The 41507-nt window shown below is 65.9% G+C and carries 34 protein-coding genes; 13 read left to right on the top strand and 21 right to left on the bottom strand.

The genetic code is table 11. From position 1 onward, the window contains the following. The 4 genes from VF631_RS03300 to VF631_RS03285 all read right to left on the bottom strand — a co-directional run. Positions 1-245: protein adenylyltransferase SelO family protein (locus VF631_RS03300; protein ID WP_431848846.1), on the bottom strand; the 245-nt coding region annotated here is incomplete at its 3' end. Positions 246-483: 238 nt separating this feature from the next. Then, positions 484-1044 (bottom strand): hypothetical protein, encoded by a 561-nt coding sequence (locus VF631_RS03295; RefSeq protein ID WP_431848845.1) that lies wholly within the window; start codon positions 1042-1044, stop codon positions 484-486. Positions 1045-1099: 55 nt separating this feature from the next. Then, positions 1100-2512, bottom strand: a complete 1413-nt coding sequence (locus tag VF631_RS03290) for a hypothetical protein (protein ID WP_431848844.1) — start codon at positions 2510-2512, stop codon at positions 1100-1102. A gap of 99 nt (positions 2513-2611) precedes the next feature. Then, positions 2612-3082, bottom strand: a complete 471-nt coding sequence (locus VF631_RS03285; RefSeq protein WP_431848843.1) for a hypothetical protein — start codon at positions 3080-3082, stop codon at positions 2612-2614. A 153-nt stretch (positions 3083-3235) separates the two neighbouring features. On the opposite strand from VF631_RS03285, the gene VF631_RS03280 reads away from it, so the two are divergent. The 9 genes from VF631_RS03280 to VF631_RS03240 all read left to right on the top strand — a co-directional run bounded on the left by VF631_RS03280 (position 3236) and on the right by VF631_RS03240 (position 15183). Next, positions 3236-3778, top strand: a complete 543-nt coding sequence (locus tag VF631_RS03280; protein WP_431848842.1) for a hypothetical protein — start codon at positions 3236-3238, stop codon at positions 3776-3778. Positions 3779-3781: 3 nt separating this feature from the next. Continuing rightward, on the top strand, positions 3782-5443 hold the full coding sequence (locus tag VF631_RS03275) for a hypothetical protein (RefSeq protein WP_431848841.1): 1662 nt from the start codon (positions 3782-3784) through the stop codon (positions 5441-5443). 46 nt (positions 5444-5489) lie between these two features. Next, positions 5490-6638 carry an FHA domain-containing protein gene (locus tag VF631_RS03270; protein WP_431848840.1) on the top strand — a complete coding sequence of 383 codons (1149 nt, stop codon included), beginning with the start codon at positions 5490-5492 and terminating at the stop codon, positions 6636-6638. After that, complete coding sequence (locus VF631_RS03265; protein WP_431848839.1) at positions 6635-8233, top strand: serine/threonine-protein kinase; 1599 nt, start codon at positions 6635-6637, stop codon at positions 8231-8233. The genes VF631_RS03270 and VF631_RS03265 overlap by 4 nt, the downstream gene beginning before the upstream one ends. 25 nt (positions 8234-8258) lie before the next feature. Beyond that, complete coding sequence (locus tag VF631_RS03260; RefSeq protein WP_431848838.1) at positions 8259-9197, top strand: C1 family peptidase; 939 nt, start codon at positions 8259-8261, stop codon at positions 9195-9197. A 29-nt stretch (positions 9198-9226) separates the two neighbouring features. Then, positions 9227-9814 (top strand): hypothetical protein, encoded by a 588-nt coding sequence (locus VF631_RS03255; RefSeq protein ID WP_431848837.1) that lies wholly within the window; start codon positions 9227-9229, stop codon positions 9812-9814. A gap of 58 nt (positions 9815-9872) precedes the next feature. Continuing rightward, positions 9873-10568, top strand: a complete 696-nt coding sequence (locus VF631_RS03250) for a DUF4230 domain-containing protein (RefSeq protein WP_431848836.1) — start codon at positions 9873-9875, stop codon at positions 10566-10568. A gap of 307 nt (positions 10569-10875) precedes the next feature. Next, positions 10876-11262 carry a hypothetical protein gene (locus tag VF631_RS03245; RefSeq protein ID WP_431848835.1) on the top strand — a complete coding sequence of 129 codons (387 nt, stop codon included), beginning with the start codon at positions 10876-10878 and terminating at the stop codon, positions 11260-11262. A 198-nt stretch (positions 11263-11460) separates the two neighbouring features. Then, the gene (locus tag VF631_RS03240; protein ID WP_431848834.1) at positions 11461-15183 is read left to right on the top strand and encodes a CHAT domain-containing protein; all 3723 of its coding nucleotides are present in this window, start codon (positions 11461-11463) and stop codon (positions 15181-15183) included. A gap of 73 nt (positions 15184-15256) precedes the next feature. Here VF631_RS03240 and VF631_RS03235 read toward each other — a convergent pair whose 3' ends face one another. The 12 genes from VF631_RS03235 to VF631_RS03180 all read right to left on the bottom strand — a co-directional run bounded on the left by VF631_RS03235 (position 15257) and on the right by VF631_RS03180 (position 32706). Then, positions 15257-16423, bottom strand: a complete 1167-nt coding sequence (locus VF631_RS03235) for an iron-containing alcohol dehydrogenase (RefSeq protein ID WP_431848833.1) — start codon at positions 16421-16423, stop codon at positions 15257-15259. Then, on the bottom strand, positions 16423-17796 hold the full coding sequence (locus tag VF631_RS03230; protein ID WP_431848832.1) for an aldehyde dehydrogenase family protein: 1374 nt from the start codon (positions 17794-17796) through the stop codon (positions 16423-16425). Before VF631_RS03230 ends, VF631_RS03235 begins: the two co-directional genes overlap by 1 nt. Positions 17797-17808: 12 nt before the next feature. Beyond that, the gene (locus tag VF631_RS03225) at positions 17809-19191 is read right to left on the bottom strand and encodes a glutamine synthetase family protein (protein ID WP_431848831.1); all 1383 of its coding nucleotides are present in this window, start codon (positions 19189-19191) and stop codon (positions 17809-17811) included. 106 nt (positions 19192-19297) lie between these two features. Beyond that, positions 19298-20053: a hypothetical protein gene (locus VF631_RS03220; RefSeq protein WP_431848830.1), complete on the bottom strand. Its 756-nt coding sequence runs from the start codon at positions 20051-20053 to the stop codon at positions 19298-19300. Between the two features lie 62 nt (positions 20054-20115). After that, the gene (locus VF631_RS03215; protein ID WP_431848829.1) at positions 20116-20385 is read right to left on the bottom strand and encodes a hypothetical protein; all 270 of its coding nucleotides are present in this window, start codon (positions 20383-20385) and stop codon (positions 20116-20118) included. 134 nt (positions 20386-20519) lie between these two features. After that, positions 20520-21809: a transporter gene (locus VF631_RS03210; protein WP_431848828.1), complete on the bottom strand. Its 1290-nt coding sequence runs from the start codon at positions 21807-21809 to the stop codon at positions 20520-20522. A gap of 13 nt (positions 21810-21822) precedes the next feature. Then, positions 21823-23457, bottom strand: a complete 1635-nt coding sequence (locus VF631_RS03205; protein ID WP_431848827.1) for a hypothetical protein — start codon at positions 23455-23457, stop codon at positions 21823-21825. A gap of 1 nt (position 23458) precedes the next feature. Beyond that, entirely contained in the window at positions 23459-24169 is a 711-nt protein-coding gene (locus VF631_RS03200) for a C39 family peptidase (RefSeq protein WP_431848826.1), read from the bottom strand. A 10-nt stretch (positions 24170-24179) separates the two neighbouring features. Then, positions 24180-24575: a hypothetical protein gene (locus tag VF631_RS03195; protein ID WP_431848825.1), complete on the bottom strand. Its 396-nt coding sequence runs from the start codon at positions 24573-24575 to the stop codon at positions 24180-24182. A gap of 78 nt (positions 24576-24653) precedes the next feature. After that, complete coding sequence (locus VF631_RS03190) at positions 24654-27908, bottom strand: beta strand repeat-containing protein (RefSeq protein WP_431848824.1); 3255 nt, start codon at positions 27906-27908, stop codon at positions 24654-24656. 81 nt (positions 27909-27989) lie between these two features. Then, positions 27990-31298, bottom strand: a complete 3309-nt coding sequence (locus tag VF631_RS03185; RefSeq protein WP_431848823.1) for a beta strand repeat-containing protein — start codon at positions 31296-31298, stop codon at positions 27990-27992. 253 nt (positions 31299-31551) lie between these two features. After that, the gene (locus tag VF631_RS03180) at positions 31552-32706 is read right to left on the bottom strand and encodes a helix-turn-helix transcriptional regulator (protein WP_431848822.1); all 1155 of its coding nucleotides are present in this window, start codon (positions 32704-32706) and stop codon (positions 31552-31554) included. A gap of 374 nt (positions 32707-33080) precedes the next feature. On the opposite strand from VF631_RS03180, the gene VF631_RS03175 reads away from it, so the two are divergent. Further along, complete coding sequence (locus VF631_RS03175) at positions 33081-33221, top strand: hypothetical protein (protein ID WP_431848821.1); 141 nt, start codon at positions 33081-33083, stop codon at positions 33219-33221. A gap of 143 nt (positions 33222-33364) precedes the next feature. Next, positions 33365-35308 (top strand): asparagine synthetase B family protein, encoded by a 1944-nt coding sequence (locus VF631_RS03170; RefSeq protein ID WP_431848820.1) that lies wholly within the window; start codon positions 33365-33367, stop codon positions 35306-35308. Positions 35309-35315: 7 nt separating this feature from the next. On the opposite strand, the gene VF631_RS03165 is transcribed toward VF631_RS03170, so the two are convergent. The 4 genes from VF631_RS03165 to VF631_RS03150 form a co-directional block, all read right to left on the bottom strand. Beyond that, positions 35316-35591 (bottom strand): DUF3297 family protein, encoded by a 276-nt coding sequence (locus tag VF631_RS03165; protein ID WP_431848819.1) that lies wholly within the window; start codon positions 35589-35591, stop codon positions 35316-35318. Positions 35592-35667: 76 nt separating this feature from the next. Next, the gene (locus VF631_RS03160) at positions 35668-36822 is read right to left on the bottom strand and encodes an alanine racemase (RefSeq protein ID WP_431848818.1); all 1155 of its coding nucleotides are present in this window, start codon (positions 36820-36822) and stop codon (positions 35668-35670) included. 144 nt (positions 36823-36966) lie between these two features. Continuing rightward, positions 36967-37146 (bottom strand): hypothetical protein, encoded by a 180-nt coding sequence (locus VF631_RS03155; RefSeq protein ID WP_431848817.1) that lies wholly within the window; start codon positions 37144-37146, stop codon positions 36967-36969. Between the two features lie 122 nt (positions 37147-37268). Further along, complete coding sequence (locus tag VF631_RS03150) at positions 37269-39161, bottom strand: DUF885 domain-containing protein (protein ID WP_431848816.1); 1893 nt, start codon at positions 39159-39161, stop codon at positions 37269-37271. Positions 39162-39285: 124 nt separating this feature from the next. Between VF631_RS03150 and ctlX the strand changes: the two genes are divergently transcribed. Together ctlX and VF631_RS03140 are read left to right on the top strand one after the other, a co-directional pair. Beyond that, a complete protein-coding gene (gene ctlX, locus VF631_RS03145; RefSeq protein WP_431848815.1) occupies positions 39286-40248 on the top strand; it encodes a citrulline utilization hydrolase CtlX in 963 nt (320 codons plus the stop codon). An 84-nt stretch (positions 40249-40332) separates the two neighbouring features. Beyond that, entirely contained in the window at positions 40333-40470 is a 138-nt protein-coding gene (locus VF631_RS03140; protein WP_431848814.1) for a hypothetical protein, read from the top strand. Between the two features lie 4 nt (positions 40471-40474). Here VF631_RS03140 and VF631_RS03135 read toward each other — a convergent pair. Then, on the bottom strand, positions 40475-41507 hold a 1033-nt coding region (locus tag VF631_RS03135; RefSeq protein WP_431848813.1), incomplete at its 5' end, for an MFS transporter.

The raw sequence follows: 41507 nt of genomic DNA, 5'->3' as shown, positions 1-41507 counted from the left end.
ACGAAGCTCCCGAATTGGTGGCCCGCATAGGCAAGCGCGATCGGCTCTGAACGCTCGGCAATCTCCTGACCGGAAAGGATTGCCAGGCCGGTCGGACTTTCGAGGTCGCGCGCATCAAGGCCCAGTTCAGCGGCGAGCTCGTCATTCAGTTGGATCAGCTTCGCCGCGGGATACTGAGCAGGAACGGCACCCGCGTAGAACCGCTGCGGAAGGCGCGCATAGCTGTTGTCGAATGGGATTTGCATCCGTCCTCAACATTGCGGAGGGAACAAGTTTCCACGATTGCAGAGCCGCAAAACTGGGAAAACGAGTAGATTGCTGAGACGGCAGCTAGACGCCGAGAACGCGCCGGTGCCGGGAGGTGCGGTTCAGCGGCTTTCCGCGCGAGGTGACATTGTTCGCGCGGCGTTCAGTCCGTCGGCATCGGTACTGCCAACCGCTTGCAGGTATCAGACGCGCATTCCCGATCGATCGGCCAGGTCGTCAGCGTGGGAGCAGGAGGTGCGCCAGGCGCGGCGCACAATGGACGATGTCTTGACGCATCTGGCCGTGACGCAGGTGCCAGGCGAACGCCTCGATCGGGATGAAGCGTCGCTCCGCCAGCAATTCCTGCTGCGCGGCGTCGTACAATGACGGCCCCATCGGCACGGCGACTCCGCGCAGCGAAGCGAGCAGGCCCGCGCCTCGGCCGTCCATCGGATTGCGGGTGACGAACCCTTCTCGGCCCGGCTCGAGCCGAATGTCGACGATGTCGCTCCACTGGGCGGAGAGCGTGTAGCCGGTCTGCCGGAGACAGGCCCCGTCCGGCGACAGCTGGAGAGTCGCTCGATCCACGAAAATGACCTGGCAGGCGAGTCCGATGCAACCGACCAGTGCTGCGGTGATCAGGAATGCCCGTCCCTCGATCGGCCCGCTGTCCGCGCGAAGCCACATCAGGCCGACGATGATGGGACCAAGAACGTACCACAAAGCCCAACGTCGCCAGGGGCTGACACGGTAGGTCCGAACTCCGGTCGTCAGCGTGCGGGCAGGAGAGTTGGTCATCAGCAAAACCTGCGAGGTGGACGCACCGCCGTGAGCGCATGTCGTCGCGGCAAGTTCAGGGGATCGCAGTGATCGATATGGATCGCGGCAATTGGTCGGCGGACTTGTTGAGGTTGAGCAATTGCTGGACAAGGGAGATCACCTGCAGGCTTCGGCTGCTTTCCCCGCCCGCGCTTCCGCAGGGGCCATCCCCCTCGTCGGTTTCGGCCGGCAGCGAGAAGCGCTTGCCGAGGAACCGGGTGCTGACGCCGTGCTTCGCGTCTCCTTCTCTGACCAGCAGGATCCAGCGCATCTGCCGCAGCGGCTGGTTCACCGACGCGCCGCACTGAACCAGAAAGTTCTCGCGCGGAATCTGATATGCGGCGGGGCCGGCGCGCACATATTCCCCCAGGAAGTAGATGACGTCCTGAACCGAACGGAAATGCACTTCCAGGCTTACGTCGCGCCAGCCAGGCGTGCCGGCGCCGCTGGACGGATTGGGTACCTGCTCCAAAAATCGGGCGTCCAGGCCGCGCGGCGAACCGGGGGAGGGGTCGATCAGTGCGAACCGCCCTGGATCGAGTAGCGCGCCGCCGGTCAGGACAGGTATGCCGTTGCGGATCTCCCCTTCGGCCAGGCCGATGGTTGGGTGCGTGCTCTTCCAATCGGCCTTGGTGCGGGAGAAGTCGGCTCCGGCGCAGCGGTCCCGGCCTCTCGAGAAGGTCACGGAATAGGATGAGTTGGTCTTGAAGCTGAGCTTTTCGTTGTCGAAGTCGACCTGTTCGTCCTTCAAGAGATCGACGAATTTCTGCACTGCCGCGGGGCGCTTGCTTTGGTCCAAAGCCTGCAGGTCCGCGGGCTCGAAGACATCGCGCGCCCTGGCCAACTCAAACCGGTCTTCGATCCGGTGCGACTTGATGACGAAGTTGCAGATGACGCTCTGAAAGCCATACGCGTCGTCCGCATCGTTATAAACCGACGCAAGACGCCTGCCAGTCTGCTTCTCGATCAAGTCCAGCCGTTCAACGAAAAGCGACATCAGCAGCTCGTCCGGCCAGCCGGCGTCCAGATAATAAGCGATCAGCTCGCCCTTCAGGGGCTGCTGCAGGCCGCGCTGGAACTTCTCGGTCGCAAGCACGGCCGCCCTGAAGCTTGGCCGCGTCGTCACGCTGCCGTTGAGATTTGGCGAGACGGTGGCGGCGCCATCATTCTGGCCGGATCCGGTCAGCGCGCCCGAACCGTTGAAGCTGCGCGAAACCGACGTTCCGGGCAAGCCAGCGCCAAGCGATGCTCCCAACGAGATCTGCGCGTCGCCATTCACCTCGGTGATGGTCGTGAAGTGCAGAGGGTAACGGTAGCGGGCGCGCAGGATGTTGCGCAGGGTCAGCTCGTCCTCCGTCTTTGCGACCATCTGATCATGATCCACCGCGACACGCTGCAATTGCGGTGAAAAGGCGCAGGCTGTCGTCAGGGAGGCGGCGATTGCCAACCCAAGAAGCGAAGCAGAGTGCGTCAACAATCCCTCCCCGAAGAACCGCGGCTGAAGATCAGCGGTAAGGCCAGGCAAGCGCATTCAGGCGGAAGCGCTCTATGTGCTAGGCATGCCCCCGACGTCGAAATCACGCCTGGCGGAAACGATGGTCACGGCCATGCCGGCAAGCGCATCGAGCAGCACGATCATCGTGATCAGGAAGAAGGCCGAACTCGAGAAGCTCGGCAGCAGCAGGAATTCGATCAGGCAGAAGATGAAGACGCCGAACGAAAGCATGTGATTGATGATGGCCGGCGAAGCGGTGCGCGCGGACTTGATGACCTCGATGAGCAGCAGGACCACCGTCAGCAGCAGCAGGAGATCGCCCCAGTTCAGGGAAAGGTGCGATCCGGAGAGCATGGGAAGACCGACAGCCTCGCTTCGAATCGTGGCAAGCAGACTAGGCTCTACACTGCCTGGAGGCGGGTTCGAGGATAGCAGCGCCATCAGATTGTAGATGATCACTGGAATCAACAGCAGCGGAAAAATTTCGAATTTGGCAGCACCCCAACCGGGCTTTACTTGCATGTTTCCGCTCCCCCTTATTGTGCAGATTCAATGTTCAAGCACAGGATTCTTAGACGTGTCCCGAGAGCTCATCCAGGACAGAAGAATCATCTTTGAAGTGCTTGTAACATATTCGCGGGGGAACTACGCTAATCATGCGGGGGGAGATTGCCGATGCAGAACGTGCAGGATCTGGTTGACAGAATTCCGCCGGAAGCTTGGCCGCTTATCGACGTCCTCTTCAGGATTACGGTCGCTCTAACCCTGCTGTGGCTGTTCCTTGCGCTGGTGGCTTGGTGGCGCAGACGAGCCTACAATCTTACAATTGCGTCGACCGCGGGCCGCTCGAAAAAGGCTCAACCCGATTTCCTGCGCGTCGACGAGAAGGCGCGAAAAGCCGCGATCGCCCGCGGCGAGGCGCACGAGGAGTTCCTCGAAGATCGCGAGCAGGAAGAATTGGCCAAGGATCCGCTCAGCTTCGGCCAGCGGATGGCGGGCCTCGCCTCTCTGGTCATGTCTCTTTTCACGCTCTCGACGGTCGTGTTCGGAGCGGTCTCGAACATTCAGAACATGGGCAAGGCCTTCAAGTCCATGGGCACCTGGGAGAAGATGCAGAAGGTTCTTGCCGATCACTGGTTCGGCACCAGCCTCGCCGTCTTCGTGATCGGCTGGTACCTTTATAAATATTTCGCGGATCGGAAGTGGAAAGAGAGCTAGGCCATGGATTCAAGTCCTCTTGTTCTGACTGACCCGAATTTGCTGGCGGAATTCGTCCGCGAATCCGAGTTCAAGACGTTCTTTGAAAAGCGCTTCGCCTCGCCGCCCGACCTGGCCGCCTTGCTGTTCCGCGATGGCGCGCTGATCAACAGCTTCAAGGGCACTCAGTTCTCCGTCGGCGGGCTGTGGGAGAACATCAAGGGCGTGGTCGGCGGGTCGCACCATTATGCGATCATGCTGGCCGACCTGAAGCCTTTCCAGGTGCAGTTCGCCGTCCGCGGCATCTCCAAGGATATGGTCGAAATCGCCGGAACGGCGACTCTCGAACTGCAGCTCAATCCGGACAAGCCTTCCAACATCTTAGGGCTGATGGGCGGCGTCTCGCGCCAGCAGCCGGTCGGGGGACAGGATGGCCTGCCGACCACCGGGCGCAAGGCGCTTTCCCGCCTGGACGTGCTGGAGCGGATCGAGCCGCAATTCCGCGACCGCGTGTTCGAGGCTGTGATCGGCGCTCACCATGCCGACGAGATCCGCGGTAACCGCGGCCTGCAGGATCAGATCCAGGCCGACATGATGCTGGAGGCCGAGCGCATCTGCGGCGACATCGGCGTGATGGTCCGCAACGGCTCGATCGTCTGGGCCATGAACGCCGTCGAGCGCGAGCAGCTCGAAAAAGCCGAGATCGAGCGACAGCAGGGCATGCTCGATTACCAGCTCGACTTGATGAAGCGCGAGGTCGCGCGTCAGGGCGAATCGGCCGAGGTCAAGATCCAAAGCCAGCTCGATCTCACCAAGCTGCAGCAGGCGAGCGAGGACGAACTCGCGCACATGGTGCTGAACAGCGAGGTCAGCTTCATCGACGCGCGCGAAAAGGCGGCGCGGCGACAGGAAGCCGAAGCGCTGCAGCACGAAATCACGATCCTTCGCACCGAACGGGCCGGCAAGTTCGAGAACCAGCTGGCCGAATCCGGGCAGCTCATCGACCTCACCAAGGAAAAGGCGCGGCTGCGCGTCGTCGAGCGTGACATCGATGCGCTCGACCGCAATCACGGCGCCCAGATGCGCAAGATGGAGGCGTTCACCGAGATCGAAATTCGTGATCGCGACGCGGATTCGAAGATCACCGAGGCGCAGCGCTGGGCCGACCAGGCGCTCAAGAACCTCGAAGGTACCGGGAAGATCGAGCAGGACCTTGAGGACCGCAAGGCCGATCGCGGCATCAAGGTCGGCCAAGCCGAGACCACCAACAAGATCAGCGTTATGGATGCCGAGGCGCGCAATCGCGTGGATCAACTCGGCGCGGCAGCCGGTATGACGCCCGAGCAAATCATGGCGATCACGGCGAGCTATTCGGAGACCGCCGCCACCGCGAAGATCGAGGAAGCCAGGGCCCGGGCCGCGGGCGGCGAGCAGTTGACCCAGGTGGTACGAGACCTGTCCGCGGAGATGAAGGAAGAGCGCGCCTTAAGCCGCGAGCATGAGCACCGCATGCTCGAGACCGGCATGAAGGGCGCGACCGGCGTCGCCTATGGCGCCGGCGGAAAGGACGGACCGCCGCCGGAAGAGCTTGGCCAAACCGGCACGACGGAATGCCCGAAATGCGGCAAGTCGCTCTCCGCCAAGGCGCGATTCTGCAACGGCTGCGGTCATCAGATGCGCACATGACGGCTGCGGCGAAGCTGACCGGCGTGACGGAACTGGACGCGACGCGATGAGCCGCCGCCTTCGCAGCCCGAAGGATTGCTGCAAGGCGACTCTGCGGGCCGATGCGGACGCTTCATTCTGCGAGGAATGCGGGCAGCCGCTTGCCCGCTGCATGGCGTTCCAGGAATGCGGCGGCCTGGTCGGCGAGGACGGGCTTTGCGAAGTCTGCGTCGCGCCCCACCTGCAGATCATCCCGGGAGCGACGATGAACGCACCCGTCGGCGGGTCTGTCGCTCTGCCGTTCGATCTCTACAACGCCTCCAGCGTCGATCGCCCGCTGCTGGTCACTGGCCTTTGGAGCCGCGAGAAGGGTGATTGGCGCAAGGAACGGCTGGGCTGGGAACAGCTCGATCCAGGCGAACGCGCGCCCGCTTCCGTCACGGCGCGCGAGTTCGACCGCGCCGGCCTGCACGAAGTCGAGATCATGTGGACCGTCGCGACCCGCTGGCGCGCGCGCGAGGAGAGTTTCGCCTTTTCGACGCGCGTGCTGCTGACGATCCCCAGCGACCAAAGCGGGGCCGGGCCCGTCGTGCAGATCAGCAGCGAAAACGAGATGAACGGCAACGTCATCCAGATCACCGACAATAGCGGTCGGGCCGGGCGCGACGAGGGCAAGGTCGTCTCGGCGATCGACATGAACATCCAGCGGCTCGACCGCGAGGAGCGGCGGCTGGGCTTGCGCGGCATCGCAGAGGATCTGCGTGTGCCCCGTTCGGCGACTTTCTCCTTCGCCGGCTTCGGGCCGAACGACGCCCCGCCACCGAACCTCCCCGTGCTCACCCGTGACGCGGTGCTCGCCTTCGGTCGTTCGCGGACCCGGCTCGATGCCGGCGAGGGCGACGTGCGGCTGTTGATCGAAAATGACCAAGGCCAGATCGACGAGGAACTCTCCCAAATGGTCTCGCGCCGGCACTTCGAACTCTATGTCGAGAATGACCGGTTGATGCTGCATGTCAGCGGATCGAACGGGCTCAGGATCAACGGCGAAGCCTTTGGCGTCGACAAGGTGGTGCAGCTCAAGGACGGCGACGTGATCGCTCCGGTGCTCAAGGTCCCGGACGCGCTGTCGCTCACCGTCCGCTTCTCGCGCGAGTTCGATCAGGTCTGCACGATCGCTCTGGCGCGCACGCCGGCGTTCAGAGGGGCGACTTCATGATCAAATGCCTGAAGTGCGGCACGGAGAACTCGGCCAACAGCGCATTCTGCGAAAACTGCGGCAAGCCGCTCGCGCCCCCCGGCTCAGGCGGCGGCGGGCTGGAAACGCTGAGCAATCTGCAGACGATCGGCGGAGATCCGACGCTGGACCGCCGCGCCTACCCCAAGGACCAGAACCCGACGCTGGAGCCGGGCGCGGTCTTCGCCGACCGCTATACGATCGAGTCCGTCATCGGCAGCGGCGGAATGGGCGTCGTTTATCGCGCCAGGGACAAGATCGGGGATCGGCTCGTCGCGCTGAAGCTGATCCGATCGGACCTGCTGGGCGGTGACGCCGCGGTCAATCGGCTGATCGCAGAAGGCGTGCTGACGCAGGACATCCGTCACAAGAACGTCGTCTCGGTCTACCATGTCGACCAACTCGATGGCCGGCCATTCATTGCGATGGAATATGTCAACGGCGTTTCGCTGCGCGAGTGGCTGCGCAAGCAGCGCAGCGCCCGAGTCGACGTGCCGACCAAGGTCGCCGCGCACATCGTCAACGAGGTCCTTCACGGGCTGCAGGCGGCGCACGATCTGGGCGTCACCCACCGCGACCTCAAGCCCGAGAACATCATGCTGACGGGCGAGCCGACCAGCGACGCCGCGCCGCTCAAGCTGCTCGATTTCGGGATCGCCCGCGCCGACGGCAAGCGAACGGACAGCGGCACCAGCGCACGTGTCGGCACGCCGAGCTACATGGCGCCCGAGCAGGAAACCGCCCCCGAAAGCGCGGGGCCCTCGGCCGATCTCTATTCGCTTTCCAAGATCTTCTACGAATTGCTGGTCGGCGTGTTGCCGCAAGGACATTGGCAGCCGCCGTCGAGCGGGCGGCCCGACGTGCCCGCCGGCATCGATGCGCTGATCCAGTCGGGCCTCCAAAACCGGGAGGCGAGCCGGCCGCAAAGCGTCGCAGAATACCGCCAAAAGCTGAACGCCGCGTTCGGCGGGACGCCGGTCCCGGCACCAACCCCTGGCCCTGTCACTGGCCCGCCTAACCCGAATGGTGGCGGCGGTTTGAAGCCGCAGAAGCCGCTTATGATCGGCGGGGGAGTCGTTGCGGGAATCGTGGTTCTTGCGGTGATAGGCAGTTCGTTCGGCGGGGGGCGGAACACCGTAAAGGGCGTCAAGCAGGTAGACGTCAATCAGACGGAGCCCTTCGATCCGGACGAGCCAGTGACACCGACACCCACACCAACTCCCCCGCCGACACCCCCACCGCCCCCGCCGTCCGGCTACGAGCAACTGAGCGGTCGCTGGCTGGACGGCAAGGGCGGGGGGTATAGCATGGACGTCGAGAGTGACGGCACGTTCTCGGGCTCGGGGCAAACCGGTCAAGGTGTACAGGTTTCGATTGAAGGCTACTTATCCGGCCCACAGGGAAGTTACGGTATGTCCAATGGCGCCGAGCTCTATTCCGGCCGCATGAGTTGGGACGGTCGGGACTGTCACCTTCCATATGAGATGAGAGCCCCTAACGGTGCGGTCGCCGATGGGGGGATATTCCATATAAATCATCCGCCGGGCGCACCCTGCCCGCCTGGATGGGGCCAATAGCTTCGCGATTTCGAGGAGAATGAGCATGTCAGAGACCTGGAATGGACATCCGCTAGACGGCTGCCTTTTCGAGGACACGCCAGGACCCGCGCCGATGCTGAGGCTTGCGGACCAAGCTGCTCTGCCCCGCCGCGTGGACCTGCGCGCCCATTGTTCCCCGGTCGAGGATCAGGGCAACACCAATAGCTGCGTCGCCAACGCGATCGTCGGCGCGCTGGAACTGCATCAGCGCAAGGCTGGGATGCCCACGGTCGATCTGTCGCGGCTCTTCCTCTACTACAACGCCCGCACCCTTGCGAAGAAAGAGGGTGAGGATTGCGGCAGCTACATCCATCACGGCATGGCCGCGGTGCTCGCTTACGGCGTCTGCGAGGAAAGGATGTGGCCGTTCGAAAAGGCGATGGTGACGACCCCGCCCACCGATGCCTGCTTCAAGAATGCGGGTTCGTACGAGGCGATCCAGTTCGCGCGCACGCCGCGCGGGGAGCCGGCCATGGCGGCGCTGGCGCAGGGGCTGCCGGTGGCGTTCGGCATCGTGCTGCCCAGCGAATGTTATGACGTGGCAAAACAGACCGGCACTCTGCCCAATCCCGACACGATCCGGGTCCAGTCGGCGCCCGGCGGCCATGCCATGCTGATCGTCGGCTATGATCTGGACGAGAAGGTCTATTTCGTGCGCAACAGCTGGGGCCCCGGATATGCCAACAACGGCTATCTCAATATCCCCTTCGAAGTGATGGACCGCCACTCTCGTCCCGATCAGTTCTGGACGATCGGCGCGATCGAGCAATCGAAGGGGCTCTCGATGTTCGGCCCGTCGGTCAAGGAAAGCGTCGACCAGGTGATCTCGGTCGTGAAGACGCCGGAAGCGCTCGAGAAGATGCGCACGGGCCTTCGCAGCGATCTCAACAGCCGGCTGAACAGCTCCCGCGAAGGTTTCGCTCGCCGGCTGCGCGGAGACTAACCGCTGCCTTGCTCCACGGCGTTGCACAGATGACCCGCTCTTCAAAGGCCGGGAAGCGGCGCACGGCGCAGCGGGCGTCCGCCGCAGGTGCGCTGGATTACGGACACACTGAAGGCGGCATCATTCTGTTCGACAATGCCCGGCGAGCGCGCCGTGTTCGTTGGCTCATCTTTGGCTCCTCCGCCCTGTGCCTCGGCTGCCTGTACTCGGCCTTGGACCTGCTCCGGACCTACGGCCTGTCCCCCGGGGACGGCGGGGTGTTGCGCCCCCTGGGCGAGCGCTGGGCCGTCGCGGCGCTGCTCGCTATGCTCGGCGTGGCGCAGTTGGCCGGCATCCTCTTCTACGCCGGACTTTACCTGGTCAGGGTCGAACTTAGCGCGAAGCGTCTGATACTTTCCACGCTCCGACCCTTCGGCACGAAACGTCGTGAGGTGGAGGCGGCGAAGATCGGCAGCGTCCGCTTTCACGATTGGGCGCTGGAACCCGGATCGTCGGTTTCCACACCCTGGCTGGCGCTCCGCGTCGTAGGCCGACGCTCGCCTTTCATCCTCGACCTCGGCGCAGAGTATGTCGATCGCGCGGCGATCGAGAAATTGTGCGATGCGAGCGCCGAGTGAAGGAGGACCGCTTGCCGCCACGGCGCGGTGGCGGCTCGGTCCAGCGGGAGGCTGAAGGATGGACGCTCGTTGGCTGAAACTCGCAGCGGCCTGTTGTGCCGCGCTCCTCGCCGGTGTGCTGCTCGCCTACGCCTTTATACCGAGGCCTGAGCCCAAGCCGCTTGACGTGCGAGCAATCGCCGATGCCGCCCTGCTGTCGGTGCGGGACGAGGGCCGGCTGGTCTCCTTCACGGCCCGCTTTGCCTCGGTCGTGACGGCCAGCGAGGAGCGCCTCGGCCTGAGCGCGCGCAAGACCCTGATCATGCCGGGGACGGTCCGCTACAGCGTCGACCTCGCCAGGCTCAAGCGGGGTAACCTCGCCTGGGACGATAAGAGCCAAACGTTGACGGTCACCCTTCCGCCTCTGGAAGTGTCGTGGCCCAGCATCAACCTGAACGAAGTCCAGGAATATTCGGAAGGCGGCATATTGATGGCGCTGACCGGCACCGAGCGCGAACTCGATCAGGCCAATCAGCGCAGCGCGCAGGACGAGCTGATGCGCCAGGCGCGCGCGCCTGCCCAGATGCAGCTCGCCCGGAGCGCCGCGATGAGAATAATAGCGAGGAGTTTCGCCATTCCGCTTCGCACTGGCGGCATCGACGCCAGCGTCGTCGTGCGGTTCGTCGATCCCTCCGGGCGCGAGGCGGCGACCTTCCTCGAGCGGTCCCGCCGCGTCAACGACTCGCTTCGCGATCGGCGGGCGGGCAGCAAATGAAGTCAGCTCGCAGGCGAGCGCTTCGCGCCTCGTTCCAGCGTTTCATGGCCCGACCGCTTGGTGAGCCAAGACCGGCTGCGGCTCTGAAAGAGGGTGTCTGACCAAGAGCACACAGGAGGTACCGGTGCGAAAATCGTCTTTCTACGCCGTGGCAGCGTGCGCTTTGTCCTCTGGAGGATGCGATAGGGATGCAGCCTCACGAGAGCGGGCCTCCAAGGAGCCAGCGACGGCAGCACAGAGTCAGCCGCCCGGGCAAGTCAGGACCAGGAGTGCGGCTGGCCGGGCGAACAGGAATGCAACTGGCGGAGTGGACGATCCCGAAGCTTTCGTCCGCAGCGTCTATGCCCGGTATTCGGCTGGCGAGGTGGTAGGTTTGCCACCAGAAGCAATGAGTGCGGAGCTGAACCGTTTGCTTGAGAAGGACGCTGCCGACGCAGGCGGCGGAGTGGGGCGTTTGGACTTCGATCCGTGGGTCAACGGCCAGGACTTCGAGCTTGGCAGCGTCAAGCTGATCAGCACGGCGCAAGGTCCTGACCGGCGCCGGGTGGTCGCAAGCTTCGACAACATGGGGGAGCGGAACGTCAACCGCGTGGACTTCGAGAAGCGAGGGGGAAAGTGGTACCTGACAGACATCCAGAACGAACAACCCGATGACGATAGCGGAGGCTGGATCCTGTCAAAGCTCCTGGCTTGAAGAAGCAAGATGAGTCCCGCCACGGCGGCTGAGCAGCGACCTTCAGGTGGCGCGTTCCCCGGGAACCAGTCAGCCCCCACAGAACCGTCCTCCTCGTCGACCTGCCGTTCCCGGATTGCGGCAAGTCTCGCTGCCGGTTAGCCTTGCCGGCCGTCGACCCGTGCCGATCTCGGCCAGGTCGGGCGTGGAGGGGCGGGCATGCGGACACTCGGGGTGTTGTCGCGGACGGGGGTCAAAGCGCTGGCGGCCGGTCTGATTGCCTGGGGCGTCGCCCCGGCCACCGCCCAGCCGACCAGTCCCGCCGCTGCATCGGCACCGCTGCCGGCGGTCGACGCTGTCTCGCCGGCCGACCGCCAGCGGGGCGAGGCGCTGCTCAAGCAGGCGCTGCCGCTGCTCCTGGCTTCACAATTCGATCGGGCCGCGCCGCTCGCCAAGCAAATGGTCGCAATTTACGAGCGCGCCTGGCCGGCGCCCCCGGGCCTGACCGGACCCGTGCTCGACGAGGCTGCGCTGGTGAAGGCGGCGCTCGCGCTCGGCCCCGATCAGCTGGATCAGGCAGAGTTCATGATCCGCTACGCGATCGGCGCGCAGTTCCGCTTCCGCGAGAACAGCGACAAGATGACCTTCGGCCAATGGCCATCCGACGATGGCGACCGAATCGCGGCGCTGGGGATCGTTCTCCACCGCCGCGGCAAGGACGCCGATGCCAAGGCACTGCTCCGCATGCTCGCGAGTTCGCCGGACCTCGGCGTCCGCCAGGCCGCCACGCAGCCCTTGCTCGACGAGGTGCGGCGGCTGCGCGATGCCGGGCAGGGCAGGGCGGCCGAGGCGACCAGCCGCTTTGCGATCGACGCGCTGGGCGTGCCGGCGGCCGCCAAGGACAGGGAGTTCGCCGAGCTGAACAGCGCGCTGACCGATCTGCTGCAGGAGCGCGGCGCGGCTGCCGAAGCTGGTGCCGTGCTCGCCGGCCGGATCGCGGTTGGGACTGTCGAGGAGCGCCATCAGGCCGGCGAGAAGCTCGACGCGGCCCTCGTCCAGCTGTTCGCCGACGGCCAGGAAGATCGCGCCCGTGCGCTTCTGGCCCAAATCACCAAGGGCAATGCCGACGACCTTGGCCTGGAGGCGGCGACGAAGCTAGAAGAGCTCGCTTCCCGCACAGAGAATGCGGTGGAGGAGGAGAAATTGCGCCGGATGGCGCTTGCCATCTACGAGCGCAAAGCCGGTCCCAAAGACGTGCGCTTGAACAGGGCGATCGGGGCGCTCGCCCGTACCCAGAAGCAGCTTCACCGGCTCGACGAGGCCGAACGCCTCTACCGCCGCGCGCTCGGCGTGTCCGAGCGGCAGTGGAGCGTCGACAGCATCGGCGCGATTGCGGACATGGGGGGCCTCGCCGAGGTCCTTCAGGCGCTCGCCCGGCCGGCCGAAGCGGAGGCGGTGCTGCGGCGGATCTGGGCGATTGTGGCTGCTGACGGCGATCTGACCGACATCGATCACGGGCGCACCGCCGCGGGGCTAACGGCCGTGCTGCTCGCCCAAGGCAAGCTCGAAGAGGCTGACGGGTTCAGCCGCGACCTCGTTGCGCAGGTGGACCGCGCGGCGGGGCTGCCCGGTGACCGGCGCGTCGTCTATTACCTGCCACGGGCGGCGGTCCTGCAGCGTAGCGGCCGCTTTACCGAAGCCGAGGCGCTGCTTCGAAGGGCCGACGCAGCGCTGCCGCCCAAGCCGAGGAGCCGGCCGGGCGAGGTGGCCGACATCGATTTTCACGGGGGATTGCGCGCGGTCGTCGCCGCGGGACTGGCGGCGGCGCTCAAGGCGCAGGGTCGGCTCGCGGAGGCCGAGCCGATCCGCCGCGCCTTTTTCGAAGGTCGAAGCCTGGCCGGCACACAGGCCGACGACGCGATCGCCAGCGGCACCGAACTCGGCGAGATCGTGTCGCTGCTTGGCCGCGCCCAGGAGGCGGACACGATCTTCGCCGAGGTGGGAAAAGCAGCGCGCGACGTGTTCGGCGCCGACTCCCGGCAGGCGGCCGACGTCGCACGCGCCCATGCGCTGCACCTGCTGCGCTCCGGCCGCCCCGCGGCGGCGCTCGAGCAATCGCGCGCGTCGCTCCAGGCTTGGGCCGAGCTGCAGGACCGCATCAATCCTTCGGCGGGTGAGGCCGCCTTTCTGGAGCGCATGCGCCAGCAAAAATCAGCCGCTTGGCTGTTTGCGCGCACGGCGCTCGCGGCTTCCGCAGCCCCGCCGGTCACCGCGGAGATATTCGAGGCGCTGCAGCGCTCCGAGCTGACTGCCGCCGGCGCGGGATTGTCGCGCAAGCTCGCCCGCCAGGCCGCCTCCCGGGCCGGTTCCGAACAGGAAGCGCAGGCATGGCAGGCGGCGCAACGTGAACTTGCCGCGCTTGACGCGCGCATTGCGGACCTGGCGGTGCAGGGACGGGCCGGCGACGCCGCTCGGATAGCATTGCTAAAGGAGCGCGACGGCGCGGAGCAGCGACTCGCGGCCACCGAGCGGACCCTGCGCCAGCGCTTCCCCCGCTTCTTCGACCTCCTTGCCGCCAAACCGGTTACGCTGGATGCCTTCACCGGCCCCCGCAGCGTGCTCCGCGCCGACGAGGCTCTCGTCATTCTCGCGCCCGGATCGGCGGACCTGCCCCAGGTCTATGGCAACGGCCTCGTCGTGGTCCTCACGCGCGAGAGTGCGGGCTGGGCTCCGATCCCGCTCGCTGCAGAGGCCCTCGGGCAGGACGTTTATCGCCTCCACCAGGAATTGTCCGAGGAGGGAAGCGGCGGCACCGACGCGCCGGAGATCGAGGCGCCGACGGTGCGCTTCTCGCGCGAGCGGGCGCATCGTCTCTACCAGGCGCTCTTCGGCGATCCCAAGGTCGCGGCGCTGCTCGGGGGCAAGCAGCGCTGGACGCTGGCGCCGCAAGGGGCGCTCATTTCGTTGCCGTTCGCCGCTCTCGTCACGGCGCCGCCGCCTGGCGGCGCAGCCGGCGACTCCGATCCGGCGCAATTGCGCGCGACCGGTTGGCTCGGGCTCGAGCGGACGCTGGCAATCGTCCCATCGGTGCCATCGATCGTGCTACAGCGCAGCGCTCCCGTCCGGCAGGCGTCTGCGCGCACACCCTTCTTCGGCCTTGGCGACCCGGCGTTTCGCGGTGTTCCCGATCCGCCGCTGCCCGGTTCCCCGACCGGGTCTCGCGCGGCGCAAAGGTCGGCCGGGAACGCGCGCGCGCCCGGCCCGGTGCGAGCCTATTTCCGGGGCGGTGCCGCCAACCCGGCGGAACTCGCACGCCTGAGCCGGCTGACAGGAACGGCTTCCGAGGTCCGCGCCTTGTCCGAGATCCTGGACGCCGAACCCGGCTCCGTCGTCCTCCAGATGGAGGCGACCGAGGCCGAGTTGCGGCGCCGCAATGCTTCGGGTGCGCTTGGCCGCGCCGAGGTGATCGCCTTCGCCACGCACGGCTTGGTCGGCGGCGAGTTGGACGACACTCCGGCGGAGCCCGCACTGGCCTTAACGCCCGCGGCCGGAGCCGGCGTGCCCTCGGCCGTCAATGACGGCCTGTTGACCGCGAGCGAGGCAGCCACGCTCGATCTATCCGCGCGGCTGCTGATCCTGTCCGCGTGCAATACAGCGGCCGGGGGCTCTGCCGATGCTGAAAGTCTCTCCGGGCTTGCCCGCGCGTTTTTCTATGCGGGCGCGCGCTCCATGCTGGTCTCGCACTTCCCGATCTTCGACGCGGCCGCGCCGTTCCTCACCGGCGACACCGTCCGGCTGTCCAAGGCGCAGGCGCTCGATCCGCCGGCGGCGATGCGCGAGGCCATGCGTCGCCTGATCGCGAACGAGGCCAAGGATGCGGACGGGCTCTCGTTCGCTCACCCCAAGGCCTGGGCCGCTTTCGCGGTGGTCGACGCGAACTAAGCACGGGGCACGGGTGCCTCTGTTGAAGGGACGCTGCTCGGCGCTGGCCCGGCGGTGCCGCTTCGGCCCATCGTTAGCGCAGGCGCCCCTCCATTGCCGCCTGGAACACCAGCCGCGCGGCCGCCCTGTCGAAAGGCATGGGATTGCCGGCCGCGGAGGGGTCCGCCTCGGCCATTGAAGCGACCTGCTCGACGAGGTCGGCTGGAATGTCGAGATCGCTCAGTCTGTGGGGGATGCCAAGGCTCTCCCGAAGCTCCAGGATCCAGTCGAGGAAGCCCTCATATGAGGCCTGCCGCAGCCCGATGAACCCGGCCAGTCGACTGATCTGCACCTGGATCTCCGGTCGGTTGTAAGCCAGCACATAGGGCATGATCACTGCGTTGGTGAGGCCGTGATGCGAGCCGTGCAGAGCGCCGATAGGGTGCGAGAGTGCATGCATCCCGCCCAGCCCCTTCTGGAAAGCCGTCGCCCCCATGGAGGCGGCGACCAGCATGTGCCCGCGCGCGTCGATGTCGGAGCCGTTCGCAACCGCTCGCGGCAGCCAGTCGTGGATCAGCTTGATGCCCTCGGCTGCGATGCCGTCGCCCATTGGGTGGAAGGCCGGCGCGCAATAGGCTTCGAGGCAGTGCGAGAGCGCATCCATGCCCGTCGCAGCGGTGATGTGCGGCGGCAGCCCCAGCGTCAACTCGGGATCGAGGATCACCACGGCCGGCATCATCTTCGGGTGGAAGATGATCTTCTTGGTATGCGCCTCCTGGTCCAGGATCACGCCCGCGCGGCCAACCTCCGATCCGGTACCGGCCGTGGTCGGCACCGCGACGATAGGCGCGATCCCGGCCGGATCGGCGCGGGACCAGCAGTCTCCGACATCCTCGAAATCCCAGATCGGCCGCGTCTGTCCGGACATGAACGCCACGACCTTACCGACATCGAGCGCGCTGCCGCCGCCGAAAGCGATTACGCCGTCATGGCCGCCACTCTTGTAGGCCTGTACGCCTGCCTCCACGTCCGCGCCCACCGGGTTGGAATGGATTGCCGAAAAGACGGCGGTTTCAGCGCCAGCGGCATTCATCGCAGCAACAGTCCCGGTGACGATCGGCAATGCCGCAAGCCACGGATCGGTCACCAGCAGCGGCCGCGCGATACCGAGCGCGCGGCAGACCTCCGGTAGCTCGCTGATTCGCCCGTTGCCGAAGCGGATCGACGTCGGATAATTCCAGTTGGCGTTCGGAAGCGGCATCAACCTGTCCTGAAGTGAAAGGATTTCGGCCGCGTCACGCTGTCGAACCCGAACGGCCCGAGCGATGCGCCCCGGCCGCTATTCTTGAGGCCGGTCCAGGCGAGCGCCGGATCGAGATAGTCGCAGCGGTTCATGAACACGGTGCCCGCCTCGATCTCCCCGCCGAGCCGCTCCGCCGCGTCGAGGTCGCTCGTCCAGACCGAGGCGGTGAGGCCCAGGCCGGAGTCGTTCATCAGCGCGAGAGCTTCTTCGTCGCCACTGACCCGCATCAGCCCGATCGCGGGCCCGAACGTCTCCTCGCGCATGATCGCCATCTTGTGATCCACGCCCGTCAGCACCTGCGGCATCAGGTAGGCCGAGCCCGCCTCGTCGCGCGGGAACAGCTGCGGCTCGATATGCCGCGTCGCGCCTGCTTCCAGCGCCTGCCGGACCTGCTCGCGAACCTGGCCGGCGAGCCTCGCGCTCGACATCGGCCCGAGGCTGGTTTCCGGATCGAGCGGATCGCCGAGCCGATAGCGGTGCACTCCCTCGATGAAGCCGTCGAGGAATGGCTGCCACACATCCCGGTGCACATAGATGCGCTCTACGCCGCAGCAGGATTGGCCGGCATTGTAGAAGGCGCCGTCGACGAGCCCCTCGATCGCCCCGGACAAATCGGCGTCGGCCCGCACATAGGCCGGATCCTTGCCGCCGAGCTCGAGCGTCAGGCTGGTGAAGGAGCCTGCCGCAGCCCGCTCGATCTGCCGCCCGCCTTCCACCGAACCGGTGAAGGTCGCGTGATCGACTGCACCCGAGCCCAGCAGTCGCGCAGTCTGCTCGTGGCTGAGGAACAGATTGTGGAACAACCCTTCCGGCACGCCCGCGCCGTACAGCGCTTGGGCGTAACGCTCGCCCGCAAGCAGGGTCTGGCTGGCATGCTTGAGAAGCACCGCATTGCCGGCCAGCAAGGCGGGAACGATCGTGTTCGCGGCGGTGAGGAACGGGTAGTTCCACGGCGCGATCACCAGCACCAGACCAGCCGGCACGCGCGCGGCATAACGCCGGTCCGGCTCGGCCACCACCGGCGCAAGCGATCCGGCGGCGAGCGCCAGCATCCCCCGCACCCGCTCCACCAGCGAACGCAACTCGCCGCCGTAGCGCACCGGCCGTCCCATCTGCCAGGCGAGCTCGGGCACGATCTGCGCGTTCAGCGCCTCCATCGCCTCGAGGAAGCGGACGACGATGCGGCATCGCTCGTCCAGCGGCACCGCCGCCCATTCGCGCTGCGCCGCGCGGGCTTGGCTCAGCGCCTGCGCGATCGCGCGGTCGGAGGCGATCGGCCGCCGCGCATATTCGCGCCCGTCTACGGGCGAGATGCAAACGAGATCGTCCACGCGCGCCTGATCCTAGATGATCTCGAAATAACGCGCGAGTTGCCAGTCGGTCACTGCCTTGCGGGCCTCGCGCTCTTCCCATTCGCGGGTCGCGGCATAATGGTCGACGAATTCGGAGCCGAACAGGTCGCGCGCCGCCTCGGAGGCGCGCAGCCGCTGCGCCGCTTCCCACAGGGTGGAGGGCAGGGCGCGCTCGGGGCTCTCCTGCTCGTAGGCATTGCCCTCGATTCCCGGGTCCGGCTCGATCCTCTGCTCGATCCCCCACAGGCCCGAGCCGATCGCGGCGGCGAGCGCGAGATAGGGGTTAATGTCGGCCGCCGCGATCCGGTACTCGACCCGCTGCGAACTGGCCGAGCCACCGATCACGCGCAGGGCGCAGGTGCGGTTCTCATAGCCCCAGGTGGCGGATGTCGGCGCCCAGAAGCCCGGGATCATCCGCGTGTAGGAGTTCACCGTGGGCGCGACCATCGCCAGCAATTCCGGCATCAGCGCCTGCTGACCGCCGACATACCAGCGCATCCGCTCGGACATGTGGAGCTTGTCGCCGCGATCGAAGAAGACCGACTCTCCCGATCCCGCATCGAGCAAGGACGAATGGAGATGCCCCGACTGGCCGGGTACGTCCCGCGACCATTTCGCCATGAAGGTCGCCATCCAGCCGCGCCGCTCGCAAAGGATCTTGAGGATCGTCTTGAAAAGCGCCGCCTTGTCGGCTGCCTCCAACGCATCGTCGACCTGGATCGCAGCCTCGATCACGCCCGGGCCGGTTTCGGTATGGAGCCCTTCCAGTTCGATCCGCATGTCCTGGCACGTGGACCACAGCTCCTGGTAGAATTCCGAATGAACGCTCGAACGGAGCATCGAATAACCGAAATTGCCGGGCGTGATGGGCCGCAGATTGCGATAGCCCTTGTCGCGCGCGGATTGCGGCGTTTCGTCGAAGACGAAGAACTCGAACTCGCAGGCGGCCTTGACCTTCCAGCCCTGGCCGGCCGCGCGATCGAGCACGCGGCGAAGCATCCCGCGCGGGCAGACCGCTTCGGCTCGCCCCGTAAACTCCCCCAGGATCAGCGGAATACCGCCTTCGAACGGGAGCATTCGGAGCGTGTCGGGCAACAGCCGCGCCTCGGCGTCGGGATAAGCGGTGTGCCAGCCGGTGAAGCTGATATTGTCATACAGCTGGTCGTTGGAGTCCCAGCCGAGGACGACGTCGCAGAAGCTGAAGCCCTTTTTGAGCGCCGAGCGAAGCTTGTCCGCCGCCAGGTACTTCCCGCGGAAAATGCCGTCGAGGTCGAACACGCCGATCTTGGCGCAAGCCGGCTTTCGCTCGGAGACGAGCTTCACGATTTCCTGGTTCGATAGCGGCACACCGGTCTCCTCGCCGGCTTGTCTCATGGACCCGGGCGAGCCGCAATGCCGCCGCTTCGGTACCTGACCGCTTATTTGAAGAAAGACGGCCCCAATTCTTTTGGCGAACCGGCTGCCTGGCCGGTCGCTCCGGCTAGCGGGATCCGAAGCTGCGGGTGATCGAGGTGCCGACCATCAGGTTGGGCGCGCCGGCGCTATAGCCCTTGCTGCCGAACAGGGTCCAGGCCCAGCCCGGCGCGAGCGGACCGGTGGCAGCGGCGAATAACTCCCGCGAGCCCGCGCCGCCGACCAGGGCCTGCGAGCTTTCGTGAGACGCGACAAGCGTCACGCGGCCGAAGCTGGCCATGACGCCGGCCGATGTCGCCCAGCCGTCGCGCAGCCGCACCATGCGCATGTCGCCGAAGGTGCGATAGCTGGCGGACAGATAGGGTGTGACGTTGCCGAAGGAGCGCGACAGCTCCACGCCGACGCCGGTGTCCAGCTTGCCCGTGGAAAGGGAGCGAGCGCCCGTCGGCAGCTTCGCATGCGCCGTCAGCCGGGCCTGAACCGGAAAGTCCTGTCCGATCGGCAGCTGCCGCGAAACTCTCAATGTGACATCGCCATAGCCGGACTGCCGCCCGCGGCGAATTTCTGCACCGCCGATGATCGCGCCGTCTATGGAGAGCGCGCCCGAGGCGCCGCTGTCGATGGCGAGGTAGGGGAGGGTGACGCCCAGTTCCCAATCCTTGATCTGCGTGCGAACGCCGATCGTGGACGAGGCCACTCTCGTTTCATCCGTTCCGCCGAAGCGGCCGCTGGAAAGGCTGCCACTGGTGCTGATGCTATAGCTCGCCGCTCCGGCCGTTGCCGGGCAGGAAGCGATCAGGATCAGGAGCAGAGCCTTACGCATGGACGCCTCGCCAGGAATTTGGTGGGACCGGCGTCGCCGGCCCCACCAGTATCAGGAGTAGATTAGCGGCCGCGAGCGGCAGCGCGGGCGGCGTCAGCCGCAGCGCGGGCCTGAGCGGCCTGGGCCTTCGCAGCAGCGCGGATCGCATCGGCTTCGGCGCGGCTGTTGACGTTGCCGGCGCCAAGGACGTTGCCCGGGGAAACGATCACGGGCTTCACGCCGGTGACCGGCGGCTTCACGCCAACGATCGGCGGCTTATAGCCCTGCGCGCCGGCGGCGGTGGCGAGAGTGACGAGCAGAACCGCCGAGGCGGTGCGGGTGAACTTGTTCATTGCCAAAACTCCTAAAATCCAGCGCCGCCTCTGTGCGGGCTGAGTTCGTTTTGGCTTATTCTGTTTGACTAAAAGTTAAGCTGGAAACCAAATCGTACTTACTTATCAAGTAACTATGATCAGGCCAAAGCGGATCAGAACACCACCGGAAGCCGGATCACGGTGCGCAGGTCCGTTGCGTCTTCGGTCGCACCGACTTCGAACGCCCAATTGAGGTTGGTGCGATTGTTGATCCGGTACGTGACGCCGAACAGAAGTCGACCGAGCTGAAGATCGCGGGAATTCTGCGTAATCAGCCCAGGATCGTTATCCTCGGGCGGGTTGCGCAGCCGCACCTTGGTCTCGGTGCCGAGCACCCAACTATGCGCATAGCCGAGATTGAACGACGTGCGCTGATTGAGCGAGACACCCAGCCCGAAGCTCGCCGAAATTGCGCCGCCCGGCTCGACCCGTTCGATGCGGAGATCCCCGATCTCCGTATTCACGTTGTCTCCGAAATTGTAGCTGTAACCCAATGTGCCGAACAGGACTGCGGGGTCGCTCGGCAATATTGCGGTCAAGCTCGGCGAGATTGCGAAGAACCCGGCTCCGGTGGCCGCTTCGAGCTGACGCCCGAGCGCGTCTCGCGGCACTTCGAAAGCGCTGTTTCCGGTGGGTATCACCGTTTGCAGGTTCGCGATCAGGAACGGCCGGCCAGGGCGCCCCGAAAACAGCTGGTAGCGCGCCGAAAGCTCGAGATCTCCGATTCCCTCGCCTTTGGTCGAGGTGGCGATCGGCTCTGGGGTTTCTCCCGGTACGATCGGCGTCACCACCGTATTCTCAGCGCGATAGACGAAAGGCAGTCGGACACCGACTTCCAGCCGGTCGGTCAACCCGTAACGCAAGCCTGCGGCGGTCGTCAGCACATCCTGTCGACTCTCGTTGATGTCGAACTGGCCGATGAGCAGCACTTCGACGAGTTCGATCCCCCGGAACAACGCTCGATTGCGGTCGGCCCGGGCGTATTCCAAGCTCAGTTCGCCGGTGAACTGCCCTGCGCGCGTGACGATGCTTCCCTGATCCCCGAGCACCGCCACCTGCGGCATCTCGATCTGAGCCGGCGCTTCTCCGACCTGCTCGACGCCGGCCGGGGTGTTCGCCGCGGCCGCGCCCGGGGGGCGGGCAGGGGCGGACGCGATCGCAGTGCCGGCGGTCGCCGGGGATTGCTCGCCTGCAAGTGCGGCGTTCTGTACACGCGCTTCCAGAGCGCGAAGGCGCGCCTCCTGCGCCTCCAGGGTGCGCCGCTGCGCCTCAAGTTCGCTGCGCGCCTGCGCAAGCTCAGCAGTCAGCGTCTCGACCGTGGCGGGTTGCGCAAAAGCAGGCGCGAGCGGCAGCGGAAGCACGACAGCCCCCAGGGCATATCCGAGCCCGGAACGGAAACGCATCTGAAACCCCTTCTTACCTGCGGCCGAGCGCAGCAGCCGCATCCAACCCGAGCGCTTCGACGCGGAACAGCGCCGAGCCGGTATTGAGGGGAGTCGCATTCCTGACGTCAAGGTTCATGATCGTAGACGTGTCGATCATGATATCATTTCCGCTGTTTGCGGCAATTGTGCCATAGGCCTGGCCGACCAGGTGGCGAACATCCAGGGTCGGCTGCGACAGCACGACCTGCTGGCCTTGTGTAGTCTGATCGATGCGAACGACGCCTCCGGCGGCTTCCACCGACGGACCGCCGGCAGAGACATCGAGCTTGGCGAGCCCGGCAGGCTGCTCCCCAATCGCCATGTGCGTGCCGCCGACGGTTACTGCAGTGCTTGTGCCCACACCCGCCGCGTTGGCGATCCCGGCGGCGGTGATCGGGCTCGCCGAGTTCGTGACTGCCCCGCCCGCGCTCTGGATCGCGGCGGGGATTCCGCCGGAGGCGACAGCGTTGGTCATGCTCGTGTTCGTTGACGCGGCGCTCTCCACGCCGGTCGCTCCAGCGGCGCTGCCGCCGGTGAGGACGTTTGCCGCGCTGGCCGCGCTTGCAGTTGCCGCGCCCGCATCCGCGGCCGCACCAGCGGACGTGGCCGCCGTCGCCGTGCTTGATCCCGTCGCGCTCGCGCTCTCGACCCCAGCCGCTCCGGAGCCCCCGCCGGCAATAACGGCATTGGCAGCGCCAGCGCCGGCCGCGATCGCGGCTTCCGCCCCCGCCGCCGCCGTCGCACTGCTAGCCGTCGCGGCGGATGCTGCGTTCGATCCGGCGGCGCTCGCGCTCTGGGCGTCAGCCACTCCGGCGCTTCCGCCGGCGCTAACCGCGTTGGCCGCACCTGCGCCGGCTGCAATCGCGCTGTCGGCGCCTGCCGCTGCAGTCGCACCGCCGGTCGCCGCGGCAGTTGCCGCACCCGTTCCCGCCGCGGTCGCGCTTTCGACGCCAGCCGCGCCACTGGCCGCGGCGACGCTGGTCGCGCTCGCGCCGGCCGTGCTTGCACCTTCGGCTCCCGTCGCTGCCGCGGAACCGCCGCTGGTAGTCGCGGCGCCTGCTGCGCTCGTCGCAGCCGCGCTGGCGCTTTCGACAGCCGCTCCTGCACCCGCGGTGGCGGCTCCGACGCCGGCTCCAGCTCCGACGCCAGCTCCAGCTCCAGCTCCAGCTCCGGCTCCGACGCCAGCTTCAGCCCTGGCGGCAGCTCCAGCCCCGGCGGCAGCTCCAGCTCCGGCGCCTGCTCCAGCGTTGGTCGCGCTCGATGCGGCGGTGCCGCCGCTGGCACTGGCTGTGCCTGTGTTGCTGTTGTTCGTGCCAGCGGCCGCGATGCCGGTTCCAGGCGTTGCGCTCTGGCCCGTGCCGGGGTCCGTCCTTCCGAAGACGCTCAGGACTGGCGGCCCCTGGTTGGCCACGAAGACGGTGCGCAACAGCAGCACGCCGTTCACCCGCGTATCGCTCTGCACCGCGATCGAGACGTTGACGCCGCCGGGAAGGCTGAAGCCGCCGCGAAGCCCCGCAAGCTCGGCCTCGCTCACCGGGGCTGCGCCGAAGGCGAGCTCCTCCGCGGCGGCGGGCGCCGCTGCGATCAGCGCGGTGCCTGCGAGGAGGATGGTCGAGGACGTCTTCATTCTAAAAATCCGTAATAAAAGGGGCCGTCAGCGCGAGCGCTTGCTGGCTCAGCGGATCGGTGAAGCCCGCTCCGATCGGCGCGCGTGAGAAGCTCGCCCATTGTACGTCGCCGTTGTAGCTAGCACGGCCGCGGTCGGCATGCGAGTTGATCGCGAAATAAACGCCGTTCCATGCCTGCTTGAATTCGGGGATGCGCATCGTCTTGAGGCCGAGCGCCGGATCCCCGACCAGCACTTCCTCCTTGGAAATGCCTTTGACGACCACGAAATGCTTGTAGCCGTTGATGTTCACGAGCGCGATGCCGGGGACTCCGGCGCGGGTCGCTTCCTCCAGCGAAACCTTGAAGCCATCGGCCTTGAAGCCGAGCTTCGACAAGTAGAGCTTCATGTCGAGAAGCGAGAAGCCGAGCTTGCGGATCTGGGCGCGGTCGCCCTCGGCCCACATGCCGCGAAAGGCGTCCTCTTCGGCCAGCTTCACGCCATAATGATATTTGAGAAGGGTCGCCAGCGCGGCGGAACCGCAGCTGAAATCGTACTTCTGCCGGATCACCGTTTCGAAACGGCGTTCCTCGAAGGAGCGGACCGGGATTGAGAAGTCGCCGATCGGGCCGCTCAACCCGCCAAAGGCTGGGCGGCTCGGCAACTCGGCCGCGCAGCCGCTCAGAAGCAGGCCCGCGCCGATCAGTAGCTTGTATGGAGATCCCCCAGCCATGGTGCCGGGCCTAGGGCTGCGGCGATGCGGGAACCATGACGATGTTGACGTTCATGGAGGCGTTCATCGAGACGTTGTTGCCGGAATTCGCGTTGATGACGGTCATGCCGGATGCGGTCTGGAAGGCGTTGTCGCTAAAGGAGACGCCGCCGGTGGTCGACGGGCCGTTGATGCTGTTGCCGGTCACCGTGCTGCTCTGTGTGCTTTTTGCCGTCTGGGAGAGATCCTCGCGGGCCGTGGCTTTTTCGAGCACTTCGTCGCCTGCCGCCTTTTCCTGCGCGAACGGAGCCGACTGCACCGCCGTGTCAGGCTTTGCGGGCGTCGAACTCGTCTGAGCGGACGCTGTGCCGGCCAGCGAGGCCGTCGCGGCGATGCCGGCGAGAATGATGCGAAGTCGGATACTCATGATCAATTCCGTCTGTAGCTCAGGCTGAGCGAGAAAAAGGGGCGGCGACAGACTGCCGCCGCCCCTGGGTAGCCTTGGTTATTGCGGCATCGTCACGCTGCCGACCGCCACGTTGGAGCTCGCATTCTGCGAAGCGCCATGTGCGGTGTTGAAGTTGACGGAGAGGACGCCGTTTGCGTTCTGGAACGCGCTGTCGCCCAGGTTGATCGAACCGTCATGGGTCGAGGCAGCCGCGTCGGAGGTGCTGGCGAAATTCACCGTCACTCCGCTGACATGGCTGGACAGAACTGCGTTGGAGACCGTTGCATCGTCGCCGAAGGCTTGGCTGCTATTGCCCTTGCTGCTGCTGTCGTTGTTCCGATTGTCGCCGTTATTGTCGTTGTTGCGGCTGACAAAGGAATTGTCCTCGACCGAAGCGCCGTTGGTCGCGGAGTTGCGGCCGCTGGCGTTGTCGCGATCACTGCCATTGTCGTCGTTATTGACGCTGGTCGTCGAGCTGTCGGTCACCGTGCTGCCGTTGTTGGCAGAATGCTCACCGGAAGCGTCGCCGTTATTGTTGTTGCGAGCATCGCCATTGTTGTCGTTGTCGCGGCTCACGAACGAGTTGTCGCTATTGTCCTGACCGCTGTTGTCAGTGGTCGTGGAGCCGTTGTTGGCGGCATGGCTACCGTCGGAGTCGCCATTGTTGTTGTCGCGATTGTCGCCATTGTCGTCATTGTCGCGGCTCACGAACGAATTGTCCGTGCTGGTTCCGCCATTGTTCGACGAATTGCGACCGTCCGCCGAGCTGTTGTTGTTGCCGTCGTCGCCGCGACCCACGCTGTTGTCCTGGCCGCTATTGTCGGTGCTCGTGCCGCCATTGTTGGCCGAATTGCGACCGTCAGCCGAGCTGTTGTTGTTAGCGTCGTCGCCATTCTCCTGGGTCGACGTGCCGCCGTTGTTGGAGGCGTTGTTGCCTTCAGCCGTGCTGTTGTTCTGGTTTGACGTCCCGCCGTTGTTGGAGGCGTTGTTGCCGTCGGCCGTGCTGTTGTTGTTGGCGTCGTCACCATTCTCCTGGGTCGACGTGCCACCATTGTTGGAAGCATTGTTGCCGTCGGCCGAGCTGTTGTTGTTGGCGTCGTCGCCATTCTCCTGGTTCGACGTGCCCCCATTGTTCGAGGCGTTGTTGCCCGAGGCGTCACTATTGTCCTGGGTGGAGGTGCCGCCGAAGTTCGACGAATTGTCGCCGCTCGACGACAGGTCGTTGGCATCGTCGCCATTCTCCTGAGTGGAGGTGCCGCCGTTGTTGGAAGCGTTGGTGCCCGACGCGTCGCTGTTGTTGTTGGCGTCGTCACCATTCTCTTGGGTGCTATTGTCCTGGTTGGACGTGCCGCCGTTGTTGGAGGCGTTCACCCCGTCCGCCGAGCTGTTGTTGTTGGCGTCGTTGCCATTCTCCTGGGTCGACGTGCCGCCATTGTTGGACGCGTTCACCCCGTCGGCCGAGCTGTTGTTGTTGGAGTCGTCGCCATTCTCGTTGCTGTTGGTGCTGCCATTGGTTGCAGAACCATCGCCGCTCGCGTCATTGGTCGACGAGGACTGGCCCGAAGCCGAACCGTTGCTGCCGTCGGCGGTGTTGCCGTTGCCGTCATTCTCGTCGTCGCCATTCTCTTCGTTGGCGTTGACGACGTTGTCGTTGCCCGACGCCGCGCTGTCGCCGGCCGCGGCACTGCCGTTGCCGTCATTCTCGTCGTCACCATTCTCTTCGTTGGCGTTGACGGTGTTGCCGACGCCGGTAGCAGCGCTGTCACCAGCGCCAACGTCGCCGTTGCCGTCGTTCTCGTCATCGCCATTCTCTTCGTTGGCGGTCACCGTGCCGTTGCCCGTCGCCGAGCTGTCGCCGGCAGCGGAGTCATTGCTGTTGGTGCTGCCGTTATTGGCCGACTGGGCCCCGGTTGCGTCGCTGGTCGACGAGCCGCTGCCCGAGTTCGAGCCGTTGCTGCCGTCGGCGCTGTTGCCGTCATTGCTGGCGTCAAGCGCAGTGCCGTTGCCGCTGGCCGCGGTGTCGCCCGCAGCCGCATCGCCATCGTCGCCATTGTCCGACGTCGCGGTCGAGCCGTTGTTGGCTGAACCATCACCGGCGGAGGTGCTGGTCGAGGTCGACAGGCCCGAAGCGGACCCATTGCTGCCGTCCGCGGTAGCCCCATTGCCGTCATTCTCGTCGTCGCCGTTCTCGTCGTTCGAGTTCGTGCTGCCATTGGTGGCCGAGCCGTCGCCGGCTGCGTCGTTGGTCACGTCCGCGCTGCCCGAACCCGAGCCATTGCTGGCGTCGGCGCTGTTACCGTCGGCACCGTCGTTCGACACCGCCGTCGAGCCATTGGTGGCCGAGCCGTCGCCAGTGGCATCGTTACCGACGACGCCGCTGCCCGCATTGGAGCCGTTGCTGGCGTCGGCGCTGTTGGCGTCGCTGCTGTCGTCGCTGACATCGCCCGCGCCGCTGGCGCTGTTCTCGCCCGCGACGTTGCTGTTGTCGCTGTTGGCCTGACCGGTAGCGTTCTGGCCGGCCGCCTGGACGGAGTCGCCGCCGTCGCCGCCTTCGCCGCCAGCACCGCCGGTGCCGCTGGTGCCACCGACTGCCGTGCCGCCGATCCCGCCGTCGCCGGCCGCGCCGCCGGTCGCGTCGCCGCTGGCGCCACCCGCGCCGCTGGTGCTGGTGGCAGCGCCAGACTCGCCGCCTTCGCCACCTTCGCCGCTCGATGCGTCCCCGGCAGGCCCGCTGGTCGCGATGCCGCTCGCGGCGCCTTCGCCGCCGAGGCCGCCAGTGCCCGCAGCGCCGACCCCGCCGACGGCAACGCCGCCGTCGCCGCCATCAGCGGTGCCGGTCATTGCGTCTCCGCCGTCTCCGCCGGTACCGGCATCGCCACCAATGCCGCCAATGCCGCCGGTGGCATTATTGGTGCCGCCGGCACCACCTTCGCCGCCGTCGGCATCGCCGCCGTCACCACCTGCGCCCGCGCCGCCAATGCCGCCGTCGCCGCCATCGCCGCTTGCCGCGTCGCCGCTGTCGCCGCCGGTCGCAGCGCCGCTATCGCCGCCTTCGCCGGCATCACCGCTTGTGGTGTCGCCGTTTACGCCGCCGGTGCCGCCGGTGCCGGTCGTCACCGGACCGATCGAGCCGCCGTTTCCGCCGGCTGCGGCAGTGGCGTCGCCGCCATCACCAGTGTCACCACCGACTCCGCCAGCGCCGCCGGCGCCGCCCGGGCCAGCCGCTCCGCCGACAGTTACGCCTTGCGCCATCGCGCCGCTCGCCAGCAGCATGGCCAGCGCGGAGGTCGCGAGAAGATGAGAAGTTTTCATGATTGGGATGCTCCCTGAGAGTGTTTCTTCTGAACTGTAGAGAGGAGGGCGGCACAGCACCGCCCTCCCAGTGTGTCTTGGTTATTGCGGCATCGTCACGCTGCCCACCGCAACGCTGGAGCTCGCATTCTGCGAGGCGCCGACGCCGGTGTTGAAGTTGACGGAGATGACGCCGTTGGCGTTCGCGAACGCATTGGCGCCGACGTTGATCGAGCCGTCATGCATCGGAGCCGAGCCATCGGCCGTCGCATAATTGACGCTCACCCCGCTGACATGGCTGGACAGAACGGAATTAGCCACAGTCGCTCCGCTGCCGAAGACGTTGTCGCTATTGCCCTGGCTGCTGCTGTCATTGTCGCGGGCATCGCCGTTATTGTCGTTGCCTTCGCTGACGAAGCTGTTGTCGATGCTCGTGCCGCCGTTGGTCGCCGAGTTGCGGCCGCTGGCATTGTCACGATTGTTGCCAACATTGTCGTTGTCACGGCTCGTCAGGGAATTGTCCGTGACGGAGCTGTTGTTGTTGGCCGAGTTATCGCCCGATGCATCGCCATTGTTGTTGTCGCGATTGTCGCCGTTACGGTCGTTTTCCGCACTGACGAACGAGTTATCGCTATTGTCCTGACCGCTGTTGTCGGTCGTGGTCGAGCCGTTGTTGGCCGCATGATTGCCGTTGGCGTCGCCGTTATTGTTGTTGCGATTGTCGCCGTTGCGATCGTTCTCGGCGCTTACGAACGAATTGTCTTCGCTCGTTCCGCCATTGTTGGCAGCATTCCGACCATCGGCCGAGCTGTTGTTGTTGTTGTCAGCGCCGCGGCCCTGGCTGTTGTCCTGGCCGCTATTGTCCGTGACGGTGCCGCCATTGTTCGCGGCGTTGCGACCATCGGCCGTGCTGTTGTTGTTGGAGTCGTCGCCATTCTCCTGGGTGGACGTCCCGCCATTGTTGGAGGCGTTGTTGCCGCCGGCCGTGCTGTTGTCCTGGTTGGACGTGCCGCCGTTGTTGGAGGCGTTGTTGCCGCCGGCCGTGCTGTTGTCTTGGTTGGACGTGCCGCCGTTGTTGGAGGCGTTGTTGCCGTCCGCCGTGCTGTTGTTGTTGGCGTCGTCGCCATTTTCCTGGTTGGACGTGCCGCCATTGTTTGAGGCGTTGTTGCCACCGGCGGTGCTGTTGTTGTTGGAGTCGTCGCCATTCTCCTGCGTCGAGGTCCCGCCATTGTTGGAGGCGTTGTTGCCCGAGGCGTCACTATTGTCCTGGGTGGAGGTGCCGCCGAAGTTCGACGAATTGTCGCCGCTCGACGACAGGTCGTTGGCATCGTCGCCATTCTCCTGGGTCGAAATTCCGCCGTTGTTGGAGGCGTTGTTGCCAGAAGCATCGCTGTTGTTGTTGGCGTCGTCACCATTCTCTTCGGTGCTGTTGTCCATATTGGACGTGCCGCCATTGTTGGACGCGTTCTCTCCGCCGGCCGTGCTGTTGTTGTTGGAGTCGTCGCCATTCTCCATGGTCGACGTGCCGCCATTGTTGGAGGCGTTCTCTCCGCCGGCCGTGCTGTTGTTGTTGGCGTCGTTGCCATTCTCGTTGCTGTTGGTGCTGCCGTTGGTCGCAGAACCAGCGCCGGTTGCGTTGTTGGTCACCGTGGACTGGCCCGAAGCCGAGCCATTGCTGCCGTCGGCGGTGTTGCCGTTGCCGTCATTCTCGTCACTGCCATTTTCTTCGTTGGCGTTGACGATATTTCCGTTGCCTGACGCCGCGCTGTCGCCGGCCGTGGCATCGCCGTTGCCGTCATTCTCGTCGTCGCCATTCTCTTCGTTGGCGTTGACGGTGTTGTTGACGCCGGAAGCAGCGCTGTCTCCGGCCTCAACGTTGCCGTTGCCGTCGTTCTCGTCGTCGCCATTCTCTTCGTTGGCGGTCACCACGCCGTTGCCCGTCGCCGAGCTGTCGCCCGCAACGGAGTCATTGCTGTTGGTGCTGCCGTTGTTGGCCGACTGGTCACCGCTCGCATCGCTCTCGGACGTACCGCTGCCCGAGTTCGAGCCGTTGCTGCCATCGGCGGTGTTGCCGTCATTGCTAAGGTCGACGGCAATGCCGTTGCCGCTGGCCGCGGTGTCGCCCGCAGCCGCATCGCCATCGTCGCCATTGTCCGACGTCGCGGTCGAACCGTTGTTGGCCGAACCCTGACCTTCGGAGGTGCTGGTCGACGTCGACAGGCCTGAAGCGGACCCATTGCTGCCGTCTGCGGTAGCCCCGTTGCCGTCATTTTCGTCGTCGCCGTTCTCGTCGTTCGAGTTCGTGCTGCCGTTGGTGGCCGAACCAGCGCCGGTTGCATCGTTCGTCACAACTGCGGCGCCCGAGCCCGAGCCGTTGCTGCCGTCGGCAGTGTTGCCGTCAGCACCGTCGTCGGAAACCGCCGTCGAGCCGTTGACGGCAGAGCCTTCGCCGGTGGCGTTGTTGGTCACCGCGCCGTCGCCCGAAGCCGAGCCGTTGCTGCCATCTGCGGTGTTGCCGTCGCTGCTCGAGTCGATAACGCTGCCTTCGCCGCTGGCGGCGTTCTCGCCCGCGTCGTTGCTGTTGTCGCTATTGGCCTGGTCCATCGCATTCTGGCCAGCCGCCTGGATCGAATCGCCGCCTTCGCCGCCGATGCCGCCTACGCCACCATCGCCGCTGCCACCGCCGACCGCGACTCCGCTGTCACCGCCTGCGCCCGCAGTGCCGCCAGCCGCAGCCCCGCTGTCGCCGCCGTCACCGCTGGTGCTGGTGGCGATCCCGCTCGCGCCGCCAGCCCCGCCGGCCGCGCCGCCCAGGATGCCGCCGGCGGAGCCGCCAGCGCCGCTCGTCGCCGCGCCGCTCTCCGCGCCGAGGCCGCCATCGCCGCCGTCGCCAATCTCGCCGGCGCCGCCGAGAGCGATCCCGCCCGCACCGCCGTCTGCCGTTTCGGTCGTGGCAGCGCCGCCGAGGCCGCCGCTATCGCCATCACCGCCGGCGCCGCCGGTCGCAGTGTTGGACCCACCATCGCCGCCGTCGCCGCCGTCAGCGTCGCCGCCGTCACCACCCGTTCCAAGGCCGCCCGCACCGCCGGTGCCGCCTGGGCCGCTTGTCGCCGTGCCGCTGTTGCCGCCAGTCGAGTCGCCGCTGGTTCCGCCGGCGCCCCCAGCACCGGTGGTCGTCGCGCCATTCGCGCCGCCGTCACCGGCACCGCCCGAGGTCACGGCTCCGTTCGAGCCGCCCGTGCCGCCTGCGCCGCCGATGGCAGCGCCGCCGGCTCCGCTGGCGCCGCCTGCGCCGCCATTGCCGCCATTGCCGCCGTTCGCAGCGTCGCCGCCGACGGTGACTTGCGCGGAAGCGCCGCTGGTCAGCAGCACGGCCAGCGCAGTGGTCGCGAGTAAGTGACTGGTTTTCATGTTATTTAACCTCCCTGATCGGTTTTATCCGACGTTAATCGTGGCTCTTAACGGGTGAGTTAGACCCGAAACCGTCCCCGGCTATACCCGGTAAGGAAGCGTTCACCAATTCCCCGGAGTCGGTGCGACCTACCCCCCCATTCAGGGGTGTGTTTCAAAAAAAGACCGGTCGTCAAAAAGGTTAACGAGCAATGCTCAGGCGTTCGAACGATGGGTCGTGCGGGGGAGGGCCGAGGCGTCCGCGGCGGCCCGCTTATTCCACGACTTGCAGCGGAACTTCGCCCTTGGTGCGCACCAGGCTGCACAGCATCAGGCGGACAAGGTCGGCCTGACGCTTGGTTTCCGTCTTCATGAAGATCATCTTCAGGTAGGAGCGGGCGGTCTGCTCCTTGATCTTCATAGTGCTCGCCGCTTGCTGCAGCGACGCCCCCGCCGTGATCAGGCAAACCAGCCGGGTCTCGACAGGGGACAGGCCGTAGAGTTTGCAGACCGGCTGAAGCTGATCGTCGAAATCGCGATTGGGATCGAGCATGAAGATCATCAGCGCGGCGTCTTCCGGCCCGACTGCAGGCTCGGCGGCGGGGAAGATGCACAGCAGAAGCGATCGCTCCGACCGCTCCGGCCGCAGCGCGAGAATCGGCGCGCGCCGCTGGTGGCCGCGCCCGGTGGCGAGTACCGCATTGCCGGCGAGTGCGTGATTCACGGCCACCTGCAGCTTGACGGCGTCGTTGAGGTCGGTCGGGATCAGGACCTCGCCGGCCAGGCGGACATGATCGCCATCGTTCAGGACGGCATCGGCGGCGCGGTTCACGAACATGACCTTGCCCGCCTTGTTCAAGAGCAGTATCCCCATGTCGACCATGTCCAGCGCGGAGCGCATGCCAACGGCGCCGCCGGCCTGGACGCGGCTGCGCTGCCACAGGCGGAAATAGCCTTCCACCAGCGGGCTGAGCTGCTTGACCATGTTCTCGACCAGTTCGCGGTCGCTGGTGCTGGGATTGCGGAACAACAGGCTCAATGTCACCCGGCTACGCCCACGACGGCTGCCGATCGGAACCCGCAGCACCTGCCAGGCGCGCTGGTTGACCAGGCAGGCGATCCAGTCGCTGGCCTCAACCCCGGTCCGGGCGCCACGACGGCCGCCCCCCGCGCCGTCGGCAAGCTGCCCGACCGTCGCCCAGTCCTCGTCCGACAATTGCAGCTTGCCCGCGCGCCCGATCTCGATGGACCCGGAATTGGCATCAACATGAAGCGTAAGGAGCGCGCCGGCCGCGCGAAGGGCAGAGAGCAGGCTATCGAGCAAACGCTGTATCTCTTCGTCCGCGCTCACGCACACGCGCGGACCGGCCGGATCGATCGCCGTCCAATGCGGCCACAGGCCTTCGGTCGGCGCCTCGTCCCTTACCATGCGTTTTTCTCTTTTTGCCCTGCCAGCAGCTTACCAGCGAGCGTGGGAGGCTTCAAGTCGCGCCCTCGGCCGGCAATGATCAGGTCGTCCCGGCCGTGCGTCTCTGGTTGGCAGCGGCTTGACGCGAGTGGGTCTGGGAGGCGCTTTGTCTGTTCCTGTTGTCTGTTCCTGTGAAGAAGGATCCGGGGAACCTCTCCCGTACACCGCGGATTATCGCGTTGACCGTAGACGAGCGGTGGGCAATGCAGTGACAAGCTGTTGCTCTTTGCACTGGACGGTGGCAGATAGCGTCTGGATGCCCGGCAACCTCAAATGGGGGTGTCTCGGCTGTAAGAATCCGGTTAATGGACGATCAACAAAGGGAGTTGTTGGGCATGAAGAAGTTCGAAAAGGTCGCCGCCCCGGCGAAGAGCTGGGTGAAGCCGGAGATGAAGCGCCTCAACGCAGGTGCCGCCGAGAACGGGACTCGCACTCGCGGCGATAGCGGCACCGGTCCGGGCACGGCTCTGTCCTGATCAACTGATAAAATCAAAAAGCGGTGCCGCGTTGCGGTGCCGCTTTTGCTTGTCTGCGATCCTGAGTGTCGGCGCTCGAGGATCGGAAGGGCACGTTCTTTGGGAGCGAGCCCGCTCGAGCACCAAGCGAAGTGGTGCCATGAATGACCGCCATCTGCGGTTTCATCTCGTATGACCGGAGCCGCGATCCGCTCGCGCCTTGCCAGCGCATGTTGGACGCGCAGAGCCTTTACGGACCTCACTCTTCCTCGTGCCGCGCCAGCGACGTCACGGCCTTCGGACGCGCGCTATACCGCCTGCTTCCACAGGATGACCATGATCGCCAGCCGCTGGTAGGCGGCGGCGGCCGATATCTGCTTGCGGCCGACCTCCGCCTCGACAATCGCGAAGCCCTCCTGGCGAGCCTCGGTGAGCCGGCCAGCCGCATCTCCACGTTGAGCGACTCGGCGCTGCTTCTCGCCTGTTACGAGCGGTGGGGGCCCAAGCTGGTCGACCATATCGCCGGCGACTTCGCCTTCGCGCTGTGGGACTCAGCCGAGCACGAATTGCTCCTCGCCCGCGATCCGCTAGGGCAGCGTCCGCTCTACTTCAGCCGGACAAAAGATCATTTCGCCTTCGCTTCGATGCCGAGCGGTATCCTGGCGCTCGACAGTGCAAAGCCGGCCCCCGACTCCGAGCGCTTCGCCGACTTTCTCAGCGATCTTCGTCCCTCTCTGGATCGGAGCTTCTTCGATGGCATCGGCAGCGTCGAGCCTGGCCATCTGCTCAGCTTCTCGAATGGGGCCATTCGGTCCGACCGCTACTGGAACCCGAGCCTTGGCGGTCTCAAGCTCCGATCGTTCGGCGACTATGTCGAAGCTTATCGCGAGCAAGTGGATCAGGCGGTGCGTTCCTGTCTGCGGGGAGCGGACGGCGCCGTCGCTTCCCACCTCAGTTCGGGCTATGACAGCAGCGCCGTCACGACCACGGCGGCGCGGATCCTAGGCGGCAGCGGCGGACAGGTGACTGCCTACACCTCCGCACCCCGACTTGGCTTTGACGGGCTCCCGGCGCGCGGCCGCATCGCCGACGAAAGCGGCGTGGCGGCGATCACGGCCTCCTGCCACGCGAACATCGAGCATGTGATCATGCGTCCTGACAATGTGTCACCGGTCGCAGCGATGCAGGACATGACCCCGTACGCGCAGCAGCCGCTCGGCAATATCAAGAATGCCGGCTGGTGGACGGCCATCAACCGCGATGTTTCGCAGCGCGGGATATCTGTGCTCTTGACCGGCGAGAACGGAAACATGTCGATCAGCGCAGGCGGCGTGAACGAACTTGCCGATCTGGTGCGCGAAGGTAAATGGCTGACCTGGCTGCGCGAAGCGAAGGGCTTCAAGCGGAACGAGAACGTCCGCTGGAGGGGCCTGCTGGCGGCCTCCTGGGGTGCCTGGGTGCCGCAGCCGCTCTGGGATCTGGTCGTAAAGCTCACTTTGGACGAAGACACGCGTCTCGGCACGCCGTTCCTGCTGACGGCGCCGCTGAAGGAACGGGTCGCCGCCAGATCCGCTGACGAGTTTTGGAGCTCGAAGCCCGCTGCGGACAGTCGTGCCGTAAGGCTGATGCTCTTGCGGCGCCAAAGCCACGGGGGCAGCCGCAAGTCCGCCCTGGCACGCTGGGGCATCGACGAGCGCGATCCCACTAGTGATCGCCGCCTGCTTGAGTTCTGCCTGTCATTGCCGACCGAGATGCTGATCAAGGACGGAGTACGCCGACCGCTCGCCCGCGCCGTGCTCGCCGACCGGCTGCCGCCCCAAGTGCTTTACCCTTCGCGCCGAGGTTATCAGTCGGCGGACTGGTATGAGCATATCACCAGGGAGGAATGCAAGGCGGTGTTCGAAAGCGTCGTCGACTGTGCCCCTGCAAGATCCATCATAGACATGGACCTGCTCGGCAGGCTGATCGACGAATGGCCGACCTCGGACTGGCACAGGCCCGCGGTGTTCTGCGACTATGCGGTCGTGCTGAACGCTCTTTCGTCAGCTTATTTCATCAAGCTGATGGATCGCGGCTTCGCTGCCTCCGGGCCGGTTTGCCCGGATTGATCGCACCTCAGCTCTCGGCCTCGCCTACGCCTGAGCCCTCAGCCGCCACATCCTGGAAGTAGGGCTCGACCGGACCCGACAGCTTGATCGTCACGGGCTGGCCGTGCCGGTCCAGGCTCTTGCCGGCGGCAACGCGGATCCATCCCTCGCTGACGCAATATTCCTCGACGTTGGTCTTCTCCTGCCCCTTGAAGCGAATGCCGATTCCGCGGCGGAGCAGATCGACGTCGAAGTGTGGGCTGCGCGGATTGAGCGACAGGCGGTCGGGAGGAGTGTCGGACATCGCCGTCCCTTTGGCGCACCCGCGTGGCCGCTTCAACCGTCATTGATCGCAGGAGGCGAAGCAATGCCGGCCGATCTCACCAGCCGTTGAAGCGCGGCCAGTGGTCCACCGCGGCGCCGCCCTCCAGCACATGGTAGCCGCCGAACTGCGCCGCCGTCGCGCAGGCATGGTTGGGCAGGATCCGCAGCAGGCTGCCGACGGGCAGGTCGGGGAGGCCAGCCGCCGAGCCCGGGCGGACAGACAGGATGCCGTGCTCCTGATTGGCGCTCGCCATGATGAGGTCGGGATAAGGTCGCCCGTCCGCTTCGCAAACAACTCCATAGCCCTGGTCGACGACTTGACTCGCGGTGCCGCGATCACGCGACATCGCCATCCAGCCGGCATCCACCAGGATCCACCCCTTGTCGCGCTGATGGCCGATCACCGTCGCGAGCACGGACAGGGCGATATCCTCCAAACGGCAGACGCCCAGCCCAGCCATGACAAGATCCATGAAGGGGTATACGCCGGCGCGGACCTCCGTCACGCCGGCAAGACCGGCGGGGTAAAGTGCAGTCGGCGTGGAGCCAACGCTTACGACCGGAGCAGCGAAACCGTTTCCGCGCAGAATGGACGCCGCCGAGAGTACGGCATCACGCTCCCGAGCGGCGGCAGCGCGTATCTCTTCTCCCGAACGCGCAGCGTAGGAGCCACCCGCGTGCGTCATGACCCCACGCAGCTCGGCGCCGCCGGCGCGGAGCGCCTCGGCGATCGCGAGGAGGAGCGCCGAATCGTCAAGCCGTACGCCCGCCCGGTGGCCGTCACTGTCAATCTCGATTAGCACCGGGATCGGATCGCCGGATGCTTGAGCGGACCTGGCCACCGCCCGCGCCGATTCGATGTTGTCCAGGATCACCGACAGGTCGACGCCGCGCCCTCGCAGCTCCCACACCCGCCCGAGCTTCGCTGGCGCGATCCCCACGGCGTAGAGGATATCGCGAAATCCGGCTCCCGCGAATTGCTCGGCTTCGAGCAAAGTCGAAACGGTGATCGGCGCGTCCGTGCCGCCTAGCATCCGCAGCGCGGCCGGTACGCTCTTCACCGTCTTCAGGTGCGGCCGCAGCACGGCTCCGCCCGCCCGAACGAGCGATTCACGCATCCGTGCGGAGTTTGCGTCAAAGGCGGCAAGGTCGACCAGCAGAGCGGGGGTGTGGAGACCGCCGATCGCGTCCGTGCGCTCAGTCTCCGCCAAAAACCAACCTTTCGTTCCGACGTCGCCCCGGACTTGATCCGGGGCAGGGCTTCCCTTGTTCTCTCGGCAGCACGCACTGACCCGGTGATGCGAGCCCAGGCCCGGATCAAGTCCGGGCCGGCGATCGTGGTCCCAGGATCCGGATCAGCGCAGCTTGGCGATCTTGATGCCGTCGGCCTTGGCCCGATCCTGCACCGACTCCTCGCTGCGGGTCAGCGCCTTGGCGATCGCCTTGACGCCCATGCCTTTGGCCGCAAGCGTCTTGAGCTTGGCCAGTTCCTCGCTCTTCCAGGGCTGGCGGTGGCGCGTGAAGTTTTCCGCCATCAATCCTTCGCCACCGTGCCCTTGGTCGAGGGGTTGGCAGCGATCGTCTTCTTGACCTCCTTCTTGGGCTTGCGGGCCTCTTTGTTGCTCTTCGCTTGTCCCTTGGCCATCGTCTCTCTCCTTCAGCCTTTGGCGGATGCGATATAGGCATCCACCTGTTGCTCCAACACGTCGAGCGGCAGCGCCCCGTTGCTCAGCACCGCCTCGTGGAACGCGCGGATGTCGAACCGGCTGCCCAGCGCCGCTTCCGCCTTGCGCCGAAGCTCAACGATTTTGAGCTGGCCGATCTTGTAGCTGGTCGCCTGGCCCGGCCAGTTCATGTAGCGCTCCACCTCCTTGACGATGTCGCGCTCGCTGAGCAGCGAATTGTCCTGGAAATACTTGATCGCCTGCTCGCGCGTCCATCTCTTGTGGTGCAGGCCCGTGTCGGTCACGAGCCGCACCGCCCGCCACAACTCCAGGCTCAGATGCCCGAACTCGGAATAGGGGTCCTGGTAGAAGCCCATCTCGCGAGCCAGCCGCTCGGAATAGAGCCCCCAACCTTCGGCATAGGCGCCATAGCCGCCGAACAGGCGGAATTTCGGCATGGCGCCCAACTCCTGCTGCCGAGCGATCTGGAAATGGTGCCCCGGCGCGCCCTCATGATAGCTGATACCCTCGATCTGCGGCTTCAGCACCTGAGTCATGTCGGCCAGGTTCACGTAATAGATGCCGGGCCGGGACCCGTCGGGCGTCGGCCGGTTGTAGAAGGCGACCGGCGCGGTGCCTTCGCGAAACTTCTCGACCGCGCGCACCTCGAGCGCCGCTTTCGGCAGCACCGAGAAGTAAGCCGGCGCTTTCGCCATCACCTGCGCGATGAATGCGTTCGCATCCTTCAGATATTGCTGCCGGCCCGCCTCCGTGTTCGGATATTTGAACTGCGGGCTCGTCTTGATGTGCCCGAAGAATTGCTGGAGCGTGCCGGTGAATCCGACGCGCCGCTTGATTGCTTCCATCTCACCCTGGATGCGGGCAACCTCGTCCAGCCCGGTCTGGTGGATCTGATCGGCGCTGAGATCGGTCGTCGTATAGAGCCGCAGGCGGTTCGCATAATATTCCGAACCGCGCGGCAGGCTCCAGGCGCCCTGATTGCCCCGCGCACTGCGCCCCACCTCGTCGATGGCAGCGAACAAAGTGTTGTAGCCGCGCCGGAACGGCCCCGTGAGTGCGGTCCGCGCGTCCGCGATCAGTCGTTGCTTGACCTCGGCCGGCGCGGAGAGTGCGTTCACCTTCTTGGTGAAGTCGGCCAGCAACGTGCTGTCGGCCCCGCTGTCGAATGGCGCCCCGGCCAGCACCTTGCGCGCATCCTCGCGAACCGGCGCGAAGTTGAACGCCGGCGGCACGATCCCCTGCCGCGCCTGATCGCGCATCTCGGCCGAAACCTCGCCCATCACCCGCTCGACGGCGCGCAGGCGTGAGATGTACGCCTCGGCGTCGCCTACCGTGTCGACTCGGTGCTGGTTGATCAGGAAGACGGGGATGCCGCCAGCCGGGCTGCCGTTTGTGGAGACCGGGAAGCCGTGGTTGCGCCATTCGAAGTTTCGGCGGCCGTTCAGCACATTCTGCTCGAACAAGCGGTAGCTGAGCTGGCCGGCCGGGCTCAGCCGCTTGTAGTCGAACTCCGACTTCATCCTGGCGAGCTGGCGCTCCGAAAACTCGCGCTGCCAGATATTCGCCCGGTCGGTATAGTCGTCGAGTTCGTTGTAGCGCTCCTTGCGGCCGAGCGCCGTCAACTGCTCCGGGCTGCGCGCCGCCGCCTCGTCGAAGGCGCGGTCGAGAAAGGCGAGCAGCCTTGCGTCCTCCTTCGAGGGATCGGCCTGGCTGCTCATGTCGGCGTCGGACGCGCTTGCCGCTTGCGCTTGAACCTGTGGAGGCGCGGGACGGTCCAACGCGGTCACGTCGCTCGTCGTGGGAGCGCAGGATGCAAGCAGGGCGCTGGTCAGCAACAGCGTCACGAGGGGCAGGGCGGTGTTCACGGGCGGCTGGCTCCTTGGCGGCGGTTAGCCCGTTTGTAGCGCGGCCGCCCGTGCGTGGCTAACGGAACAAAGATCTTGCGCCCCCGCATGGACCGCCTAGTCTTGCCCCTGGGGAAGGGGATTCATGAGCAAGTTCGAACGGATCGCGCCTGCGTTTGCGGGCGAGCGGCAGACCTGCGCGTCGGTGCTGATGGTTGAGCCGACGCGTTTCGGCTTCAACTCGGAGACGGCGGCGACCAACCGATTCTCCTCGGCCTCGGCCGCTGGAGCCGACACGGCCGCTCGCGCCCGCCGCGAGTTTCATGGTCTCGCCGAATGTCTCGAACGTGCCGGAGTGGCGGTGCACTTGCTGCCCGACCCGGCTGCCTGCCCGAGCCCGGACGCGGTGTTCCCCAACAATTGGGTCTCCTTCCACTCGGACGGCATGCTCGTCACCTATCCGATGGCCGCCCCGAATCGGCGGACCGAGCGCCGCCTCGACGCGCTTGACGCGATGCTGGTCGACCGCGGCTTCGAAATGTCCCACCACGTCGACCTTACCGCGCACGAAGGAGAGGGCCGCTTTCTCGAAGGCACGGGCAGCCTGGTCCTCGACCGCCCGCGCCGCCGTGCCTATGCCTGCCTCAGCCAACGCACCGATCTGTCGGTGATCGCCCGCTTCGACGCTCTGACCGGCTACTCGACGCTTACCTTCGCGGCCACCGGCGCCGATGGCTTTCCGCTCTACCATACCAATGTGATGATGAGCCTCGGCGCGCGGTTCGCCGTCGTCTGCGTCGAAAGCATCGCCCCACACCAGCGCCGTCTCCTGCTCGACGATCTGGAGGCGGGCGGCCGCGTGGTGATCGAGATCACGCGCGGGCAGATGATGAGCTTTGCCGGCAACATCCTCGAACTGGAGGACCAGCACGGACGGCCGCTCGTCGCGATGTCGCTTGGCGCGCTGGCGAGCCTTCGCCCCGATCAGCGCCGGGCGCTTGAGACCCTGTCGGGCGAGCTGGTGGCGAGCCCGATCCCGACGATCGAGGCGGTCGGCGGGGGCGGTGTGCGGTGCATGCTTGCAGAACTTCATCTGCCCAGATCGTAGGCTGAACCGTCCGGGCTGTTCCGTAGCGGGACGCCTCGGACGAGCCGCTTGCGTCGATGGTGAAGCGCCGGTTAACCGGTCGCCATGCACCCCACCCGCCGCGCCATCGTCCTGCGTCACACCCAATCCGAGGCCCTTCGCGGCGACCACCTGCAGAGCGCTAAGGAGTTCCTCGTCGGCTGGGCGGCGGGCCTGATCTTCTTCTGGACGATGCTGAGCTGAGGGCTCAATCGCAGGCGAGGTGAAGCTTTTGCGCGATCCAGGCCGCTCCAATGCTCGCCACCGCCACCATCAGCAAGGTGCCCTCGACCGAAACCCCGGCTAAAACGAGTCCGGTCAGCAGAATTGCCGACAGCACCATCGCGCCTGAATTGACGATGTTGTTGGCTGCCACCGTGCGGGCGGTCTCGGATTTGGGCACCGTTGTCGTCAGGAAGGCATAAAGCGGGACCACGAACATGCCCCCGGCAACCGCGACGCCGAACAGGGCGAGCAGGACGAGCTCGGCCTGACCGATCACGATGAAGCTCTTCCAGTCGAGCAGCGGCCCGGATTGAACCGGCCAATCGAGCGCGTTCCAGTAGAGCAGCAGCACGAACAGCCCCATCGCGATCGCGGAAGCCGGCGAGTATTTTGCGAGGACCCGACCGGCCAGCAGCCGGTTGATCAGCACCGATCCGACAGCCACTCCAATCGAGAAAACCGCAAGGAAGAGCGTCGCAACCTGTTCGTTGGCGTGAAACACGTTCTTGACCAAAGGCGGGAACTGCGCCGCCAGGATCGCGCCCATCGCCCAGAAGAAGCTGATCGCCAGGATCGCCAGGAACAGCCGCGGGATGTGCAGCGTCGCGTTCACCAGCCGGATCGAGGCGCGGATGATGTGCCAGTCCATCTTGAGCGGCGGCGCGTCCGCCTCGGGCGGGGCAGGGGGCACCGTCCCGCCGACCACGCGCCCGATCAACGCGACCACCAGCACGCCGGCCGCCGCCCACTCGCCATGCTCGCGCCCGAGCAGGCCGCCCGCGATCGTGCCGAGCAGGATCGCGCCATAGGTACCCGCTTCGACGAGACCGGTCCCGCCGAGCACTTCGTCACTCTTCAAGTGCTGCGGCAGGACCGCATATTTGATTGGCCCGAAGAAGCTCGAATGCACGCCCATCGCGAACAGGGCAGTCATCAGCAGCGGGATATTGTGGAGGATGAGCCCCGCCGCGCCGCCGATCATGATGAAGATCTCGGCCGTCTTCACGAACCGGATG

This window comes from Allosphingosinicella sp., assembly GCF_036387615.1.
GTDB lineage: Bacteria > Pseudomonadota > Alphaproteobacteria > Sphingomonadales > Sphingomonadaceae > Allosphingosinicella.
This window is presented reverse-complemented; position numbering and strand designations above follow the sequence as displayed.

Excerpts from the sequence above, each read along its gene's own strand:
- VF631_RS03225 (WP_431848831.1), bottom strand. The coding sequence starts at position 19,191 with ATGAGACAAGCCGGCGAGGAGACCGGTGTGCCGCTATCGAACCAGGAA.
- VF631_RS03260 (WP_431848838.1), top strand. The coding sequence starts at position 8,259 with ATGTCAGAGACCTGGAATGGACATCCGCTAGACGGCTGCCTTTTCGAG.
- ctlX (WP_431848815.1), top strand. The coding sequence starts at position 39,286 with ATGAGCAAGTTCGAACGGATCGCGCCTGCGTTTGCGGGCGAGCGGCAG.
- VF631_RS03165 (WP_431848819.1), bottom strand. The coding sequence starts at position 35,591 with ATGTCCGACACTCCTCCCGACCGCCTGTCGCTCAATCCGCGCAGCCCA.
- VF631_RS03190 (WP_431848824.1), bottom strand. The coding sequence starts at position 27,908 with ATGAAAACTTCTCATCTTCTCGCGACCTCCGCGCTGGCCATGCTGCTG.
- VF631_RS03240 (WP_431848834.1), top strand. The coding sequence starts at position 11,461 with ATGCGGACACTCGGGGTGTTGTCGCGGACGGGGGTCAAAGCGCTGGCG.
- VF631_RS03295 (WP_431848845.1), bottom strand. The coding sequence starts at position 1,044 with ATGACCAACTCTCCTGCCCGCACGCTGACGACCGGAGTTCGGACCTAC.
- VF631_RS03205 (WP_431848827.1), bottom strand. The coding sequence starts at position 23,457 with ATGAAGACGTCCTCGACCATCCTCCTCGCAGGCACCGCGCTGATCGCA.
- VF631_RS03275 (WP_431848841.1), top strand. The coding sequence starts at position 3,782 with ATGGATTCAAGTCCTCTTGTTCTGACTGACCCGAATTTGCTGGCGGAA.
- VF631_RS03210 (WP_431848828.1), bottom strand. The coding sequence starts at position 21,809 with ATGCGTTTCCGTTCCGGGCTCGGATATGCCCTGGGGGCTGTCGTGCTT.
- VF631_RS03235 (WP_431848833.1), bottom strand. The coding sequence starts at position 16,423 with ATGCCGCTTCCGAACGCCAACTGGAATTATCCGACGTCGATCCGCTTC.
- VF631_RS03270 (WP_431848840.1), top strand. The coding sequence starts at position 5,490 with ATGAGCCGCCGCCTTCGCAGCCCGAAGGATTGCTGCAAGGCGACTCTG.
- VF631_RS03140 (WP_431848814.1), top strand. The coding sequence starts at position 40,333 with ATGCACCCCACCCGCCGCGCCATCGTCCTGCGTCACACCCAATCCGAG.
- VF631_RS03250 (WP_431848836.1), top strand. The coding sequence starts at position 9,873 with ATGGACGCTCGTTGGCTGAAACTCGCAGCGGCCTGTTGTGCCGCGCTC.
- VF631_RS03185 (WP_431848823.1), bottom strand. The coding sequence starts at position 31,298 with ATGAAAACCAGTCACTTACTCGCGACCACTGCGCTGGCCGTGCTGCTG.
- VF631_RS03255 (WP_431848837.1), top strand. The coding sequence starts at position 9,227 with ATGACCCGCTCTTCAAAGGCCGGGAAGCGGCGCACGGCGCAGCGGGCG.
- VF631_RS03180 (WP_431848822.1), bottom strand. The coding sequence starts at position 32,706 with ATGGTAAGGGACGAGGCGCCGACCGAAGGCCTGTGGCCGCATTGGACG.
- VF631_RS03175 (WP_431848821.1), top strand. The coding sequence starts at position 33,081 with ATGAAGAAGTTCGAAAAGGTCGCCGCCCCGGCGAAGAGCTGGGTGAAG.
- VF631_RS03280 (WP_431848842.1), top strand. The coding sequence starts at position 3,236 with ATGCAGAACGTGCAGGATCTGGTTGACAGAATTCCGCCGGAAGCTTGG.
- VF631_RS03220 (WP_431848830.1), bottom strand. The coding sequence starts at position 20,053 with ATGCGTAAGGCTCTGCTCCTGATCCTGATCGCTTCCTGCCCGGCAACG.
- VF631_RS03285 (WP_431848843.1), bottom strand. The coding sequence starts at position 3,082 with ATGCAAGTAAAGCCCGGTTGGGGTGCTGCCAAATTCGAAATTTTTCCG.
- VF631_RS03195 (WP_431848825.1), bottom strand. The coding sequence starts at position 24,575 with ATGAGTATCCGACTTCGCATCATTCTCGCCGGCATCGCCGCGACGGCC.
- VF631_RS03170 (WP_431848820.1), top strand. The coding sequence starts at position 33,365 with ATGACCGCCATCTGCGGTTTCATCTCGTATGACCGGAGCCGCGATCCG.
- VF631_RS03200 (WP_431848826.1), bottom strand. The coding sequence starts at position 24,169 with ATGGCTGGGGGATCTCCATACAAGCTACTGATCGGCGCGGGCCTGCTT.
- VF631_RS03265 (WP_431848839.1), top strand. The coding sequence starts at position 6,635 with ATGATCAAATGCCTGAAGTGCGGCACGGAGAACTCGGCCAACAGCGCA.
- VF631_RS03215 (WP_431848829.1), bottom strand. The coding sequence starts at position 20,385 with ATGAACAAGTTCACCCGCACCGCCTCGGCGGTTCTGCTCGTCACTCTC.
- VF631_RS03155 (WP_431848817.1), bottom strand. The coding sequence starts at position 37,146 with ATGGCGGAAAACTTCACGCGCCACCGCCAGCCCTGGAAGAGCGAGGAA.